Source organism: Gemmatimonadales bacterium, from assembly GCA_019637315.1.
GTDB lineage: Bacteria > Gemmatimonadota > Gemmatimonadetes > Gemmatimonadales > GWC2-71-9 > SHZU01.
The window spans coordinates 287,955-345,015 of record JAHBVU010000001.1; the positions used below are offsets into that span (position 1 = coordinate 287,955).

Annotated in this window: 53 protein-coding genes (1 of these 53 running past the window's edge); 32 read left to right on the plus strand and 21 right to left on the minus strand. The window is 66.0% G+C overall.

Going from position 1 to position 57,061, the window contains the following annotated elements; all coding sequences use genetic code 11:
* A protein-coding gene (locus KF785_01230) for a hypothetical protein (protein ID MBX3145364.1) crosses the window boundary here: on the plus strand, positions 1–2,136 show its 3' portion. 1,257 nt of this gene lie to the left of the window's left edge; only the last 2,136 of its 3,393 coding nucleotides appear in the window; the start codon falls outside the window, past its left edge; it ends in the stop codon at positions 2,134–2,136.
* Between the two features lie 135 nt (positions 2,137–2,271).
* On the opposite strand, the gene KF785_01235 is transcribed toward KF785_01230, so the two are convergent.
* The 5 genes from KF785_01235 to KF785_01255 form a co-directional block, all read right to left on the minus strand.
* A complete protein-coding gene (locus KF785_01235; protein MBX3145365.1) occupies positions 2,272–3,858 on the minus strand; it encodes a S41 family peptidase in 1,587 nt (528 codons plus the stop codon).
* 235 nt (positions 3,859–4,093) lie between these two features.
* Positions 4,094–4,885 (minus strand): HEAT repeat domain-containing protein, encoded by a 792-nt coding sequence (locus KF785_01240; GenBank protein MBX3145366.1) that lies wholly within the window; start codon positions 4,883–4,885, stop codon positions 4,094–4,096.
* Positions 4,886–4,899: 14 nt separating this feature from the next.
* The gene (locus KF785_01245) at positions 4,900–6,312 is read right to left on the minus strand and encodes a HEAT repeat domain-containing protein (protein MBX3145367.1); all 1,413 of its coding nucleotides are present in this window, start codon (positions 6,310–6,312) and stop codon (positions 4,900–4,902) included.
* 16 nt (positions 6,313–6,328) lie between these two features.
* Positions 6,329–6,976: a hypothetical protein gene (locus tag KF785_01250; GenBank protein MBX3145368.1), complete on the minus strand. Its 648-nt coding sequence runs from the start codon at positions 6,974–6,976 to the stop codon at positions 6,329–6,331.
* The gene (locus KF785_01255; protein MBX3145369.1) at positions 6,973–7,518 is read right to left on the minus strand and encodes an RNA polymerase sigma factor; all 546 of its coding nucleotides are present in this window, start codon (positions 7,516–7,518) and stop codon (positions 6,973–6,975) included. Before KF785_01255 ends, KF785_01250 begins: the two co-directional genes overlap by 4 nt.
* 149 nt (positions 7,519–7,667) lie before the next feature.
* Here KF785_01255 and KF785_01260 point away from each other — a divergent pair, with 149 nt between their 5' ends.
* On the plus strand, positions 7,668–8,411 hold the full coding sequence (locus tag KF785_01260) for a TetR/AcrR family transcriptional regulator (GenBank protein MBX3145370.1): 744 nt from the start codon (positions 7,668–7,670) through the stop codon (positions 8,409–8,411).
* A 57-nt stretch (positions 8,412–8,468) separates the two neighbouring features.
* Here KF785_01260 and KF785_01265 read toward each other — a convergent pair whose 3' ends face one another.
* The gene (locus tag KF785_01265) at positions 8,469–10,121 is read right to left on the minus strand and encodes a M20/M25/M40 family metallo-hydrolase (GenBank protein ID MBX3145371.1); all 1,653 of its coding nucleotides are present in this window, start codon (positions 10,119–10,121) and stop codon (positions 8,469–8,471) included.
* Here KF785_01265 and KF785_01270 point away from each other — a divergent pair.
* A complete protein-coding gene (locus tag KF785_01270) occupies positions 10,120–10,491 on the plus strand; it encodes an NINE protein (GenBank protein MBX3145372.1) in 372 nt (123 codons plus the stop codon). The genes KF785_01265 and KF785_01270 overlap by 2 nt on opposite strands.
* Here KF785_01270 and KF785_01275 read toward each other — a convergent pair.
* Positions 10,439–11,296 (minus strand): MOSC domain-containing protein, encoded by an 858-nt coding sequence (locus KF785_01275; GenBank protein MBX3145373.1) that lies wholly within the window; start codon positions 11,294–11,296, stop codon positions 10,439–10,441. The two genes, KF785_01270 and KF785_01275, sit on opposite strands and share 53 nt — an antisense overlap.
* A 143-nt stretch (positions 11,297–11,439) precedes the next feature.
* Between KF785_01275 and KF785_01280 the strand changes: the two genes are divergently transcribed.
* Genes KF785_01280 through KF785_01290 form a run of 3 tightly spaced genes read left to right on the plus strand, consistent with a single transcriptional unit; the run spans position 11,440 to position 14,248 of the window.
* Entirely contained in the window at positions 11,440–12,507 is a 1,068-nt protein-coding gene (locus KF785_01280) for a M42 family metallopeptidase (protein MBX3145374.1), read from the plus strand.
* A 14-nt stretch (positions 12,508–12,521) separates the two neighbouring features.
* The gene (locus KF785_01285; protein ID MBX3145375.1) at positions 12,522–13,790 is read left to right on the plus strand and encodes a M28 family peptidase; all 1,269 of its coding nucleotides are present in this window, start codon (positions 12,522–12,524) and stop codon (positions 13,788–13,790) included.
* Between the two features lie 2 nt (positions 13,791–13,792).
* Positions 13,793–14,248, plus strand: coding sequence for a GAF domain-containing protein (locus KF785_01290; protein MBX3145376.1), 456 nt, complete (start codon positions 13,793–13,795; stop codon positions 14,246–14,248).
* 55 nt (positions 14,249–14,303) lie between these two features.
* Here KF785_01290 and KF785_01295 read toward each other — a convergent pair whose 3' ends face one another.
* A complete protein-coding gene (locus tag KF785_01295; protein MBX3145377.1) occupies positions 14,304–15,986 on the minus strand; it encodes an AMP-binding protein in 1,683 nt (560 codons plus the stop codon).
* Between the two features lie 131 nt (positions 15,987–16,117).
* Between KF785_01295 and dinB the strand changes: the two genes are divergently transcribed.
* Entirely contained in the window at positions 16,118–17,365 is a 1,248-nt protein-coding gene (dinB, locus tag KF785_01300; GenBank protein ID MBX3145378.1) for a DNA polymerase IV, read from the plus strand.
* A 13-nt stretch (positions 17,366–17,378) separates the two neighbouring features.
* Here the strand turns inward: dinB and KF785_01305 are convergent, their stop codons facing one another.
* The gene (locus KF785_01305; GenBank protein ID MBX3145379.1) at positions 17,379–18,671 is read right to left on the minus strand and encodes a citrate:proton symporter; all 1,293 of its coding nucleotides are present in this window, start codon (positions 18,669–18,671) and stop codon (positions 17,379–17,381) included.
* A 246-nt stretch (positions 18,672–18,917) separates the two neighbouring features.
* On the opposite strand from KF785_01305, the gene KF785_01310 reads away from it, so the two are divergent.
* On the plus strand, positions 18,918–19,523 hold the full coding sequence (locus tag KF785_01310) for a helix-turn-helix transcriptional regulator (protein MBX3145380.1): 606 nt from the start codon (positions 18,918–18,920) through the stop codon (positions 19,521–19,523).
* A complete protein-coding gene (locus tag KF785_01315) occupies positions 19,514–20,311 on the plus strand; it encodes an SRPBCC domain-containing protein (GenBank protein ID MBX3145381.1) in 798 nt (265 codons plus the stop codon). Before KF785_01310 ends, KF785_01315 begins: the two co-directional genes overlap by 10 nt.
* A gap of 33 nt (positions 20,312–20,344) precedes the next feature.
* On the opposite strand, the gene KF785_01320 is transcribed toward KF785_01315, so the two are convergent.
* The 3 genes from KF785_01320 to KF785_01330 all read right to left on the minus strand — a co-directional run bounded on the left by KF785_01320 (position 20,345) and on the right by KF785_01330 (position 24,534).
* A complete protein-coding gene (locus KF785_01320; protein MBX3145382.1) occupies positions 20,345–21,496 on the minus strand; it encodes an AI-2E family transporter in 1,152 nt (383 codons plus the stop codon).
* Positions 21,497–21,568: 72 nt separating this feature from the next.
* Entirely contained in the window at positions 21,569–24,193 is a 2,625-nt protein-coding gene (locus KF785_01325; protein MBX3145383.1) for an ABC transporter permease, read from the minus strand.
* The gene (locus KF785_01330) at positions 24,190–24,534 is read right to left on the minus strand and encodes a PadR family transcriptional regulator (GenBank protein ID MBX3145384.1); all 345 of its coding nucleotides are present in this window, start codon (positions 24,532–24,534) and stop codon (positions 24,190–24,192) included. Before KF785_01330 ends, KF785_01325 begins: the two co-directional genes overlap by 4 nt.
* Before the next feature lie 165 nt (positions 24,535–24,699).
* Between KF785_01330 and KF785_01335 the strand changes: the two genes are divergently transcribed.
* The 4 genes from KF785_01335 to nth are packed head-to-tail and all read left to right on the plus strand — an operon-like array spanning position 24,700 to position 28,674.
* Positions 24,700–25,545: an alpha/beta fold hydrolase gene (locus KF785_01335; GenBank protein MBX3145385.1), complete on the plus strand. Its 846-nt coding sequence runs from the start codon at positions 24,700–24,702 to the stop codon at positions 25,543–25,545.
* Entirely contained in the window at positions 25,542–26,231 is a 690-nt protein-coding gene (locus KF785_01340) for a hypothetical protein (protein ID MBX3145386.1), read from the plus strand. The genes KF785_01335 and KF785_01340 overlap by 4 nt, the downstream gene beginning before the upstream one ends.
* Positions 26,228–27,955 (plus strand): hypothetical protein, encoded by a 1,728-nt coding sequence (locus KF785_01345; protein MBX3145387.1) that lies wholly within the window; start codon positions 26,228–26,230, stop codon positions 27,953–27,955. The genes KF785_01340 and KF785_01345 overlap by 4 nt, the downstream gene beginning before the upstream one ends.
* Entirely contained in the window at positions 27,952–28,674 is a 723-nt protein-coding gene (gene nth / locus KF785_01350; protein MBX3145388.1) for an endonuclease III, read from the plus strand. Before KF785_01345 ends, nth begins: the two co-directional genes overlap by 4 nt.
* A 9-nt stretch (positions 28,675–28,683) precedes the next feature.
* Here nth and KF785_01355 read toward each other — a convergent pair whose 3' ends face one another.
* Positions 28,684–29,343: a hypothetical protein gene (locus tag KF785_01355; GenBank protein ID MBX3145389.1), complete on the minus strand. Its 660-nt coding sequence runs from the start codon at positions 29,341–29,343 to the stop codon at positions 28,684–28,686.
* A gap of 131 nt (positions 29,344–29,474) precedes the next feature.
* Between KF785_01355 and KF785_01360 the strand changes: the two genes are divergently transcribed.
* The 12 genes from KF785_01360 (at position 29,475) to KF785_01415 (ending at position 39,514) form a co-directional block, all read left to right on the plus strand.
* Positions 29,475–29,921: a peptidylprolyl isomerase gene (locus tag KF785_01360; protein ID MBX3145390.1), complete on the plus strand. Its 447-nt coding sequence runs from the start codon at positions 29,475–29,477 to the stop codon at positions 29,919–29,921.
* On the plus strand, positions 29,918–30,340 hold the full coding sequence (locus KF785_01365; GenBank protein MBX3145391.1) for a hypothetical protein: 423 nt from the start codon (positions 29,918–29,920) through the stop codon (positions 30,338–30,340). Before KF785_01360 ends, KF785_01365 begins: the two co-directional genes overlap by 4 nt.
* Positions 30,341–30,346: 6 nt before the next feature.
* Positions 30,347–30,934: an HDIG domain-containing protein gene (locus KF785_01370; protein ID MBX3145392.1), complete on the plus strand. Its 588-nt coding sequence runs from the start codon at positions 30,347–30,349 to the stop codon at positions 30,932–30,934.
* A 5-nt stretch (positions 30,935–30,939) separates the two neighbouring features.
* The gene (locus tag KF785_01375) at positions 30,940–32,346 is read left to right on the plus strand and encodes a hypothetical protein (protein MBX3145393.1); all 1,407 of its coding nucleotides are present in this window, start codon (positions 30,940–30,942) and stop codon (positions 32,344–32,346) included.
* A 36-nt stretch (positions 32,347–32,382) separates the two neighbouring features.
* On the plus strand, positions 32,383–32,943 hold the full coding sequence (locus tag KF785_01380; GenBank protein MBX3145394.1) for a sigma-70 family RNA polymerase sigma factor: 561 nt from the start codon (positions 32,383–32,385) through the stop codon (positions 32,941–32,943).
* A complete protein-coding gene (locus tag KF785_01385) occupies positions 32,940–33,278 on the plus strand; it encodes a hypothetical protein (protein ID MBX3145395.1) in 339 nt (112 codons plus the stop codon). Before KF785_01380 ends, KF785_01385 begins: the two co-directional genes overlap by 4 nt.
* A complete protein-coding gene (locus KF785_01390; protein ID MBX3145396.1) occupies positions 33,278–33,667 on the plus strand; it encodes a hypothetical protein in 390 nt (129 codons plus the stop codon). The genes KF785_01385 and KF785_01390 overlap by 1 nt, the downstream gene beginning before the upstream one ends.
* Positions 33,654–34,955 (plus strand): TolC family protein, encoded by a 1,302-nt coding sequence (locus tag KF785_01395; GenBank protein ID MBX3145397.1) that lies wholly within the window; start codon positions 33,654–33,656, stop codon positions 34,953–34,955. The genes KF785_01390 and KF785_01395 overlap by 14 nt, the downstream gene beginning before the upstream one ends.
* Before the next feature lie 104 nt (positions 34,956–35,059).
* Positions 35,060–35,704: an ABC transporter ATP-binding protein gene (locus tag KF785_01400; GenBank protein ID MBX3145398.1), complete on the plus strand. Its 645-nt coding sequence runs from the start codon at positions 35,060–35,062 to the stop codon at positions 35,702–35,704.
* A complete protein-coding gene (locus KF785_01405) occupies positions 35,704–37,236 on the plus strand; it encodes an efflux RND transporter periplasmic adaptor subunit (GenBank protein ID MBX3145399.1) in 1,533 nt (510 codons plus the stop codon). The genes KF785_01400 and KF785_01405 overlap by 1 nt, the downstream gene beginning before the upstream one ends.
* Before the next feature lies 1 nt (position 37,237).
* A complete protein-coding gene (locus tag KF785_01410) occupies positions 37,238–38,452 on the plus strand; it encodes an ABC transporter permease (protein ID MBX3145400.1) in 1,215 nt (404 codons plus the stop codon).
* 66 nt (positions 38,453–38,518) lie between these two features.
* On the plus strand, positions 38,519–39,514 hold the full coding sequence (locus KF785_01415; GenBank protein MBX3145401.1) for a ketoacyl-ACP synthase III: 996 nt from the start codon (positions 38,519–38,521) through the stop codon (positions 39,512–39,514).
* 3 nt (positions 39,515–39,517) lie between these two features.
* Here the strand turns inward: KF785_01415 and KF785_01420 are convergent, their stop codons facing one another.
* Positions 39,518–39,949 (minus strand): hypothetical protein, encoded by a 432-nt coding sequence (locus KF785_01420; protein ID MBX3145402.1) that lies wholly within the window; start codon positions 39,947–39,949, stop codon positions 39,518–39,520.
* Positions 39,950–40,157: 208 nt separating this feature from the next.
* On the opposite strand from KF785_01420, the gene KF785_01425 reads away from it, so the two are divergent.
* Entirely contained in the window at positions 40,158–40,424 is a 267-nt protein-coding gene (locus KF785_01425; GenBank protein ID MBX3145403.1) for a hypothetical protein, read from the plus strand.
* Positions 40,425–40,453: 29 nt separating this feature from the next.
* The gene (locus tag KF785_01430) at positions 40,454–40,696 is read left to right on the plus strand and encodes an oxidative damage protection protein (protein MBX3145404.1); all 243 of its coding nucleotides are present in this window, start codon (positions 40,454–40,456) and stop codon (positions 40,694–40,696) included.
* Here KF785_01430 and KF785_01435 read toward each other — a convergent pair.
* Positions 40,674–41,618, minus strand: a complete 945-nt coding sequence (locus KF785_01435; protein ID MBX3145405.1) for a DUF3187 family protein — start codon at positions 41,616–41,618, stop codon at positions 40,674–40,676. The two genes, KF785_01430 and KF785_01435, sit on opposite strands and share 23 nt — an antisense overlap.
* 85 nt (positions 41,619–41,703) lie before the next feature.
* Here KF785_01435 and KF785_01440 point away from each other — a divergent pair, with 85 nt between their 5' ends.
* Positions 41,704–43,059, plus strand: a complete 1,356-nt coding sequence (locus KF785_01440; protein ID MBX3145406.1) for a sulfatase-like hydrolase/transferase — start codon at positions 41,704–41,706, stop codon at positions 43,057–43,059.
* A gap of 91 nt (positions 43,060–43,150) precedes the next feature.
* On the opposite strand, the gene KF785_01445 is transcribed toward KF785_01440, so the two are convergent.
* Genes KF785_01445 through KF785_01455 form a run of 3 tightly spaced genes read right to left on the minus strand, consistent with a single transcriptional unit; the run spans position 43,151 to position 45,212 of the window.
* Complete coding sequence (locus KF785_01445; GenBank protein MBX3145407.1) at positions 43,151–44,044, minus strand: PDZ domain-containing protein; 894 nt, start codon at positions 44,042–44,044, stop codon at positions 43,151–43,153.
* A gap of 23 nt (positions 44,045–44,067) precedes the next feature.
* Positions 44,068–44,676, minus strand: coding sequence for a hypothetical protein (locus KF785_01450; GenBank protein MBX3145408.1), 609 nt, complete (start codon positions 44,674–44,676; stop codon positions 44,068–44,070).
* Positions 44,673–45,212: a sigma-70 family RNA polymerase sigma factor gene (locus KF785_01455; protein MBX3145409.1), complete on the minus strand. Its 540-nt coding sequence runs from the start codon at positions 45,210–45,212 to the stop codon at positions 44,673–44,675. The genes KF785_01450 and KF785_01455 overlap by 4 nt, the downstream gene beginning before the upstream one ends.
* A gap of 263 nt (positions 45,213–45,475) precedes the next feature.
* On the opposite strand from KF785_01455, the gene KF785_01460 reads away from it, so the two are divergent.
* Entirely contained in the window at positions 45,476–46,264 is a 789-nt protein-coding gene (locus KF785_01460; GenBank protein ID MBX3145410.1) for a rhomboid family intramembrane serine protease, read from the plus strand.
* Positions 46,265–46,338: 74 nt separating this feature from the next.
* On the opposite strand, the gene KF785_01465 is transcribed toward KF785_01460, so the two are convergent.
* A complete protein-coding gene (locus tag KF785_01465; GenBank protein MBX3145411.1) occupies positions 46,339–47,340 on the minus strand; it encodes a pyridoxal-phosphate dependent enzyme in 1,002 nt (333 codons plus the stop codon).
* 224 nt (positions 47,341–47,564) lie between these two features.
* Between KF785_01465 and KF785_01470 the strand changes: the two genes are divergently transcribed.
* Genes KF785_01470 through KF785_01480 form a run of 3 tightly spaced genes read left to right on the plus strand, consistent with a single transcriptional unit; the run spans position 47,565 to position 53,344 of the window.
* The gene (locus KF785_01470) at positions 47,565–49,724 is read left to right on the plus strand and encodes a PQQ-dependent dehydrogenase, methanol/ethanol family (GenBank protein MBX3145412.1); all 2,160 of its coding nucleotides are present in this window, start codon (positions 47,565–47,567) and stop codon (positions 49,722–49,724) included.
* Positions 49,721–52,051, plus strand: coding sequence for a penicillin acylase family protein (locus KF785_01475; protein ID MBX3145413.1), 2,331 nt, complete (start codon positions 49,721–49,723; stop codon positions 52,049–52,051). Before KF785_01470 ends, KF785_01475 begins: the two co-directional genes overlap by 4 nt.
* Before the next feature lie 15 nt (positions 52,052–52,066).
* Positions 52,067–53,344 (plus strand): MgtC/SapB family protein, encoded by a 1,278-nt coding sequence (locus KF785_01480; protein MBX3145414.1) that lies wholly within the window; start codon positions 52,067–52,069, stop codon positions 53,342–53,344.
* Here KF785_01480 and KF785_01485 read toward each other — a convergent pair.
* Together KF785_01485 and KF785_01490 are read right to left on the minus strand one after the other, a co-directional pair.
* Entirely contained in the window at positions 53,334–55,445 is a 2,112-nt protein-coding gene (locus KF785_01485; protein ID MBX3145415.1) for a S9 family peptidase, read from the minus strand. The two genes, KF785_01480 and KF785_01485, sit on opposite strands and share 11 nt — an antisense overlap.
* A 19-nt stretch (positions 55,446–55,464) precedes the next feature.
* Positions 55,465–56,922, minus strand: coding sequence for an SLC13/DASS family transporter (locus KF785_01490; GenBank protein MBX3145416.1), 1,458 nt, complete (start codon positions 56,920–56,922; stop codon positions 55,465–55,467).
* Between the last annotated feature and the right edge of the window lie 139 nt (positions 56,923–57,061).

The window sequence follows — 57,061 nt, forward strand, 5'->3', positions numbered from 1 at the left end:
CGCCTGCTGCTGCACGTCAGCGTCAACGGCGCCGAGCCGACGACACATGTCCTGTCCGACACTACCGTACGCGCGCTGCGCGACCTCGCGGCTGCGCACACCTTCTTTCTCGAGGAATGGTCGCTCCAGCCGGGTGATCTCGTGTCCTACCATGCGGAGGCGATTGACGGCGCGGGACAGTCCGGTGTGAGTGACATGTACTTCCTGGAAATCCGTCCCTTCGACCGAAGCTACCGTGAAGCGGAGCAGAGCGGCATGCCTGGCGGTGGCGGCGGTGGCGAGGAGCCGGATGGATTGGCTGAGCGTCAGCGCCTCATCGTGGTGGGAACCTTCAATGTCACCCGCGACAGTGCGGCTGATGCACGAAGCTATCGCGAGAATCTCACGACCCTGGCTATCGGCGAGGGGCGGATCCGTCAGGATGTTGCGGAGCTGCGTCGCCGCATGGCGCAGCGTGGTATGGCGCGGGTGGATTCGACGTTCGTCCTGATCGGTGAGGCGCTCGACTCCGCAGCGGTTCACCTTCAAGAGGCCGAGGAACGTTTGGGGCGCCATCGCCCTCGGGCGGCGCTGCCCCCGGCGCAGCAGGCGCTGACCCACCTTCAGCGGGCCGAGGCTGCCTATCGGGAGGTGCAGGTTTCCCGGGGTAATCAGCAGGGCGGCGGCGGAGGCGGCGGGCAGCAGCGGAACGCCGAGGAACTGGCAGACCTCTTCGAGCTGGAAACGGATCGATTGCAGAACCAGTACGAGGCCATGCCGCAGGATCAGGGCGCCGAGGCTGAGCGGACCCTCGACGAAACGGCAGAGCGACTTCGACGACTGGCAGCTCGGCAGCAGCAGGAGAACGAGCGGATGGCGCGGATGGCAGACGCGTTGCGCAATCGCTCGGCGCAGGGTGGTGGGCGCAGCAATGCGCAGCGCCAGCTGGCGGACGAAACGCAGGAAGCGGCCCGGCAGCTCGAACGCCTGGCGAGAGAGCGGCAGGACCAGGGCATGGCAGACGCGGCCCGTCGGCTGCGCGAGGCGGCAGACCAGATGAGGCGCGCTGCCGGGACCGATCCGCAGTCGGCGCCCGGCCAGGGCAACGAGGCGCTGGAGCAGCTGCGCGACGCGGCTCGGCAGCTCGAACGCTCACGGTCGGAGAGCCGGCAGGACGAAATTCGTCGGCTCGAAGCGCGTGCCGAGGCCTTGCGGCAGCGACAGCGCGAAACAGCCGAGCAGGCCACCTCGCTCCCGGCAGATCCGACCGAACGCCGCCGCCGCGCCGCCGCGCTGAGCGAGCGGAAAGAAGAGATGGCCCGTGACGCAGAGCAGCTTGCTGCGGATGCCGATCGTCTGTCGAAGGACGCGGCCAGGGAGCAGCCGGCCGCCGCCCGCAAGCTGGCCGAAGCCGCTGAGGGTATGCGCACCGATCGGGTCGGTGACAAGTTGCGATTCTCTCAGAGCTTGCTGCAGCGCGGGTCGCAGGAGTATGTCCGGCAGTTCGAAGAACAGATTGCCGAGAACCTGGCGGATGCGGCGGGGCGGCTCAGGGAGGCCTCACGAAGCCTCGGTCAGGCCGAGGGCAGCCGGGAGAACCGCGCCATGGAGCGGGCGCGGGATCTGGTGCGCGGGCTCGAGTCGCTCAACGAACGGGCCCGGGCCGAGCAGCGCCGCGGTCAGGGCAGTCAGGCGTCGGGGGCGCCAGCGCCGGGTGAAGCGCGGGACCCCAGCTCGGCCGAGGCCGCTCCGTCCCAAGGAGGGGCTCGGAACGGCACTCCCGATGGAGCCGATGGCAGACCGGGCCGGCAGTTTGCGCGTGAGCTGCGCGCCAGGCGCCAGGCTGCCGATTCGCTGCGGGCGGATCTTCGCGCGCTCGGTGAGGAGACGGCGCCGCTGGATCGGGTGCTGCAGGGGTTCCGCCAATTCGAAGATCAGCAGAGCTTCGACGACCCGGCGGCGCTGGATCGACTGGAACGAGACCTGATTGCAGGCCTCAAGGAGATCGAGTTTGCGCTCTGGCGCCGGTTCGGCAGCGATGGAGGCCAGCGTCCGGCGGCGGGCGCCACCGCTCGAGTCCCGCCCCAGTATCGAGAACTGGTCGAGGAGTACTACCGGGCGCTTGCCAGACAGCGTCCCAGCCCGGCTCAACCCTAGCGCCGCCGGATGCCGCTCGACAGCGCATCGAGCGTTCGATCATCGGTCTGCCAGGTTCGCACCGCTGGCGGGCGGGGAAAAACAGAAGGGCCGGCGTTTGCCGGCCCTTCGTCATTTGCCTGATCAAGCTGTGGATCAGGGCTTGGTTGCTTCCATTGGCGGCACCTGCGCCAGCAACTGGCGCTGTGTCGGGCTTCGCTGCAGGTACTCCATGGCCGTCTGCAGCTGGCGGTCGTACTTGATCGACCGGCGGAACCAGGCCGAATCGCCGAAGGCCAGGCGCGAGGTCCACCGTTCGAGTTCCCGATCGACCAGGGCCGACCCGGCCTCGAACTGATCGCGAGTCACCGTCACCTTGGAAGCCTGCAGCTTCTTCCAGACCGTTTCCCGCCAGGCGGGCTGCACAGCAAAGTCCGGCTTGACCGAGCCCTTGAGGTCGAGGCTGGTCGAGTAGACCGCGATGTACCACTGTGACTGGTGCGCACCGAACGCACGGGCCAGATTCCGCTCCGGGTCGGTCAGGGTGTCGGACTGGACGATGATATCGGGGGTGATGCCGCCGCCACCGAGGATTGGCCGACCGCCGTCGGACTTGAAGACCGGGCGCTGGCGGGTCGAATCGGTCTGACCCGGCTCCGCAGCGTACTCGACGAAGCGCTCATCGCCCAGGCGATCATGGTCCGCCTGGATCGACCGTCCGCTTGGGGTGTACCACTTCCCGGTCGTGATCTTCATCGCCCAGCCGCCGTCGAGCGGGTAGAGCGTCTGCACCAGGCCCTTGCCGAACGATGTCGTACCGACGACCAGCGCCCGGTCATGGTCCTGCAGGCTGCCGGCTACGATTTCCGAAGCCGAGGCGCTGTAACCGTCGACCAGCACCGCGACAGGCATGGAGTCGACGACCGAGGTCCGGGTTGCGCGATAGACCTCAGGCGTGCGGCCGCGATGCCGCACACTCGCCAGCTCCTGGCCGGGCCGGAAAAACAGGTTGCCGATTTCGAGCGCCTGCTCGAGGCTGCCACCGCCGTTGCCGCGCACGTCGATGATGAAGGACCGAGCGCCTTGCTGTTTGAGCGCTTGCAGCGATCGTTCGACGTCCTGGGCCGCCGACTCGTTGAAGCTCTGCAGCGGGATGTAGCCAACCCCGCCGTCGAGGACCAGTGTATACGGTACGGCCGGTACCCGAACCACGGCGCGCTTGAACGTGGTACGGATTGGCTCCGGCAGACCGGGGCGCTGGAACACCACTTTGACTTCGGTGCCCGGGGTGCCGAGCAGTCGCTGCGAGACCTGATCGAGGCGGAGCCCCGTGACCGGGACGGAGTCGACCGCGACAATCCGGTCGCCGGCGAGCACGCCGCCCTTTTCGCTCGGTGCGTTAGGGAAGACCCGCGCCACGATGATGGCGCCGTCCTGGCTCTCGATCTGCATTCCGACGCCCGCATAGTTGTTGCGGAGCGTCTGGCGCTGGAAGGAGGCCAGTTCTTCGGGCGAGTACAGATCGGCGTACGGATCGTTCAGCTGCTTGACGAGGCCGCGCGCGGCCCGTTCGAAGATCGCGGCGCGGGCCAGCGAATCGACGGCACTTTCCTCGATCCGCTGGATTACCTGCGAAAAGAGCCGAGCGCCGTCGCCGGCCGACTGACTCTGCTGAACGAATGCGCCGATCCCCAAGGGAAGGCCCAGAATGACCGTTGCTGCCAACCAATGGCGACGTCGCATGTTTCGAATCGCTCCCATCAGAACTTGTAACGCCGGAATGGCGCCCATCTCACCATTAACCGTGCATCCTTCGGGCCACCCTGACACGGTTGCCACACCTAACTAACCAGAAAATCTGGCGTTCGACAACCCGGGTCGGGTCTGCCGGGCGCAACGTGCCGGAGGGGGACCAACAGTAGCTGGATCCCCCTCCATAGACTCTACGGATTGTGGCAGGAAAATGTTCGGAAGCGCCCTAGGGCTTGGTCAGGATGTCCTCGAACAGGGACAGTGCCCGAGGATCGTCCGACTGACCGAGCCAGAACATGGCCTTCCGCCGGACCCCCGGGTTCGGATTGGTTCGGGCAACCCGGAGCAGAATCGGAACCCCTTGATCCTGCGGCAGTTGCGAGATGGCAAAGACCGCGTGCTCCCGGACGTCGCGATCATCGCCCTCGTCGGTGACGATCCGCTCTAGGCCATCGGCCGCTTTGTCGCCCGCTGCCTGACTGAGCCAGAACACGGCATTCTTTCGACTCGATGAGGCCACCTGCCGGTCCCGGGCCAACTCGAGCAGGTCCGGCCACAAGGTGACGCTGTCGGCCAGGGTGGCAGGGAAGATCAGATCGTTGCCCTTGCCATAGCTGTTCCGGGCCATGCTCAGGAGGCCCCGAGCCGCCTCGGCGGCGCCGATCCGGCCCAGGTCGGTGACCCGTTCCTCGCTGGGTCGCCAAATGCCGCCCACGGCGGTGCGAACCGACCGGACCTCGCCGCCCTGGACCCGGAGTCGGATCCGAACCGGACCCTCCTCACAGGGGCGGGACCGCCAGTCGCGCCAGTCGCCGGACATGGTGACATGGTTGTCGCGGTTCAGGTCGCGGATGAACGTGGCGCCGTCGCCGCAGATCCCTTCCCGCGAGGCAAAGGTGAGCCGAACCTCGCCGTCCGGTGCCGCCGCAATCCGGGCCGGCAGGTTCTGCGCAACGAGCGGTCCGACGGCGAGCGCGGCAAGAAGGAGTCCGGCGGCCGTTCCGGTCAGCGTGGTCATGGTGATCGTCTCCGTCACGGCTTCGTCAGCATCTCTTCCAGGAACACGGCCACCCGAGGATCGCGCGACTGGGAGAGCCAGAAGATGGCCTTCTTCCGCAGCTCGGGATCCTTGTCGCTGCGGGCGATTTCGATCAGCTTGTCGACGGCGCCGCGTTCCTGGCGCTGCGAGTAGGCAAAGATTAGCTGCTCCCGAATGGCCCGTTCCTCGATCCGGTCGTAGAGGCTGAAGAGCTCGGGCAGGCCGGTGCCGCCGGACTGGGCGATCCAGAAGATGGCGCGCTTCCGGATCTCGAGGTCCTCGCGGGTGTCGCGGGCAATGCTCAGCAACCAGGCTCGGGCGTCGCTGCCGCTCTGCTGCGACACCGCAAAGACGATCTTGTCTTTGATGGCCCGCTCGGTCGACGACCGGTAGATGCCCTGCAGGAACTCGATATTGTTGCCGCCGCCAGTCTGCCCCAGCCAGAAGATGGCATTCTCTCGCAGCTTGAGCGGCGCTCCGGGACGCACGGCATAGTCGCGGAGGGCGCGGTTGGCGCCGGCCGAGCCGATCTGCGACAGCGCGAAGATGGCCTTATCCTGGACTGCGGCGTCCGCCGACGTCTTGAGGAGCGAGTCGAGCGCAATGACCGCACGGTCGCCCCCGGCCTGGCCCAGCCAGAAGACGGCCTGCTCGCGCACTTCGGCGTCCGGATCGGCGCGGACCGCATCGAGCAGCATCCGTTCCGAGCCGCGCTGCTGCGAGATCAGGAAGACCGCCCGCCGGCGGAGGCAGGTCGAGGCCTCGTCGCGCCGGGCCATGATCTTCTCCAGGATCGGCATGGCGCGATCGGAGTCCATCTGGAGCAGCGCATCGAGTGCCGCGACCCGTTCGTCGTTGCGCTGTTCCCGGCAGGCGGTTCTGCTCACCAGGCTCGACCGAGCCGACTCCGTCCGGGCCCGGGCCTTTTCCAGGTCGGCAACCGCATCCGCGCGCCTGGTCGTTGCTTCGGCCATGGCCTGGACCTCGGCTGCCGCACGGGCGTCTCCTCGCTGTGCCAGCTGGGCATTGACGCGAGCCAGCAGGGAAACGGCGTCGTCCCGGGTCCGGGCATTCGGGTGGGCCGCCTGCTGCGCCAGCAGCGCCGAGCGGGCCGCTTCCAGGCTCGCGTTGGTGCCGCTCCGATACTGCGCCCAGGCCTCCCAGTAGTAGGAGTCGGCCGCGTAGCTCGAACGCGGATGCCGCCCGTAGACTTCGGCAAAGAGGTACGCTGCCCGGGTGTAGCTGCCGCGATTGAGCGCCGAGCGGGCCTCCCGGTAGAGGGAGTCGGCCGGATCCTGCGCAGCCCAGGCAAGCGGAGGTGTCAGCTCTTGCCAGGCCCCGCCGTCCGGGGATTGGGCCAGCCCTGGCAGGACCGCCGCGATCGCAAGGATCGAAATGAAGCGCATGGTTCGTGTCTCCGATCTATAGTGTCAGGCCGCCCGGCCCGGCTGGCACCGCATGGCGGAGCCGGGGACGGATGGCACGGTTGGACAGGTTCTCGTCGATCAGTTCGCGGTCGATCCTCGAGCCGCTGCCGTCGAGCTGGGCTACCTGGACCAGCAGCATCTCGAGGTCGGTCAGCAGGGCGCGGATGGCTGGATCGGTCAGTGCCTTCGAGTCGAGCAGCAACTGGGTTTTGGTCAACAGGTTGCGCGCAGTCAGCCCAACGTCGCTCTCGTTGCCGGAGTCGAGGTCTGTCAGCAAGGTCTCGATCTGCCCGAGGTGCTCGACCGCGGCGTAGTGCATCACCCTCTCGCCCCGGCGGGTCAGGTCGGCGGCGGCCTGCTCGGTCGTGATCGGACTCGTCAGGTCGACTGAGACCCAGCGTCCGATGCCGATGCCCAGGACGAGGACTGCTGCGAGCGCTATCGCAAGCCCGACCCAGCGACCTCGGCGGCGCCTGGCCGCGTCGAGGTCGATGACCCTGCCTGCCGCCCCTCCGGTCTCCCGCGACCGACGCTGGGCCTGGATTCGGTTCCAGATCTCTTCCCGGGGTGTGCCCGGTGGTTCTCGGAACCCGCGAGCCAGTTCCGCCAGTTTCGGGTCGAGCTCGTCGCGCTCTTCGGTCATTGTGTTACCCATCCTCCCGCAAATGCCGCCAATGCCTGACGCAGCTTCGATCGGGCCCGGCTCAGCTGGGCCTTGGACGTGCCTTCCTGGATCCCGAGCGAGCTGGCAATCTCGCCGTGGGTGTAGCCCTCGACGTCGTGCATCACGAACACGGTCCGGTATCCTTCTGGCAGGCTCGCCACGGCCCGGTCGAGACTCGTCTTGAGGTCCGGCTCGCCGTTTGGCAGAGCCGGGACTGCCAGGTCAACCACCTCGAGGTCGACGCTGCTTTCCCGAAGCCGTTTGGTCTTCCGGAGCGCGTTGTAGATCACTGAGTACGCCACGCTCGTGATCCAGGTCGAGAGGGCGGCCTCACCTCGGAACGTGGCCAGGCGCTCGAAGATCCGGATGAACGCCTCCTGGGTGCAGTCGGCCGCCAGCTCGGAGTCTCCCGTGAGCCGGAAAGCGAGTCGGTAGACTCGGTCCACGTGCAGGTCATACAACTCCCTCTCAGCGAGGGGGTCACCGCCCAGGACTCGACCGACCAAGTCGGTAGCGCTCACGAGACTCCGAAGTTGAGGTGGCGACCCGCCATCACGACTCTCTGACAGGAGTCCGGCTGGAAAGGTTGCATGGCTACAGGACGTGGCCGGATTGGTTGTTCATCACGTATGGCATTGATAACTGAATGAATGAACCATTTATTATTAGCATGGCAAGATCCAAAGCCCCAGGTCGACTCGAAGACATTATTGCTGCCGCCCTCTGGGCTTTTGCGGATGCCGGATACGATCGCACCAAGATCGCCCATGTCGCCGCACGGGCTGGAGTTGGCCCGGGGACGGTCTATCTCTATGCCGAAGACAAAGAAGCCCTGTTCGAGCTCGTCCTGCTCAGGTCGCTCGAAAGCCCGGTCGTTTCCCACCCCAGCCTGCCCTATCGGAAGACCGACCGGGCCGCCCGGACTCGTCTGATCGACGAATGTCTTCACGAGGTGGCGCATTTTCCCCAGCTGTGGATCGGGACTCAGCGCCGTACCTACGACGGGGCAATAGAGGAGTATGTAGGCATACTACTAGAAATGGCGAGGTGGTTCCGTCGCTATCGGGCGGCGATCCTTCTGGCGCAGCGGAATCGGTACGACTGGCCCGAACTGTCCGAAGCCTTCGATCGCGTCGTGTGGAGCGACGTCCAGCGCAGGCTGGCCAGCTTCCTCACCTCGCGCATGCGGGCCGGAGCACTCGCGGTCGTCGGCGACCCCGGTCTGGTGGCCAGGTTTGCGGTCGACGCTCTCGTCTCGGGACTGGTCGCGGGGCCCGTCTCCGGATCAACCCCGGAACGCCCCGGGGACGAGGGTGTGCTGGTGACGCTGATCGCCGCGTCGGTCCGGCTGCCCGCCGAAGTAGATCCAGAGCCCGATCCCGCCGCCCGGGCTGAAAGCCCGGGGGATCTGTAGCGTCGGCCTCGCGGGCTTGGATCGACCGCGCAAGGCGACCGTCGGGATCGAAAGCCGTCAGGGAACCTGTTGCCAGACCTTGCCCATCCGGGCCAGGACCCCAGCGTAGAGTTCGATGCCGTCCCAGAGGTTCTGCAATCGCAGGTTCTCGTTCTCGCCGTGCTGGTTGTTGTCGTGGTTGACGATCGGCAGGACGGCAAACTGGGCCCCCAGCACTTCGACGAACACCGAGAGCGGCAGGCTACCGCCCAGCGTGGGTACCCGCATTATGGGCGCGCCGAGAAACTCGTCGACGGCAGTCAGCAGTGCCCGGGAACCGGGGCCGTCGACCGCAGTACGGGCTGACGCGTAGCCGCTTAGCCAGTTGAGCCGGACTATCCGCGGATGGGCCCGCCGGGTGGCCGAATCGGGTGTCTCGGACACGATATGATATCCCTGGGCCCGAATATGGCGTTCGACCAGAGCCCGGATCCGTTCGGGGGTCTGATTCGGCACGAGACGGAAGTCGAGGTAGGCCGCAGCCTCCGGTACAATCACGTTCGCCCCGCCCCCGGCTGCGCGCCCACCGCTCAAACCGCTCATGTTGAGAGCCGGCAGGGCAATCGCCTCGGCCAGTGAGGCAGGCGATCCCTCGGTCCGCCCGATCCGGAACTCCCCGATCAGCTGCGACTCGACGGCCGGAATCGAACGGAGGGCGTCGCGCTCGGCCGCCGACAGCGGCACCACGTCGTCCATGAACCCGGCGATGGTGATTCGTCCTTCGGTGTCGCGCATCGAGGCCAACAGGTGCACCAGCATGGCGTTGGCGTTGGGCGCCCAGTTGCCGTAGTGGCCGCTGTGCAGCGGACGAATCGGCCCATAGACCGTCAGGTCGAGCCCGGTCACCCCTCGGACCCCGAAGACGGCTTGCGGCGCCCGGGTCTGGTGGACCGGGCCGTCGCCGAAGATCCAGTAGTCGGCTGCGAGGAGCGACCGATACTTGGTGAGCATGGGGCGGAGGTTGGCAGAGCCGGCCTCCTCCTCGCCCTCGAAGAAGAACTTCAGGTTGACGGACAGCGGCGTGCCTGAGGCCTTGAGCGCGTCGATGGCGTGCAGCACCGCGACGATGGGTCCTTTGTCGTCGCTGACACCCCGTGCATAGAGGCGTGCCTCCGGGTCGAACCGGCCGTTGACTCCGGCCAGATCCAGCTCCTTGGCCGCCGGACCAGGAAACCCGGTGCGCAGCACCGGTCGCCAGGGAGAACTGGCCCAGCGGGTGGAGTCGACCGGCTGACCGTCATAGTGCGCGTAGAACACGACCGTTCGCGTGGCGCCAGGTGTCAGCAATTCGCCATAAACTGCCGGCGGCGTACCGTCGAGCTCGAGCATCCGGGCCGAGATACCGCGGCGCTCCATCATTCCGACGAGGTGGCGGGCGTTGGTCCGGATGTCGTCCAGGTTGGAGGCGACATTGGGAAGGGCCACGAAGTCGGCAAGCTCGCGTACGATGGCCGCCTCGTGCCTGACCCGGTACTGGCGGATTTCGCTGCGAAGATCAGATTGTGCCGGGAGCGACGCGCCAGGGACGGCGACCAGGAGCAGTGTCGCCAGGAGCCACCGCCGACCGATTCGAAACCGCTCCGTTGGAGGTAACGTACGCTGCGAGTGGCGCGGATACCTGGCGCTGGTGGTGCTATCCCCGGCAGTTACCGTCATCGAGAAAGCGGACATGGCCAATTCTTCCGATAAGAGTCGTGCGGTTACCCTGATTCTCGGCCTGACGCTCGGCGTGTTCGGTGCGCATCGTTTCTATGCCGGCAAGATCGGCACGGGATTGCTGATGCTGGTAACCGTCGGCGGCTGTGGCATCTGGTATCTGGTCGACAACATCATGATCGCGACAGGCGGCTTCCGCGACGCCGAAGGGAAGCTGATTTCCCGCTGGGAGCCCGAGGGCGACGGCCAGGGAACCGGGGTGCCGCAGGAACTGCTCGACGAGATCTACGCGCTGCGCACCGAAGTCAACGAACTGCACGAGCGGGTCGAGTTCAACGAACGCCTTCTGGCGGAACGGACCGGGGCGCGACCGGACGATCGTTAGGCACCGTGCCCGTCTCTTCGACGGCAATCGGATCGCCGACCCGCAGGGTGCCGCTGCCGCGGTGCGCCACATTCATGCCGAACATCACGCCATCGGCGTGTTTGCGGAAGCTGGCCAGGGTCCGAAGCGGTTCCTTGCCCCGCGCCCCGGTAGCCTGATCGGTGGTGGTGACCGGACAGCGGGCGCAGAGCTTGAGGCCCTCGAATCGGATCCCGCCGGCGGAAAAGACCCGCCAGCGATCTTCCGCAAACGGCGTGCTGCCGCGGACGACGAGGTTGGGCCGGAATCGGTTCATCGGCAGCGGCACCTCGAGGCGGCGGTTCAAATCTTCGAGCGAGGCCTCGCTAATCACCAGGATCGGATAGCCATCGGCAAAACTCACCCGGGCGCCGATCGGGTCGTACTCAGGATTGGTCCGGCGGAGCGCGTGGTCCGGGAGGTAGATCAGGCGGAGTGAGGCGCCGAGGGCCTGGCTGATCCAGTCGGCAGCGACTGGACCGAGCTCGACCCCATCCGTCTCGTCGTCCCAGATCGCGACCCGCCGGGTTGGACTGTCGGGAGCTGGTCGGGCCAGAACCAGCGGTTCGAGGTTCGGAGCGGAGAGGGTAACCCCGCTGTTCGACGGGACTGCGCCGATCTGGCAGAGCGCCGGAATTTCCCGCTGGGTCACAAAGCTCCCGTCCGCCTCGATGACCATCCAGCGCCGGTCGTTCTTGGGCCCGAAACGGTCGAGCTCGACTTGGTCGAGGGAAAGACCGCGCCCGCCCTTGAGCGGATAGATGTGAAGCGAAGCGATCGAGGTCATCCAGATGCGCGGTTGCTGGAGCGTCGCAATGTAACCTCGATGCCGAGAACGAGCCGGGCACCTGGGCCTGGTTTGATGATCGGTTGATCCGCAAACCTGGCGGGTGTTGCAAAACTGGCCCTGGGTAGGTAGCTCCATAGGCTATGAAAACACCCTCACATGACTTCCTCCGGGCCCTGCTCAGCGCGCCCGGCCCCTCCGGCTTCGAGGCCGGGCCGGCTCGTCTCTGGCGCGACGAGGCAGCGACCTTTGCCGACAGTGTCTCGGCCGACGTCAGCGGCAATTCCTACGCGACCGTCAAAGGGCAGTCGGCAGGGCCCGGGGTGATGTTTGCCGGGCACATCGACGAGATCGGCCTGATGGTCCTCTACATCGACGAGCACGGCTTCCTGAGCTTTGATACGATCGGGGGATGGGACGAGCAAGTACTTGTGGGACAAAGAGTTACGTTAATCGGACGTGATGGACCGGTGGCTGGGGTCATCGGCAAGAAGGCCATCCACCTGATGGAGAAAGAGGACCGCGAGAAGCCGAGCAAGGTGAAGGATCTGTGGATCGACATTGGTGCCACCTCTCGGGCCGAGGCGGCTCTGCGGATTCGAATTGGCGATGCGGGGGTCATCGATGCGGGAGTGCTGGAGTTACCGAATGGTCGGATCGTCAGCCGCAGCATCGACAACCGGATGGGGGCGTATGTGGTGCTGGAAGCGCTTCGGCTGCTGGCCAAGGATCGTCCTCAGGTGGGGGTGACCGCCGTCGCCACGGCTCAAGAGGAGATTGCCTACACCGGAGGCGGTGCACGCACCTCCGCGTCGGGACTGCTTCCCGCGGCGGCGATTGTTGTGGACGTAACCCATGCTACCGATACCCCAGGGTCGGATCACAAGCGCCACGGGGAGGTCAAGTTGGGGGGCGGGCCGGTTCTTTCCCGCGGCTCGTCGGTCAATCCGCGGGTGGCCGATTTGCTCGCCGAAACGGCGGAGTCGATGGCAATACCGTATGTCTGGCATGCGTCGCCCAAGTACACCTCCACTGACGCGGACGCCATTGCGACGTCGATGCGGGGCGTGGCGACCGGGCTCGTCTCGGTCCCGAATCGCTACATGCACAGCCCCAACGAAATGGTGGTGCTTGAGGACATCGATCGGGCAGCGGCGCTGCTGGCGGGATTCGCGCGGCGGATTACGGCTGATACCAACTTCATTCCATGAGGAAGCGGGGCAGGATGCGGGTTGCCGGGTGGATAGCGGCATGGGTTCTTGCGGTGCCGGTCAGCGACGCTGCCGGGCAGGCGACGGTCGAGTCGGCGTTGCGGCGTGATGTTCAGGTCTTGAGCGCCGACAGTCTCGGCGGTCGGTTTACGGGCAGCCCGGGCGGCGATGCAGCGGCGCGGTACCTGGCGTGGCGCTTCGAAGAGGCGGGTGCCAAGCCGGCGCCGGGCGGATGGCTGCATGAGTTCACCATGCCTGCCGACCTGGCCGGGTTCAGGTCCCTGCCCCCCGACCGCCGTCCGACTCGGGCGGCCAATGTCGTCGCGCTGGTGCCAGGGACCGATCCGGAGTTGCAGAACGAGTATGTCGTGGTTGGTGCGCATTACGATCACCTGGGCGATGGGCACGCCAACTCGCTCGGTACGCCCGGGGAGATTCACAACGGCGCTGACGACAATGCGTCCGGAACGGCTGCGTTGCTCGACATTGCCCGGCGTTTCGCGGCTGCTCCCGCCAAGCGGACCGTGGTGCTGGTCGCATTCTCCGGCGAAGAGTTCGGTTTGCTCGGCTCGGCGGCCTACGTGCGTTCGGCGCCGGTCTCGATGGAGCGCACGGTTGCGATGGTCAATCTCGACATGGTGGGTCGGCTGCGGAACGACCGCTTGCTGGTGTTCGGGTCGGAAACGGCAACGGAGTTTCCCGCGATGCTCGATTCGCTCAACGGGACTCACCGGTTCGACCTTCACTACTCCGGCGACGGCTTTGGTCGCAGCGATCAGCAGTCGTTCTACCTGGCGCGGAAGCCGGTGCTCCACATGTTCACCGACTTGCACGAGGATTATCACCGGCCGAGCGATGACTGGGACAAGATCAATCTGCCGGGGCTGGTCAGGGTCGCCGCGTATACGACTGATGTGGTGCGCGCCATTGCCGACCGTCGGACGCCGCTGACGTTCGTGATGGGGGCGCCACCTGCGCACAGCGGCGCGGCTGCGGCGCCGGTGTCGGCCGGGTATGGCGCCTATCTGGGGTCGATTCCGGATATGGGGTCGGGTGGTCCTGGTGTCCGCTTGTCGGGAGTGCGTCCTGGCAGCCCTGCGGATCAGGCCGGACTCGCCGAGGGAGACGTGCTGCTGCGGATCGGCGACTTCGAGATTGCCGATCTCCAAGCCATGACCGACGCTTTACGCAGCTACAAGCCAGGGGAATCCGCAGTGGTCCGTTACCGGCGTGGAGCTGATGAACGTTCGACCACCGTCGTGTTCGGCCGGCGGGGAGGCTGAGGATGGCGGTCTTGGATGGAGCGGCCATCGCTGCTCAGCTGCAGCAGGCGGCGCGGGATGGAGCCGGGCGGCAGGCGCTGCTGCAGCTTGCCGCCGACCGGATCAGGGCGGCGGGATCGCCCTATACGTCGGCCTATCTCTACATGCTGCACGGGCAGGAGCTGGTGCTCGAGGCGTTCAGCGGTCGGGAAACTGATCACACCCGCATCCCGGTCGGCAAAGGGGTCTGCGGCACCGCGGTCGCGACCGGGCTCGATCAGAACGTGCCCGACGTCCAAGCCATCGGGAACTACCTTGCCTGTAATCTCGAAACGCGCTCAGAACTCGTGGTGCTGATCCGGCGCGGCGAGGAGATTCTGGGACAGATCGATATCGACAGCGACGTCATCGACCCGTTCACCGCCGCCGAGGAAGCTGAGAACCGGCGCGTTGCTGAGGCGCTGGCCGAGTTGCTGTAGGCCTCAACTGCCCGGGATGGCCGAGGCTGTCCCGGGCGGCCGCTCGACTTCCGAATCAGACCGTATCGTCCAGCCAGAACTCCTCAGGGGCGCGCTCACCGCTGGCACGCAGGTCGCGTTCGCGAGTGCGCAACTCGACCCGCCGGATCTTCCCGCTGATCGTTTTCGGAAGCGCGGCAAACTCGAGCCGGCGAATCCGCTTGTAGGGTGCCAGCTTCGCAGAGCAGAAGCTCAGGATGGCGCGGGCGCTTGCGGCGTCAGGCGGGGCGCCCGGGACGAGCACCACGAAGGCTTTGGGTACCGCCAGTCGCAATGGGTCCGGGCTTGGTACCACGGCGGCCTCCGCCACCAGCTCGTGCTCGATCAGGACACTCTCGAGTTCGAACGGGCTGATCCGGTAGTCGCTGCTCTTGAAGACGTCGTCGCCCCGCCCGACAAAGTGGATGTAGCCTGCCTCATCCCGAACGGCTTCGTCCCCGGTACGGTAGAGACCGCTCGCCATGGCCGCGTCGGTCCGTTCGGGGTCGTCCTCGTAGCCTGTCATCAGCCCGACCGGTCGGTCGGCCAATCGGATGGCAACCTCGCCCTCGGTGGCGTCCCGTCCGTCACGGTCCACGATGGCGATGCTATACCCGGGAAGCGGCTTGCCCATCGAGCCAGGGACGATCGGAAAGCCCGGCGGATTGCCCACCAACGCCGTCGTCTCCGTCTGACCGTAGCCGTCGCGGATGGTGAGCCCCCAGGCCGACTCGACCTGGGCAATGATCTCGGGGTTAAGCGGCTCGCCGGCGCTGGCCAGTTCGCGGAGGGCGGCTGGGCGCTCACCCATGGCCTCGAGCACGAGCATGCGCCAGACCGTCGGCGGGGCACAAAGCGAGGTGACTGCGTGCTGATGCAGGATCTCGAGTGCTCGCTGCGCACTGAACCGCGCCGCATCGTGCACCAGCACCGTCGCGCCCGCGTTCCAGGGGGCAAAAAAACTCGACCAGGCGTGCTTGGCCCACCCGGGTGAACTGATGTTCTGGTGGACGCCACCTGGTTCGAGGCCCAGCCAGAACATGGTGGACAGGTGGCCGACCGGATAGCTCTGGTGCGTATGCAGCACCAGCTTGGCCTTGGCGGTTGTGCCCGAGGTGAAGTAGAGGAGGAGCGGGTCGTTCGCACGAGTCGCCACCCGCGGCAGGCTGGCGGGTGCCGAAAGGGCTTCATCGAACGGTGTGAACCCCTCGGCCGCTCCAGTGCAGAGCCGCACGCCGAGCCGTTCCCGATTGCGCACCTTGCTGGCGCCGGGCTCGTCGGTCACGATGTGACGGACCTGGCCCCGAACCAATCGGTCTTCGACGTCCTCGACGGTGAGCTGAGTCGTTGCGGGAATCACGACCGCGCCGATCTTGATCGCGGCGAGCATCGTCTCCCAGAGCGGCAGCGTGTTGGACAGCATCAGCAGCATCCGGTCGCCGCGAGCGACGCCCTGATCGGTCAGGTAACGGGCCAGTCGAGTCGATCGCTCGTCGAGTTCCCGGAAACCGATCCGGGTCAGCTCGGGCCCGGCGGTGGTGTCACGGATCAGGATGAGCGCCGTCTGGTCAGTTTGGGCCGCGTAAACAGAGAACCAGTCCCTGGCCCAATTGAACTCGTCGAGCACCGGCCAGCGAAACTCCGCGCGGGCGCGTTCGAGGTCATTGCGATGGCGGAGCAGTGTCGCGCGGGCGCGCTCGAAGGTTTCGGTCGGCGTCATGACGCGAAGCTAGGCCGCGTTTGCGGCTTGCGCAATCGAGCGTACCGAGGCAGCAGTTGGCGTCCCCATTCGGGGGCCACTTATCATTGCCAGCCCGGGGTGTTGTGGATCATGGGTGTCAGGGCACCGTTATGGCAGTAGCAGCGACCATTCTCCATGCCGACCTCGACGCGTTCTACGCGTCGGTCGAGCAACTGCTCGACCCGTCGCTCCGGGGCAAGCCAATCGCGGTCGGTGGGGGTGTTGTCCTTGCTGCATCGTACGAGGCCAAGGCATTCGGTGTCCGTGGAGGCATGCCGGGTCGCCGGGCGCGGGAACTCTGTCCCGGGTTGATCTTCGTACCCGGCCATTTTCGCGAGTATCAGCGTCTCGGCGATGCGGCCATCGCCGTGCTGGGTGACTATACGCCACAGGTCGAGCGAATCTCGATCGACGAGGCCTTTGCGGACGTGGCCGGCTGTACCCACCTGTTCGGCCCGCCGCCGGCCATTGCTGCCGCGATCCGTCAGCGGGTCCGCGACGATCTGGGCTTGCCGATCTCGATCGGTGTCGCGCGTACCAAGCATCTCGCGAAGATTGCTTCGCAGGTGGCAAAGCCCGATGGCCTGGTCGTCGTCGAGCCGGGCGGGGAGCGGGAGTTTCTCCACGACCTCCCGGTCGAGCTCATGTGGGGTGTCGGTCCAGCGGTCAGGGCCCGGCTCGCCGCCATCGGCGTCCGTACCATCGGCCAGCTGGCCGCCGTACCCGGCGGGTCACTCGAGCACTTGCTCGGGCGCGCGATTGGCGAGAAGCTGGTCGCGCTCGCGCTGAACCGGGATCCTCGCGGGGTCGAGCAGCACCGTCGCGCGCAGTCGGTCGGGGCGCAGTCGGCGTTGGGTCGGGTTGCTCCGGACCTGCGACGTCTGCGCCCGGTGCTGGTGCATCTGGCCGATCGGATCTGCAGCCGGCTCCGGACCAAGGGCCGGGCCGGTCGCACCGTCACCGTTCGGGTCCGGTTCGCGGATCTGCGCGCGGTGACGCGGGCCATCACGCTCGACGCTGCGATCTCGGCCACCCCAGTCCTGGCTGACGTGGCGCTCGGCCTGGTGCGCACGGTGCTGCGAGAGCACCCGAAGGAGCGGGTGGTCACCCTGGTGGCGATTGCCGTATCCCACTTGGATCAGAATGCGCACCTGCAGCTGGAGCTGTCGCTCGACCTCCCGGACGAGGCTCGCCGGCCCGGAACGCCAGCTGGCTTGGCCCGCCGCGCCGCGGATGGAGCGGTCGACGCCATCCGCACCCGGTTCGGCTGGAATGCCGTCGGTTATGCCTCCGTAGCGCTGGGCAAAACTCGGACGGTTCCGGACGGATTTCGGGAACTCGCCGAAAAGGACCGCTAGCTGCGGTCGTGGATCAGAGCGGAAAGACGCCGATCAGCACCGCGACGACCGTCATCACGATGGTGGTGGCAAAGAGGTACCCGATCGAGTAGCGCTGGTGAGTACCGAGATCCAGGCGAAGCAGCCCGACCAGCAGAAACGGTGACGGCGTGAGCGGCGTGACCGGAAAGCCCGTCGTCATCTGACCGAGCAGGGCTGCCTGGGCAATCTGCGCCTTTTCCAAGCCGAAGTTCTGACCGATCTCCGCCACCACCGGCAGCACCCCGAAATAGAACGAACTGGCGTCGAAGAGCAGGCTGAGCGGCATCGACAACACCGCAACGATCACCGCCAGGTGCGGGCCGAGTTGCGGCGGCAGCAGTCCGGTGCCCGCCTGTGCCAACGCCGTCAGCATGCCTGTTCCGGTCAGGATGCCGCTGAAGACGCCGGCCGCAAACAGCAGGCAGGCCATCATCAGGGCTTCCTTCGCATGCGCCTCGAGGCGGCGCCGCTGCTCGCCGATGTCGGGATAGTTGAGCAGCAGTGCCAGCACCGTCCCGACCATGAACGCGATCATCGGCTCGGTCAGTCCGAGTACCAGAATGGCAATGATGGTGATCGTCAGCACCAGGTTGACCCAGAAGCGATCCGGCCTCCGCAGCGGATCCGCAGCGGTTTCGGCGGGGTTCGCAGATGTGGTGTCCAACTCGGCTGCGCCAACCAGGCGGGCCCGCTCACGCGTGCCAAGCCACCACGATACCGCCAGCACGAAGACCGTTCCCGCCGCTTCGGGGATGATCAGCGGGCGGAACAGGTCGGCGGGCGAGATCTCCAGGACGGCGGCGGCCCGCAGCGTGACCGCGGACCAGGGCAGGATGTTGACGCCCGCTCCCATCGCGGCGGCGCATGCCAGGACGCGGCGGTCCAGACCAAGCCGGTTGTACAGCGGCAGCATGGCGGTGACCGTGATCAGAAAGCTCACGGCGCCGGACCCGCTCAGGTGGCTCACCAGCGCAATCAGCGTGGTCCCAACCACGATGCGTCGCGGGTCGCTGCCGACGACGCGGACGATGGCGCTAACGATCGAATCGAGCAGACCTGCATCCGTCATCACGCCGAAGTACAGGATCGCGAAGACGAACATGCCCATGACTGGTGTGACGCTGCGGACCCCGTCGGTAATCATGGCGGTGGTCGCACCACCGGTCCCGATTGCGAGCGCGGCCAGGATCGGGAGCGTGATCAGCGCCACCAGCGCCGAGATTCGCCCTGACATGATTGCGATCAGCGTGAGCATGATCGTGATGAGACCTGCCCAGGCCAGCATGGCTCAGGCGCTCCGCTCGACGCGGTTCTGATCGGTCATCCGACCTCCCCGGGGAAACTCTCGATTCTTCGGCAGGATTCCTCAACATAACGCGCGGCAACTCCCCCGCACCACCGCCTTTCGCGTCCTGTGCTACCTCAAGCCCTTCCAGAATTGCCGGCCTGAATCGGGGCGAGATTGCCGATGACATCCTGTGGGATTGCCGGGCCTTGACAAATTATCTTGTCAATATGATCATCGATCCCCATGGAGGATCTCGAAGTCGTCACCGATGCGGTCGCCGCGGCTGCGGTGCTCGATCCGGTGCGGAACCGCTTGCTGGCCGAGCTCTCCAGTCCGATCTCGGCGGCGGCGGTTGCGGATCGGGTCGGGCTGACTCGGCAGAAAGCGAACTACTACTTGAGGTCGCTGGAACGACTGGGCCTGGTGTCGGTGGTCGGTCAGCGCCAATGGGGCGGGCTGACCGAACGGCTCTTCCTGGCTAGCGCCGCCGGGTACGTCATCTCGCCTGCGGCGCTCGGACCGATGGCGGTCGATCCGGATCGCGCCGCCGACCGATGGTCTGCGAGTTACCTGGTCGCCCTGGGAGCTCGGATGGTTCGTGAGGTCGGGGAGTTGTGGCGCGCCGCCCGGCAGGCAGGCAAGCGTCTCGCCACCCTGTCGATCGATACCGAGATCCGGTTCCGAAGCCCGGCCGAGCGGGCTGCATTCACGCAAGAGCTGACCGACACCATGGCTCGCCTGGCTGCGCGGTACCACGACGACAACGCGCCTGGCGGCCGCCGCCATCGCCTCGTCGTGGTTGCGCATCCGATCATGGCCGAGCCGGAAAGGAGCGCAGCATGCCACTGAAGCACGAGGGCGATCGTCGTTGGGTCGAGATGGAGTTCCTGGTTCCGGGCACCCCGGAGCAGATCTGGGCCGCCGTCGCGACGGGGGCTGGTATGACGGCATGGTTTACTCCGACCAAGGTCGACGAACGCGTTGGCGGCGCCATTGAGTTCGACTTTGGCGGTGGCGCGTCATCGTCCGGCAAGGTCATTGTCTGGGATCCGCCGGTGCGCCTGGTCTACGAGGAGTACGGCTGGAGCGGCGACGCGCCCCCGGTCGCGACCGAGGTGACGGTGGAAACTCGGTCACGCGGCCGCTGCGTCCTCCGCATCGTGCACAGCATGTTCACGACCGACGACCAGTGGGACGATCAGTTTGACGGATTCGAGTCGGGCTGGCCGGGGTTTATCGAGGTGTTGCGCATCTATCTCGCGCACCATCCCGGCGCCAAGGCTGCGGTGGTCCGCGCTCCGGTCATTCACTCCGGCGATACGGCCGCGGCCTGGTCGACACTTGCAGGAGAACTCGGCCTGGCCGGATTGGACCGGGAGGCACGGTGGACCGCTCCCGCGAACCTGCCGGCTGCAACCGGTGTGCTTGAGCGGATCCAGCAGGATGCCGGCTCGCATGAAGCAATGCTTCGGCTGGACCAGCCGCTTCCGGGCGTGATGTATATCGGCGCGTACCGGTGGGAAGCGCAGGCCAGGGCTGTCGTCATCCTCTACCTGTACGGCGATCGGGCTGCTGAGCTGGCCGCCCAGCTCGAACCCGCCTGGGTGGCGTGGATGGCGAAACGATTCCCGGCCTGAGACAGGTCCGCCCGGTTTCCCTGACCGCCGGCCTCATGACGGGGTCGGCGGGGGTTCCGGGGGCGCTTCGACATTCAAAACGGTCACGGCAACCTCAACCGGCGGAGTCGCCCCGCTCGCGGGAATGTTGTCGACCGGGCCGTACTCCTCGGTGAACATTTCCCAGACGGTAAGAAACAGGCCCGCCACGACCGGGCCGATCACGAATCCCGACAGTCCCACCGAAGCCAGACCGCCAAGGATCGAGATGAACACGATCCAGTCAGGAATTCGGGTCTCGCGTCCGACCAGGATAGGGCGGAGTACGTTGTCCACCATGCCGATGACGAGCGCACCGACCAGGACGAGGATGACGCCCTTCGCGACCTGACCGGTCAGCGCCAGGATGATGGCTGCGGGTACCCAGACGATGCCCGACCCCACCGCAGGCAGCAGCGAGATTACCGTCATCACCACCCCCCAGAAGACTGCTGCGGGGATGCCCAACAGGGCAAAGGTGACCCCTCCCAGCGCACCTTGCGCCATGGCAACGATGATGGTGCCCTTCATGGTCGCCCGGGTGATGCGAGCAAACCGTTCCATCAGCTGCCGTTCGCGCACGTCGCCCAAGGGCAGGGCCCGAACGATCGCGGCCGTTAGGCGATCGCCGTCTCGGAGGAAGAAGAACAGCAGGTAGAGGGTCACCACGATCATCAGCAGCATGCGCAGCGCATTCTGCCCGATGGCCAGCGCCTGCGACGCCAGAAAGCGACTGACCGTAACGGCCACCCCGGACAGACTCTGTCGCAAGCGGTCGACGTCCAGACCGAACCGTTCCATCACGCGAGCCACCTGCGGCATGGCCCGCTCGGCGGCGTCGATCGGCGCCTGTACGTTGATGGCGCCACTCTCGATCCGCTGGTAAAGGGCGGCGGCCTCGCTGGTTACCGCCGCGCCAATCGCCGACAGCGGCAGGACCACGACGACCAGGATCAGCAGGATGGTTGCCCCCGCGGCCAGGGCCTCGCGTCCGCCCAACCGCCGATGCAGCCAGCGGTAGGCCGATTCGAACAGCACGGCCAGCACCACGGCCCAAAAGATCGGTGTCGCAAGGCTGCCGACCATCCAGAGAAAGGCGATGGTGACGCCGGCAACCAGCCCGATCAGGAAGGTCTTTTCCATCGAGGTACGCAGTGTGGTGGCCATGGGGTGGGGCTCCGCAAGAGGCCACCGATGTACGCAGCGCCAGCGTTGCGAGTCAAGCCCGACCCGGGCGCGTCAGTCGGTCAGCGCCTCCCGGGCATCGACGCGCGCGGCCTGGCGTCCCGGCAGCCAGCACGCCAGGGCCGCAACCGCGAAGAGACCGATTGCCACGGCAACCATTGTCACGGGATCCGCCACCCGGACGCCATACAGCAACGAACCGAGCCACCGCCCTTCCAGCAACGTCAGACCCAAGCCGACCGTGATCCCGATCCCGGCGTGCCGGAGGCCGCGTCGCACGATCAGCGAGGTCATGTCGTCCGGTGCGGCGCCGAGCGCGAGACGGATCCCGATGGTGCGGCGCTCCTGCCTGACGGTATAGGACATCAGCCCGAATATTCCCAGCGCAGCAAGCATTGCGGCGGTGACGGCAAAGCCGACCAGCACGGCCGTCCAGCGACGCGGCGCGGCCAGCGAGTGGCCCAGGCGGGCCGTCAGGGTCGAGGTGGCGACAGGTAGCTCGGCATCCAGCGTCCGAACCATCTCCTGGATCGAGCGAATCGCATCCGCTGGGCTCCCGGGAGTCCGTGCAATCATGTGCATCCGGCGCGGTGTAGCTTGGACGAGCGGTTGATACACAGCGTCGGCGTTGGCGGTAAGACCCTGGTACTTCACATCCCCCACGACACCGACCACTGTGGTAAGTGGGCAACTGGTGCATCCCCCGCTGACCATCTGCTTGCCGACCGCGCTGCCTTCGGGATAGTACCGTTTGGCCCACGCAGCACTTACCAGCACGACAGGCGGGCCGAGACCGGAATCTGCCGGGGTGAACATGCGGCCTTCGAGGAGGGGGATGTTCAGGGTGGCAAAGTAGCCCGGGGTGACCCAGACCCACGGCGCGGTCGGTTCGCTGCCGCCTGACGGGACGGGTTTGTCGAGCAGGTCGAAGTTGTTCATCGCATCCGACTCGTCGGGTGGCAGGCTCAACGTCATGCCAACCGCAGTGAATTCCGTCATGTCGTGAACTCTCTGCTCGAGCTGGCGCCAGAAGGTCTGGATGGCAGGGTAGCCCCCGTAGCGAGAGTTCGGGAGCGCGAGCGTGGCGGTGACGACGCCTTCCGGATCAAACCCAGGATCGACCCGGCGGAGTTCGATCAAGCTCTGCACCAGCAGGCTCGCACCCACCAGGAGCGGTAGCGCCAAGGCAAACTCGGCAACCACGAGGGCGGAGCGGATCGTGCCCGTGCGCCGGTCGGTTCCGGCGCGACGGGTATCGATGCGCAGCGATGTGCTGGCCCGACTGGCGAGCGAGGCGATCATCGCAGGCGCGCTGATTGCCAGGCCGCTTGCCAGCGCGGCGAGCAACAGGAAGCCGAGGGCCCGCGCATCGAGCGCGACGTGATGGACGCGGGGCAGGTCGGTAACATGCTCAGTCACCAGACGAACGCCTGCGGAAGCCACCATCAATCCGAACACGCCAGCGGCGAGCGTGAGGATCACGCCGTCGGTCACCAGCAATCGGGCCAAGCGGCCCTTGCCGGCGCCGAGCGCGAGGCGAACCCCAAACTCCTGGGCTCGGCCCGAGGCGCGGACCAACATCAGCGTGGCCACGTTGGCAATCGCCACGAGCAGCACCAGGCCGACGGCCGCCGCAAAGAGGTTGACCTGCTGCCCGGCGTCGCCGACGATCGTCGTCACCAGCGGCACCGGCGTGAGCTTGGCGGTCTGATCGCGGAACCCGGTGGCCCAGAGAGGGAAGATCCGCTCGCTGATACCGGCCAGGTCGCGGGTGGCCGATTCGAGGGTCGCTCCCGGTTTGAGGCGGCCAACGACTCGGAGCCAGAACGGACCTCGCCTCGACGGCGTATCGAGCTGAAGGGCAGTCCAGAGTTCGGCCCGGATTCCGGCCAGCTCTCGGACCGAGGGCGGGAAGACTCCGACGATCTCATGACCGGTGCCGTCGATGGTGATGGGCTGGCCGACGGCACCGGCTGGGTCGCCCCAGCGTTGGCGGGCCATCGCGTCGGATACCAGAGCCACCGCCGGGGCGCCTGGTGTTTCGTCGTCGGGTCGGAGCGGGCGGCCTATGGCGACCGGCGTGCGGAGCGCGTCGAAGAATCCTGCTGTTGCCCAGCCGACGAGAAGCTGGTCCGGGCCGCTTGGACCAGGCACCTCAACCGGAAGAACCCGCAGCGCCCCAACGGATTCGAAGCTCTGCTGCTGCGCGATGATGGCTTGGGCATCGACCGTCGAGATGGCCCAGCGGTTGGAGGGATTCTGCTGATAGACCCGCAGCAGGCGGTCCGCATCGGGGTGCGGCAGCCGGGCAAGAAGGACGGCGTCGACCACGGCAAAGACCGTGGTGCTGGCACCCAGGCCGAGTCCTAGGACAACGACGGCAGCGGCAGTGAAGATCGGGTGCTTGCCGAGGTTGCGAACGGCGTAGCGGACGTCAGCCAGCAGCTCTTCGAAACCACGGGTGCCACGGGCGTCGCGCACCTCCTCCTTGAACTGCTCGATTCCGCCGAAAGCCAGCAGTGCCGCACGCCGGGCCTCGACCGGGTCAGCTCCTTCCCGAATCCGATGCGCCACTTCCTGCTCCACATGGAAGCGCAGCTCAGCGTCGAGTTCCCGTTCGGAGCGTCGCTTGAGGGCCAATCCCCTGAGGCGTTCGCGCCAATCGCTCAGCAGGCTCATCCTTCCGCCGCCAGGCGGAATGCCAGCACCCCTTCGATCGCTCCCGAGGCCCGGCGCCACGCCGTGATCTCCTGGTCGAGTTGAGCTTCGCCTGCTGGCGTGAGCAGGTAGTACCTCGCCTGACGGTTGTTTTCCGTGGTGCGCCACTCGGACCGAATCAGGCCCTTGCGGAGCATCCGCTGCAGGGCGGGGTAGAGGGACCCCTGTGGAACCAGAAATACCTCGCGGGACATCTGACCGATTCGGTGGCCGATGCCCCAGCCATGCATCGGTTCCAGGGAGAGCGCCTTCAGTACCAGGAGCTCGAGGGTGCCCTGCAGCAGCTCCGATGGCTGGCTCATATCTTCTCCAGATAATCTGGAGAAATACTACAGCTTTTCCTCCAGACCGTCAACAGAAGTGTCGGTCGGGTCACGCTCACGGGGTCCGGCCCCTGCTTCGCCTGTCGTGTACATTGAGGGCCCGCAGCCGCGGTGCTGCCGACGAATCACCAGGAGTGTTGATCAGTGTACGAGCAAACCCTGACCCGATCCGTGCGAGGCATTCAGATCTTCGAACGGCGGGTGGGCTCAGGGCCACCGACGGTTGTATTGCACGGCGGTCCGGGCGCGCATCACGACTACTTGCGACCCGGGTTCGACGCGCTGGCAACCGGTCGGACCCTGATTTACTACGATCAACGGGGTGGGGGGCAGTCGTCCGTCGAGCGGGACGTTCCGGTTGGCTGGCAGGAGCAAGTGGCGGATCTGGAGGAGCTGCGCACTATCTGGGGCCTCGACCGGCTGGTGCTGGCGGGCTACTCCTGGGGCGGCCTGCTCGCGACCCTGTACGCCGTGACCCATCCAAACCGCGTCGAACGCCTGGCGCTGGTGTCTCCAGCCCCCTTGTGGCAGGGCGCCCGGAGCGAGTTCGAACAACGGCTGGCCGAGCGCAACGCCGCCCCGCCGGTCCTGGAGGAGCGTCGCCGCGCCCAGGATGGAGGCCTGCGTGAACGTGACGCCGAGGGGTATCGGAAGCGGATGTTCGAGCTGTCGGTGGCGGGATACTTTCATGACTTTGCCCGGGCCCGCGACCTGACGCCCTTTCGGATCACGGGCAGGACGCAGCAGGCGGTCTGGGACAGCCTGGGGGCCTTCGACTTTCGTCCCCAGGTCGCAGGGCTGTCGATCCCGGCGCTGGTGGTCCACGGAGAGGACGATCCGATTCCGATCGAAGCCGCGGAGGTGCTCGCCGATCTGCTGCACGCGCCGCTGGTGCGGATTCCCGACTGCGGTCACGTGCCCTATGTCGAAGCGCCCGACCGGTTCGTGGCGGCGCTCGACCCGTTCCTCCCGTCAGAAGGTCGGGCATGACCGACCGTCTGTCGCCGTTCGACCTGGTGTTCGGGTCGATCGCTGCGGAGAGATTCCCCGCTCTGAGGGATGAAATGGCGGCTGCTGGGCACGCCCCGCGCGATCGGGATGCCTTCGTCCTTGGCCGCGCCGCTGTTGCCCTGCTGCGCGAGCTCGGTCCCGACGATACGCTCGGTGAGGGTGTCAACGAGCTGGTAGCGCTGACGCACGCTGCCTATCAACACTGGCTCGATGATCAGGCGGTGGTGGCCCTCGACCGCGCAACACTCGACCAGCTGCTCCGTGACGAGGCCCGTCGAGCCACTCCCGTTCCTGACGGCCGCTCGTATTATCTGCAGTTGCCGGAGCGCCGGATCTGGGGTGAGGTCGAGACCGAGGTGCCGCGCGAGCCCCTCGACGGTTGCTTCGTGATCCCGATGGAAAACCGGATCGAACTAGTCGCCATTTTCGGTTTGCAACCAGGCCGCGACGGGTTCACTGTTGTAGCGGCGTCTGGAGTGCCGGGCCAGCCATTGGCCCGACCGGACGGGACGCCGTTGTTTGCCCCACGCATGGCCGGGGGTGCGGCGGCGGGGTTGTGGGAAATCACCGGTGGCGAGGAACTCGTCGAACTGGTACATCGATGCCATGCGCTGCTGCCGGCAACGGGGGCAGCGCCTGGTATGCAGCGAGTGAGTCGGTTATGACGTTGGATCGGATGGCGGTCGGCCGGGTGCTGGACCAGATCGCCGCACATCTCGAACTCAAGGGCGAAAGCCCCTTCAAGGTGCGCGCCTTTCGGACCGGGGCGCGCACAGTGAGCGGGCTGGCGGGTTCTCCGGCGCAATGGCTGGAGGACGGCACCTTGGAGCAGGTCCACGGCATCGGGCCGTCGATCGTCAGCGTGGTACGTGACCTGGTGCAGGCCGGGCGTTCGACCACGCTCGACGAGTTGCGCGAGGATGTTCCGCCGGGTCTGGTGGAAATGCTGCAGATCTCAGGGCTCGGCGTCACCAAGGTGCGCACCATTCACGAGAAGCTGCATCTCGAGTCGATCCCGGAGCTCGAGGCAGCGGCGCGTGACGGTCGCCTTGCTGCGCTGCCGGGGTTCGGCGCCAAGACCGCGGAGAGTGTCCTCAAGGGTGTCTCGCGTCTTCGACAGTCGCGGAGCGTCCGGCTGATTCATCATGCGGCAACCGAAGCGGAGCTGCTGCGGACCACGCTCGAGCGGGTCCCGGGCGTTACATCAGCGATCGTCGCGGGCGAGGTCCGACGGGGGCTCGAGCTGGTCGGAGAGATCGTGATCGTGCTGGTCGCTGAAACCGCGCCGGAGGAGGTGCTTCGCGCGATTGCCAAGTTGCCTGGCGTCGACGAATTCGGCGGTCAGGACGAGCGACGGGCCACGATCCGCTTCTCGGGTGGCGAGCGTTGCCAGGTCGTCGTGACGCCGAGTGCCAACCTCGGGCCGGTGCTGATCCAGGCGACCGGAGGTGCGCCGCATCTCGAACAACTGGTGGAGCGCGCCACCCGGACCGGCCACAGCTTTCGGGGTGCCGCGCTCTGGCGAGGCAGCGAGTTCGTCCCGACGGCCGACGAATCGGCCGTGTACCAGGCGCTGGGCCTGCAGTGGATTCCTCCCGAACTCCGGGAGGGCCTAGGCGAGGTTGCGCTCGCCGAAACGGTGCTGCCACCGCTGGTGACGCGCGCCGATCTTCGCGGTCTGATTCACTGTCATACCAGCTACTCGGACGGCAGTTTTTCAGTGCGAGGCCTGTCCAGTACCTGCGCAGAGGCCGGCTACCAGTACGTCGGCGTCACGGATCACAGTGGCACCGCCGCCTATGTCGGCGGCATGAACGAGGCCGAGATCCGGGCGCAGTGGGCCGAGATCGATACAACCAACGCCGAGGGAGCGGGGGCGCGGGTTCTCAAAGGGATCGAAGCGGACATCCTGGCGGACGGCCGGATCGGCTATTCCGACGAGCTGCTGCAGGGATTCGACTTCGTGATTGCCTCGGTGCACAACCGGTTCGAGATGAATCGGGAGGAGATGACGACTCGGATTCTGGCCGGGATGGACAACCCCTACGTCACCATCATCGGGCATCTGACTGGCCGCCTGCTGCTTTCGCGCGAGCCGTATCAGCTCGATTTCGAGCGGGTCTTTGCGCGGGCCGCGGAGCGGGGTGTGGCCATCGAGATCAACGCCGATCCGCAGCGGCTCGATCTCGACTGGCGACTGGTGCGTCAGGCGCGTGCGGCTGGCGTCGTGATCTCGATTGGCGCAGATGCCCATTCGCCGGCCGGGCTCGACAATGTCGACTTGGGTGTGCTGATGGCGCGCAAGGCCTGGCTCGGTCCGGCCGACGTGCTCAATACCCGATCGGCGGAGGAGTTCCTGGCTTTTGCGCGGCGTCGGCGCTCCGTATGAGCCCGGCAAGTCCGGCGCTCAGGAAGCGAACTCTCGAGATTCTCGCGCGGCTGGCCAAGGCGTATCCTGACGCCCACTGCGCCCTGGATCATCGCACCCCGTTCGAACTGCTGGTGGCGACCATCCTGTCGGCGCAGTGCACCGACGTACGGGTCAATCTGGTGACGCCAGCGCTGTTTGCCCGCTATCCCACGGCGCGAGACCTCGCAGTCGCCGACCCGACGGAACTCGAAGAGCTGATTCGCTCGACCGGCTTCTTCCGGAGCAAAGCCAGGAATCTGCTCGGTATGGCGGCGGCATTGGTTGCTGAGCATCGTGGCGAGGTGCCGCCGGACATGGAGGCCCTCCGGCAACTTCCCGGTGTGGGCCGTAAGACCGCCAACGTCGTGCTCGGCAACGCCTTCGGGATCGACGAGGGTGTGGTGGTCGACACGCACGTGACCCGCTTGTCCCGCTTGCTTGGTCTGACGAAGGAGCAGAATGCGGAAAAGATCGAACGTGATCTGATGGCGCTGGTGCCGCGCAATCGGTGGACCCTGGTGTCGCACTGGCTGATCTTCCACGGCCGCCAGGTATGCATTGCGCGGCGCCCGCGCTGCGGTGATTGCGTGCTGTCGTCCCTTTGTCCGTCTGCGAGCGTGCCGGGCGACGTGTCGGCGCGGGCCCGACCCGGATCCAGGGCTGGGTCTGCGGGGCGGACGCGGCGACGTCGGGCTTGAGGTTGGGGGTCAGTCGTCTTCCTGTTTGAGCAGGCGTCCCAGTAAACCAGGTTTTCGATTCCGGGCCCCGCTCGGGAGCTTCTCCTTGATCTCCACCGATGCCAGGGTTGCCTGACCCGCCAGGCGAACCAGCAGTCCGTTGGGCCGCACCCCGCCGACACTGCGAGTCGAATGACTCGAGCTGCTCAGGGTCTCCCGCACTTCGTTCTCAACCTGCGTACCTGCCGGAACGATCAGGGTAAACGAGCCCAGGTCGACGTCGATCGCGATGTCAACCACATCGGCGCCAAAGACCGCGTCGCGAAGATCGAGCGTCATCTCACCCAGCAGCACCCGGGCTTCGATCAGCAGGGGCACCGTCCAGGACCCGCCGCGCTTGGTCGAGCCGAAGACGCTCGAAATCCGGCTGAATTCGGCCGGAGCGACGGGACGTACAGCGGTGTGATCCGCCACAGTCGGGAGCCCGTACGCCCGTGTCGCTGGCGCGAGTGTACCTGTCGGCGAATCGTCGGTCAGATCGGCGATGATGGCCGCAATGGAGGCCTGGTTGGGTGCCCGTTTGATACCGTCCAGCCGGGTTTCAAACCCCTCGACGGAGAGTCGGTCGTCGGCCTGGGCTCGGCAGAGGAGGCGGATGGCTTCGCGTCGCGCCTGATCGAGGTCGTTCATAGGATCAAGATATCGCGGACTCGGGCAAGGCGCTGCAGTTCCGGTGGTCATTCGGGCCAAGATCGCCGCGATCAGGCTCCCCGGGGCACTGCTCTCGTGATACCTTTCGGCACCATTCCTGAGGATGTTCTGTGAAGACTGCTATCATCGAGACCGAGCGCGGCACCATCACTGCCGAGCTGTTCGATACCGAGACGCCGAACACCGTGGCCAACTTCGAGAAGCTCGCCAATGAGGGCTACTACGACGGCACCCGCTTTCATCGGGTCATTCCCGATTTCGTGATCCAGGGTGGGGATCCCTACTCGAAGAACCCCAACGACCCCAAGGTCGGCACCGGTGGGCCCGGCTACACCATCAAGTGTGAAACCCATCTCAATACCCACCGCCACGAGGCGGGGTCGCTGTCGATGGCCCATGCGGGCAAGGACACCGGCGGAAGTCAATTTTTCGTCTGCCATTCCCCGCAGCCTCACCTCGACCGGAAGCACACGGTGTTCGGTAAGGTGACTGCCGGCATGGACGTGGTGAATGCCATCCGGAAGAACGATCTGATTCAGTCGATTCGTGTGGCGTGAGCGTGCACGTCGACTTCGCCGTATTGGCCGACTACGCCCTGATCGATCAGCAGGGCAAGCTGTCTGTGCTGGGCATCTTCCAGCACGTCTGGGTCGCCAGTTTTCCGGCGGTGCACCCCAGGACCCATCTGGTCCTGCGGGTGCGTGGCCGGCGAACTGAAATCGGCGAGCATCGGATCCGGATCCGATTCGTCGACGATCAGGGTCAGGAGCTGATGGGGGGCGACGGCACGGTCCAGTTTGGCGAGCCGCCAGCTGGCGTAACGGAGGTCGAGGCTGGCGCGGTGCTGGTCTTCGACGTGCCGCTGCCGCGTCCCGGTGTGTACGGCTTCGAGATCATTCTGTCTGACAACGTTGTCCGGGTGCCGCTCTCGGTCGCGCTGATTCCGCCGCCTGCCCCCGAAGGCGGCGTACACTAACCTGAGTTGAATGCCATGCTGACCCGAGCCGAAGCGCTGGATCTGATGCACGAGTACACGGCATCCGACGCGCTTCGAAAACACATGTATGCGGTCGAGATCGCCATGCGCGCCATGGCGGGGCAGTTTGATGCGGATCCCGAGTACTGGGGTATCGTCGGATTGCTGCATGATTTCGACTATGAACGGTTTCCCAATCACGCCCGCTCGGCGACCGAGGAGCATCCGGCCGAAGGGGTGCGGATCCTCGCGGCGCGGGGCCTCCCGCTCGATGCGCAGGAGGCCATCCTCGGTCACGCGGCCTACACCGGTATAGCGCGAACCACACCGCTGGCGCGCTCGCTCTTTGCGGTCGATGAGCTGTCCGGCTTCCTGGTGGCGTGCGCCCTGGTGCGTCCGTCGCGCTCGCTGGCCGACCTCGAGGTGTCGAGTGTCAGGAAGAAGCTGAAGGACAAGGCGTTTGCCCGCGGGGTCAGCCGCGAGGACGTGGCGACCGGCATCGCGGAGCTCGAGGTGTCACCCGAGGCGCACATCGAGTTCGTGCTGACGGCGCTCCGGCCGCACGAGCGCATTCTCGGGCTTGGCGGGGCGTGACCTCGATGGCCCGGTCGCAGCAGCAGGCGGCCGACGCTGTCGACCGGGCCATCGATCGCGCTGCCGGCTCGCGCCCGATTCCCGGCAATCAGGTTCGGTTGTTGTTTGACGGACCAGCCACGTTTGCCGGGATGCTCGACCTGATCGAGACCGCCGAGCGTTGGGTTCATCTCGAGTCGTACATCTTTCGCAGCGACGATATCGGCCACCGGTTCGCGGACGCACTCGCCCGGCGAGCGCGCGAAGGTCTCCCGGTCCGTGTCATGGTCGACTGGTTCGGGTCCTGGGAAACCCGGCGTCGGTTCTGGCGCCGGATGACGGATGCGGGTGTGGAGGTGCGCCAGTTCCATCGGCCCCGGCCGGGCGAGCTTCAGTCGCTGCTCAGTCGCAATCATCGCAAGCTCGTCGTGGCCGACGGCAACCGTGCCATATTGGGCGGGCTCTGTATTGGCGATGAGTGGGCCGGCGACCCTGGTCGCGGGCGGTTGCCCTGGCGGGATTCGTCGATTCTGGTCGAGGGTCCTGCGGCAGCGGGGATCGACCAGACCTTTGCGCGCACCTGGCAGGTGGCCGGGCCTCCGGTGCCAGCGGCGCACATCGCCGCGGATGTTCGAGAGCGGGGCAACACGGCGGTTCGCGTCCTGGCCGGTGAGCCGGCCCGCGAGCGCGCCTACCGCGTGTCCGAACTGCTGCTGGCAGGTGCCAGCGAGCGGGTCTGGGTCACGGATGCGTACCTGGTTGCGCCGCGCCGGCTGTTCCGGTACCTCATCGATGCCGCGCGCGAGGGCGTCGATGTTCGGCTGCTGGTGCCGGGGTCGAGCGACGTGCCCTGGGTGCGCAATGTGACGCGGATCGGATATCGGGATCTGCTTCGGGCGGGGGTTCGCATCTTCGAGTGGGGCGGGTCGATGCTGCACGCCAAGACGGTCGTCGCGGACGGGCGGTGGGTGCGGATCGGCTCCAGTAACCTCAATCACTCGAGTCTGAGCGCGAACTACGAGCTCGACGTGCTGCTGGATGACCCCCGGGTCGGCCAGGAAATGGAGGCGCAGTTCCGCCGCGATCTCGAGTCGGCCGCTGAAGTCGTGACTCGCCCTGTCCGGGTGCCCCGGATCGGTGCTGCATTTCCCGCGGCCCTGGCCATTTCGAATGGGCCGGGGGCTCACCACCGCCCCGGGTTTCGCGAGCGTCGGGAACGGTCGTTGCTCGCCGTGCGGACGCTAGCGGCCGGCGCCAGGCTGGCGCTGTTTGGGCCTCTGGCCCTGCTGCTGACGGGTCTTGGTGTGCTCTTCTTCTTTTTTCCCCGAGCGATGGCTGTGGCGTTTGGGGTCCTGTTTTCCCTGCTGGCAGTGGTGGTTGGCGGGGAGGCCCTGCGCCGGACCCAGGACCGGGTGTCGGGATCCGGTCCCTGACCGTCGCTCTTGCGCCCTCAACAAATATCTTTCGGCATGCGTAATACCGATGTGCCCGAGTCGCGGTTGGCTGCGGCAGCCCGGATGGGCGATGCCGAGGCCTACGGCCGGCTGGTGCTGGCACAAGGGCCGGTGGCGCGACGGGTGGCATACGGGATCCTGGGTAACTGGGACGAGGCGGACGACGTGGTCCAGGACGCCGCGCTGGCAGGCTGGCTCGCCATCGAGCGATTCGATCCGGATCGCGCGTTTCGCCCCTGGTTCCTTCGGATCGTGTCGAACGCCGCGCTCGACGGGCTGCGGCGCCGGCGGGTTCGGGAGAGTGATGTGCTCGACGAGTCAATGCCGAGTCGTGGGGCGGGGCCGGATCGCGAAGCCGATCGGTCGCTGCTGCGAGATCGGATCAAGGCGGCAATGGCTGAGCTGTCGGAACGGCAGCGGGTGGCGGTGATGTTGTTTGACGGTGAAGGATACAGTCATGCGGAAATTGCGGCCGTGCTGGAGGTGCCGGAAGGCACGGTTCGCTCTTACGTATTTCACGCGCGGCGGGCGCTCCGGAAGTCGCTCGCGGCCCTGGTAGAGGCACCGTCCAAATGAATCGTTCTCCCTTTGACGCCGAGCGCGACGAAGAGCTGGGTGGATGGTTGCGTGAGGCGCTGACCGGTCCGGATCAGGATCGATTCCTCCGTCGGCTCGGAGTTGCGCTCAACGGGTTGCCGATGCGTCGGTCGGCCTGGGATGAACTGGCCGGGTGGGGCCGCCCACGGGTCCTGGCAGCAGCGGTGGCCGCAGGTTTTGTTCTCGGCGTCGCGCTCTTTCAGGGATGGCGCGATCGTGGCCGGGTCGAACCGGCACCCTCGGTGGCCGCGGCGCTGTTCGAGCAGCCGGTTGACGCTCCGGTTCTCTATGCCGTGCTCGGGGGCGAACCGTGATGGCGCCTCGATCGGCGGCCGCGCGATTGCTCGTACTGGCGTTTGCGCTCGGTTCGCTGGTCGGCGGAGGGATCATGCTCGTGGTCGACCGGGTCGTGGCCAAGGATGATCGCCCGCCGACACAGGAGGGCGGCTATCTGGGCCGTTTGACTCGGGAATTGAGTCTGACCGAGCCGCAGCAGGCCTCGGTCAAAGAGGTGTTGCGTCGGCACGAGCCGGCGATGGATTCGGTGTGGGCGGAAGTGCGTTGGCGCTTCGATGCTCCGCGTCAGGCGGTCGCGCGCGACATCCGTACGGTGCTCACGGCCGAGCAAGTCACGAAATACGAGGCCTATCTGGCGCGGCGGGACAGTGCGCAGAAGGCGAAAGGGAAGCATGCTCCGAAGTAGTGTGGCGGCCGTGGTGGTTCTCGGAATGGCAGCGACCGGGGTCGCAGGGCAGGACAAGCCGGCGCTGACGCTGACCGAAGCGGTCGAGCGGGCGCAGCGAGCGCAGCCGCAGGTGGTGCAGGCCGAGAACGCGGTGCGGTCCGCGGACGCGCGTTTGCGTGCGGCGCGAGGTGCCTATCTGCCCAATCTGACGTTGACAAGCTCAGCAGGGCAGTTCTACACCGAAGGGCAGCGGATCGATCCGAGTACCGGGCAGCTGACGCCGAGCAACTCGACCAACATCAGCTTGAACGGCAACGTGCAGTCGAACATCGAACTGTTCGACGGCTTTCGTCGCGGCGCGGAATCGCGCTCGGCGCGGGCCAGTCGGGAGGCGGCCTCGGAAAACCTCGAGAACGCCCGGTTTTCGCAGGAACTGATTACCACGAACCAGTTCTTCGATGTGCTGGCGGCGTTGCAGCTGGTGCGGGTCCGCGAAGCGAGCGTCCGGCGTGCCGACGAGCAACTCAAGGTCTCGATCGCGCGGCTGCGAGCCGGTGCCGCCATCCGGTCCGATTCTCTGCGGTCGCTCGTCAACCTGGGTACCGCGCAGATTCAGTTGCTGACGGCGCAGTCTCAGCTGGCGTCGGGCGAGGCCAACCTGGGGCGTTTGGTGGGCAACGAGGGGCCGGTCTCGGCCGTCGACGATTCCGCCTTCTACGTCACGCATGAGGCGCTCGACACCGTGGCGCTGCGAACCGAGGCGCTCAATCGCTCGCCGCAGGTCACCGCGGCCGAGGCGTCCTATCGCGCGGCACTGGCGACGGTCGACGTCGCTCGGGCGGGGTACTGGCCGACCGTCAACCTCGGCGGCTCGGCCTCGCTCAATGGCAGTCAGCAGAACGACTATCGCTTCAACCAGCAGCGGCAGGCGACCCTGTCGCTCAACTGGCAGGTGTTCAACCGGTTTACCCGGGAGCAGAACATTGCCAACCAGCGTGCGGCCGCCGACAACGCCGAGGCGACCGCAGCGGAAGCGCGTCGCCTGGTGCTGGCGAATTTGACGGCGCGCCTGGCCGAACTCGAGGCAGCCCGGACGCGGACCACGATCACCGGGACCAGCCTTGCAGCGGCAACGGAAGATCTGCGGGTCCAGCAGGAACGCTACCGATTGGGCGTTGCAACGATTGTCGACGTGTTGACGTCTCAGGAGGCGTTGACGCAGGCAGAGGTCGATGTGGTCAATGCGCGGTTCGACTACCTGCGCGCGCGGGCTCAGATTCAGGCGCTGATCGGACGGAAGCTATGAGTGCAGCCTCGATCGAAACGACGGCCGAGCGGATGGCGATGCTGCCGCCCGACGTGCCGAGAGATGCGGTCATCGTCGTGCGGGATCTCCACCGTGAATACGTGATGGGCAGCGAGGTGGTTCGTGCCCTGCGTGGCATCGACCTCACCATCCGCAGGAACGAGTTTGTCGCCATCATGGGGCCGTCCGGGTCGGGTAAGTCGACCCTGATGAACATGATCGGCTGCCTCGATACGCCCACGTCAGGCGAGTACTGGCTCAATGGCTATCGAGTCTCGGAGTTGAGCGACGACCAGTTGGCTCGGATTCGCAACAAGGAAATCGGGTTCGTCTTTCAGACCTTCAATCTGCTGCCGCGTGCGTCGGCGTTGCAGAACGTCGAACTCCCGATGGTTTACGCGGGAACGAGTTCCAAAGATCGCCGGGCAGCGGCCGAAGGCGCGTTATCGCGGGTTGGCCTGCAGGACCGGATGCACCATCGGCCGAACGAACTGTCCGGTGGTCAGCGGCAGCGGGTGGCCATTGCCCGGGCGCTGGTCAACAACCCCAGCATCATCCTGGCCGACGAGCCGACCGGCAACCTCGACTCCAAGACCAGCGAGGAGATCCTGGCGCTGTTCGAGCAGTTGCACGACGAAGGCCAGACGATCGTGCTGGTAACACACGAGCCGGATATCGCGGCACACGCCCGCCGCCAGATCCATGTACGTGACGGGCGAGTCGAGCGCGATTTCGCAACGGAGAAGTGATGATGGGACGTTTCAGTCGAGCCGCGGTAGTGGCAGTGACCGCGCTCGTGGTTGGCACGGGCTGCAATCGGCAGCAGGCGCCTGCGGTACTGTTTCAGTCGGTTCCGGTCGAGCGACGCGATGTCGTCGTTTCGGCGCGGGCGACCGGTACGATTCAGCCGGATACGGTCGTCGAGGTCAAGTCGAAGGCTTCGGGCGAGATTCTGGAAATGCGTGCCGAGACGGGTGCGACGGTACAGCGCGGCACGCTGCTGGTCCGGGTCGATCAGCGCTCGCCGCGCAACACGCTGAACCAGGCCGAGGCGGATTTGGACGTGGTGCGGGCGCGGCTGCAGAATGCTGAGGCGCAGAAGCGCAGGTCGGACGAACTCTTCAAGTCGCAGTCCATCACGGAGCAGGAGCATGAAACGGCAGTGCTCTCCGTGGCCAACGCGCGCGCGGAGGTGATTCGGGCCCAGGTGGCCGTCGAAGAGGCCCGAATCTCGATGGAAGATACTGACGTGCTGGCGCCGATTACCGGTACCATCATCGCGAAGAATGTGGAACGCGGGCAGGTCATTTCTTCGCCGACGCGCGATGTGGGCGGTGGCACGGTCCTGCTGACCATGGCCGATCTGGGCCTCGTGCAGGTCCGTACGCTGGTCGATGAGACCGACATCGGAAAGATCCGAGCCGGACTACGGGCCACGGTTACGGTCGATGCATATCCGAATCAGCCGTTTCAGGGTGAGATTCTCAAGGTCGAGCCAAAGGCAGAAACGCTCCAGAACGTGACCATGTTTCCGGTGCTGGTCCGGATCGACAATCGGAACGGGCTGCTCAAGCCGGGCATGAACGCGGATGTTGAACTGCACATTGGCCGGCGTGACAGCGTGCTTGCGATTCCGAATGCCGCGCTCCGTACTCAGCGAGACGTAGGGTCGGCTGCCTCGGTGCTCGGCATCTCGGATCAGGATCTCCAGACGATGCTGGCCGAGGCGCGTCGGACGGCTGAAGCAGCTGCCCAGCCGGCTGCAGCCGGTCGGGATTCCGCCGCGGCTCCGGCTCCGGCGCCTGCCCAGGCGGCGGCCAACACGATGACGACACCGGACGGTCGCACCATCACCCTGCCCGAGGGCGTCACGGCTACGCAGGCGCAGGCCATCATGCGGAAGCGGTTCTCCGGCGAAACCCTGACGGCCCAGGAGCAGCAGGTCATGCAGCAGCTGCAGCGCAGCTTCCGTGGCGGTGCGGGTGGAGGGGGCAGCCCCGGCGGCGGCCGGGGGCGTCAGGCCGCCAGCGGTAACGACTTCCAGTTCGGCGGCGACTACATCGTCTTCGTGATGAAGAACGGGCGGCCAACCCCCGTCATGGTGCGCACCGGCCTGACCGACCTGGACTACAGCGAAGTCGTGCGCGGCTTGAGCGCAGATGATTCGGTGCTGGTCTTGCCGAGTGCCAGCCTGGTGCAGCAGCAGCAGGAGCAGCGGACCCGGATCAATCAGATGACCGGGGGCGGTGGACTCCCCGGAGTGCGAACAGGAGGTCGCTAACGTGATCGTCGGCGAAACGTTCAAAGTTGCGCTTTCGAGCATCCGGGCCAACAAGCTCCGGGCGGCGCTCACCATGCTCGGCATCATCATCGGCGTCGGTGCGGTGATTGCCGTCGTGGCGCTGGGGACGGGTGCACAGCGGGCGGTCGAGGAACGAATCAAGGCGCTCGGTACCAACGTGTTGACCGTGTTCCCCGGCCAGTCGTTCTTCGGAGGACGTGCGTCGGATGTCCGGGTCAACCTGACCGTCGACGATGCCAACGCGCTCCGGTCCGATGCCAAGCTGATTGCCGAGGTCGTGCCGGAGATCTCCCGGAACATGACCGTCGTGTACGGCAATCAGAACCTCAACTCGAGCATCGTCGGGACCACTCCGAACTTCTTGCCGGTCAAGAACTTTCAGATCGAGTACGGCGAGATGTTCACCACCGGCGATGACGCCGCCCGGCAGCGGTACGCCGTGGTCGGCAATGCCATCCCGAATATGCTGAATGCCAACCCCGCGGCGCTGATCAGGCAGACCATCTCTATCGGCGGGCAGAACTTCGAGGTCATCGGCGTGCTCGCGGCCAAGGGAGCCGCCATGTCGTTTCAGAACCCGGACGAGCAGATCCTGATTCCGCTCAGCACCGCCCGCTATCGATTGATGGGTACCGACAGGCTGCGGCAGATCAGTCTTCAGGTGCGCGACGGCGTTCCGCTCGATCAGGGTATGGTCGACATCGAGCGCATCATGCGGCGGGAGCACAAGATTCGGCCGGGTGCGGCGAACGACTTCCAGATTCGCAACCAGCAGGAGTTCCTCGCGACGCAGCAGCAGACTACCCAGGTCTTCGGCGTGCTGCTGGCCAGCATTGCGGCTGTGTCGCTCGTGGTGGGCGGTATCGGGATCATGAACATCATGCTCGTGTCGGTGACCGAGCGGACCCGTGAAATCGGCGTGCGCCGGGCACTCGGCGCCACCAAGCTCAATATCATGGGTCAGTTCCTGGTCGAGGCGGTCGTGCTCTGCCTGATGGGAGGGTTGTTCGGTGTCCTGGCAGGGGCCGGCGGTGCGATGGCGATGTCGAAGTTTCTGGGCTGGTCGACCATCGTTTCGCCCACCGCGGTGATGGTGGCATTCCTGTTCAGCGCCTTCGTCGGGCTCTTCTTCGGGCTCTGGCCCGCGCGCCGGGCTGCCAACCTGAATACCATCGACGCCCTGCGATACGAGTAGCTGCTGTTCTGGCCGGCCGCGGTGGGCTCCCCGCCGCGCGCCGGTCTTCCTATCTTGCTGCACGCCATGCCTACCAGCGCCATACTCGGCACCGGCCGAGCCGTTCCCGAGCGGGTCGTCACCAACCACGAACTCGCGACCCTGATGGACACGTCCGACGAGTGGATCCGAACCCGGACCGGGATCGAGCGCCGGCATTGGATCACGCCGGGCGAAACCGGGGTTGCCCTGGCCGTCACGGCATCGCGGCAAGCGCTCGAGATGGCGGGCATCGAACCGTCCGAGCTCGATGCCATCGTCTATTCCTCGTCGACTCCGGACCAGTTTCTTCCCGGCAACGGGGTGTTGCTGCAGGATCGACTCGGTGCGGGGACGATTCCGGCCATCGACCTCCGGATGCAGTGTGCCGGGTTCATCTACGGCCTGTCCGTGGCCGACAACTTCATCCGGCTGGGCACCTACCGGAGGATCCTGGTGGTGGGTCAGGAGATTCAGTCGACCCGGATGGATGTCAGCGATCGGGGTCGCAATACCGCGGTGATCTTTGCGGACGGAGCGGGGGCCGCCGTGCTTTCGGCCACCGACGACCCGGGGCGCGGCATTCTGGCCGTCGACCTCGGCTCGGATGGTGCGCATGCCGAGTCGCTCTGGGTCCCTGAGCCCGGGGCGATCCATTCTCCGATGATCGACGCCGGGCGCTACGCGCAGGGCCGCTACTTCCTGCACATGGATGGGAAAGAGGTCTTTCGTCACGCGGTGGAGCGAATGCCGGCCTCGGTGCGCAGCTGCCTCGATCGAGTCAGCCTCACTCCGGCCAGCATCGATCTTCTGATACCGCACCAGGCCAATGCTCGCATCACTGATGCGGTCCAGCGTTCACTTGGCCTTCGCGACGACCAGGTCTACGGCAACATTGCCCGGTACGGCAACACCACCTCGGCCAGCATTCCGATTGCGCTGGACGAGTGCGTCCGCGCCGAGCGCGTGAAGCCGGGCGCGCTGGTGGCGTTCACGGCGTTCGGGTCGGGCTTTGTCTGGGGCAGCGTCCTGCTGCGCTGGTAGCGGCTAGCGCGCCACCAGCGGATACTTGCGGGAGTAGTAGTCGCCCGTGCGGTAGCCCACGGCGCGGTAGAGCTGCTGATTCGGATCGTCGACGTCCTGGACGAACAGGTGCAGCGAGCCGGGCCACATGGTGGCCTGCATGGTCCACCGGTCCTCCTCGGACACATAGACCCATTGGAGGGCGCCGCCGCCCGCGTCCGTCAGATGAACGCGGCTGGCCCGTTCCAGCGATACCTTCTCGGGCAGGCCGGCAACCGCAGCGCCCCAGGGCTCGAGTTCGATGGTGGCCTGCATCCAGGTGTCGACAACCAGCGTGCCGGCAATCGGGTTGGCCATCGAGGGGATTTCGAAATCGACATTCCATTCGCCCAGCACGTCCCAGGCGTGGTCCATAGGACCGATGTTGGGAATCTCGATGGTGGGATGTTTCGCCATGGTTTCTCCGGCTGGCTCCGGGGGTTGTCCCGGGGCGGTCGGTTCCTGGAAGTGGTGGCGCAAACGCCGCCATCCTTCCGCCCGCGGCTTTCCTGCGGGTAGCGGTAGTATCGGCAGGGGTGCCCGAGTATGAAGGGCTGAAACAGGCCGCCGTTCCGTCGCGTACTGGAACGCCGGGGCAGACACTCAGGTGAACGGAGGTGGGAGCGTGTTCGAGATCATTTCACTGGCCCTGGCGGCGGCTGTCGGGGTCCTTTCGTTCGGGTTTGCCCGTGGCTTCGTCCGGCGCCGGCTTCGGTTTGTGGACGGGGTCTATTCCCCTGTCGTTCCAGTACTTGCGGCTGTCGGGGCTGCTCTGGTCGCCCTCCCGTTGACGCTGTTGCCGCTGATCACGGGCTTTACGGCGGCCGTCTTTGGGCTCGGGGCCGGGTTGGGAACCGCCAGCGGGGTCAAGGCCCTGAAACGGGGCGAGTAAGGGCTGCGGGGATCGCTTATCTTAGGGTCATGGCAACCGTGACCTGTGTGCGCTGCAGTGAGACTCGAGACGGGGTTCCCTTTCGCCCGTTCCCGAACGAGCTGGGTCAGCGCATCGTCGACCAGATCTGCAATGTCTGTTGGGCCGAGTGGCTCAAGCTGCAGCAGCAGCTGATCAACCACTACGGCCTCAATCTGCGGGACCAGCGCGCCAAGGAGTTTCTCTACACCGAGCTGGAAAAGCTCCTTTTTACCAGCGCATCCCAATCCTGAACGACAGGTCGACGGCGGGGCCTGAGGGCAGCAGGTCCTCGGTCATGCCGAAGAACCACTCCGGGCCTTTCTTCGCCTTCAGCAGGAAGCCGTAGTCGAGGGTCAGCTCGGGGTTGTCCAGGGGTTTGACCGTGGTGCCCCGGTAGGTCGGGGTATGGTAGAACAGGTTGATGAACGCGGCCTGTTGTCCCCAAAAACGAAAACGCACCCCACCGTTGGCCGAAGCGAAGACCGTACGCTGGTACTCGCTCAGGTCGCCGTGTTTCGGGGTGGTGCCGAGGCCGATTCCTCCCTCCGCAGTCCACCGCTCGTTGAGCTCGGCGCGGGCGGTGGTCAGCAGGCTGGCTGAAGCGACCCTGCGGCCGTAGCCCTCTGGCGCGCCGACGGGCAGGGTGACGGACAGGGCGGTCTGCCAGTGACGGGTGTGCCGATGGCCGGCCATCAGGCGGAGGTCACCGAGGAATCCGCGGTGTTTTGGGTAGGCAATGCTGTCGCCGGCGGGTGTCTGGATGAGATACTCGAACCGGTTTCGGGGTCGGACCTCGCGGGCGGCTACCTGGAGGCCGGTCAGGTTGTGGTACCAGTCGAGGAAGCCGTCGAGGAAACCATCGTTCGAGGCGTTGAAGCCGATCGAAGCGCCGATGAACCCCGGGCCCAGGTTCCTGGTCGCTGTCAGATCGACCCGGAGCACCTCGGCGTCGAGGACGATGCGGCTGCCTGGGCGTCCCTGGTACTCGATCATGTTGGCCAGGTCCATCAGTGCCCGAAACTCCCAGGCCTTGCCCGAGTCGATGTAGGGCTGGGTGTAAAGGCCTGATCGGGCGGTTTGGACCGGGTTGACGGGGATGTATGGCGGCAGTCCCTGCGCAAACATCGGCGCACCAAGGGTCAGGACAAAGAGCGACAGAAGGAAGCAACGCATGGGCATCCTGCAAACATAGCTAGGCGTGACGGCACCGACGTGACGGTCGCTTAGATTGTCAGCACCTCTCCTTCGCGAGTCCAAGATGCTTGCACTGGTTGGGCTGCTCCTGGGGGCTGCCGTGATGTCGTCTTTCGCAGAGCCGCAACCGGGACGGCCGCCGAACGTCGTTCTGGTTATCACCGACGATGCAGGCTACGGCGATCTCGGCAGCTACGGTGCCACCGACCTTCGTACCCCGCACCTCGATGCCTTGGCACGCGCCGGGGTTCGTTTCACCGATTTCTACGCCAATGCGCCACTCTGCACGCCGACGCGCGCTGCGCTGATTTCCGGTCGGTATCAGCAGCGCTCGAATCTCGAACAGGCGTTGAGCCACGCGGCATCGTCGCATGCCGAGTCGGGGCTGATTCCGACCGGGACATCACTGCCCCAGCTGCTCAAGAATCGCGGCTATGCAACGGCGCTGGTCGGCAAATGGCACCTGGGATACAAAGCCGAGTACAGTCCGGCGGCCCACGGGTTCGACTACTTCTTCGGGTTCAAGAGCGGCTACGTCGATTACTACCGCCACACCGACGGGAACGGCCGACCTGACTTCTTCGAGAACGAAACGCCGATTACCCGCAACGGCTACATGACCGATCTGATCACGGAGCGGTCGGTCGACTTCATACGCCAGCATGCGACGAAGCCGTTCTTCCTCGAGGTCGCGTATAGCGCGCCGCACTGGCCCTATCAGCCGCCGGGGCAGCCTTCGACTGCGCGAGGTAATGCTCGCCACCTGATGCCCTCCGACGACTCTACGGGTACACGAGCCGATTACGTCGCGATGGTGGAGCGAGCCGACTGGGGTGTCGGTCGGATTCTTCGGGTTCTCGATAGCCTGGGGCTCGAGCGGAACACCCTGGTCATCTTCACGAACGACAACGGCGGCGAGTGGCTTTCGCGTAACGAACCGTTCTTTCATCGCAAGTGGACGCTCTGGGAGGGTGGCATTCGGGTCCCGACGATCATGCGCTGGCCCGGCCGGATTCCGGCCGGCACCGTGACCGGTCAAGTCGGCATCACGATGGATCTCTCGGCCACCATCCTGTCCGCAGCTGGGGCCTTGGTCCCTCCCGAGGCTCGGCTCGAAGGAATCGATCTGCTTCCGATTGTGAGTGGCGGCGCCCCGATCGCCGAGCGCACCCTGTTCTGGCGTACCGCAGCTGGGGGTTGGAATCAGCGGGCGGTGCGCTCGGGAGACTGGAAACTTCTGGTCGATGGTCTCTCGACTTTTGTCTTCAACCTTCGGGACGATCCGAGTGAGCGGCACGATCTGGCTGCGCAGCGGTCGGACATTGCTCAGCGGCTCCGCCCGCTTCTCAACGCCTGGGAGGCTGACGTGTCGGCCGAGGCGAAGGCTCGAGCGGCGACACCAGCACCTGGCGGGCACTGACGGAACAAGTTGAACCAGGATGGCAACGCAACGGGGCCGCGCTGATCGAAGCGCGGCCCCGTTGTCCTTTCCCAATCAGCGTCCTGAGCGATCAGTCTCGCTGCCAATCCACCTTGGAGGTGACGGTCTGCTTTGACTTGTTGCGCAGGATCTCCAGCTTCATCACGTCGCCGGGCTCGTACGAGTGGAGGATGCGGAGCAAGCTCGACGGTCCGCGAGCCGGACGACCATCCACGCTCAGCACTACGTCCCCCCCCTTGAGGCCCATCGGGTTGTTGCGCGGCGTGTCGATGACGAGCACTCCTTCCGAGGTCCCGAAGTAGGCGCCGAGATCCGGATTGATCGGAGCCAGCTCGAGTTCGGCAAAGGGCCCGCCGATCCGGCGAAACATCACATCGGGCGATCCGAGCGACATCACGCGACGCTGACTCGGATCCCCTGGTGGCTGCGGGATCCGGAAGCGCACTTCGCCGTCGTCGATGCCACGGAAGGTGAACATTCGGTCGTCCGACGCGATGACGTTGACCGTCTTGGTGTCCCCACCACGCCGGTACTCGATCGCTGCCGTATCACCCGGCTCGAGCTTGGCGGCCAACTCGACCATTCGAAGGCCGGGATACGATTCGTTGCCGGCGGCGCTCCGGTCGCGCTCGGTGCCGATCAGGCGCTGGCCGTTGAATCGGGTCACGATGTCACCGGAACGCAGTCCGGCCTTGGCGGCGGGGCTGGCCGGCGTCACCGAAAGAATCGTGGCTCCGATCGAGTCCGCGGGCGTAGCCTCGACTTGGATGATGATGCCGAGGCGCGCACGCCGGTTAGAAAAAAAGTCGAGCGGGTCGACCTCGGTATCGTTGACCCAGACGCGCGAGCGAGGCTCACCCGCGCCTCGCCGCACTTCGATCCGCTCGACCGGCGGCTGTGCCCAAAGCGGAGTTGTGATGGTGCCGACAGCCAGAGTGGTCAGCAGTAACTGCTTAGTACGCATGTGATCTATCACTCCTGTGGGCGCTAAAAGCCCACGTAACGGGCGCCGGACAGGTGAACATCGACCAGCGCATCGAGCAGTCCGACACGCTCACGCCACAGCCTGAGCATCTGCTCGCGCCGGGTTTGCTGGTCCATCAGATTGACCGCTTGGATCTGGCGGTCGAGGCGCGCGACCCGGTCTTCGAGCAGCGACGTCACCGCCACGGTGTGGCCATTGACGACCTGCCGGTCCTGATCGAAGCCCGACAGCGCCTGCTCGAGCTGCGAGGCGCGGCTCATCACCTCAGCCAGCTCCGGATCGGCGGCCACCAGGGTGCGCTCCTCTTTACGGAGCGAGAATCCCGTGATTGCAAGAACGACGGTTGCCGCGAGGGCCACACCACCCAGCGCAACCTGCCTGAGCCGAAGCCGCCGGCGTTCGCGGGCGGCTTCGAGTCGGACGGCGCCGAACAGGTCGCGGGAAGGACGCAGGGTCGGGAGCGCGCGGAGCCGAGCGCTCCGCTGATCCAGCCGAGCCAATTCGTCTCGGCAGGCGTCACAGTGATCGAGATGCTCGCGCCACGACATGACCTGAGGCTCGAGGCCGGGCTCACGAGTCGCCAACAGCTGTTCAACGTTCAAATGTGTCATACGGGTACCGCTTCCTCGCCCAGCCATCGCCGAAGCCGGGCGTGGGCACGGGCCAGCTGTGATTTCGAAAAGCTGACCGTGCGGTCCATCATTTTGGCGATTTCTTCGTGGGTGTAGCCCTCGACGTCGTGGAGCCAGACCACGGCACGTGAGGTTTCGGGCAGGCGCTCCAGCGCAGCTTCCAGGTCCATCCGGAGCGCCGTGTCTTCTCGGCGCATCGGGGCGATCTCGTCGTTGAGCTCGTCGGTGTCGCGGTACTTGTTGCGACGGAGGCGCATCAGTGCTTTGCTGGACGCAATCGTCCGGATCCAGCCCCAGAGGCTTCCGTCGCCCCGATACTGCCGGATGCTGCGGAAGACCTCGAGGAAGGTTTCCTGGACCACGTCTTCGGCATCTTCGGTGGTGCGGCAGATTCGCCGGGCCAGGTTGTACACCGGAGACTCGAAGGCGCGGAACAGAGCTTCCTGCGCTTCCGGATCGCCGGCCCTGAGCCGGGGCAGTACCGCATCGGCATTGGCCAGCCGGAATGCGTCCATTCGAAGGGTTCCTGTCAGCACACCATGGGTCCTGTGGGTCCGCCCTCCAAGATGCGTAATATGGACCTTTGGTTGCACCACCGCCTGTTCGGGGCTCGGTCAGACCCGATTCCTGCCCTGACCGCGACCGGTCTCGTTCAGTTTAAGTAACCACGCTGTAAGGGTTTACGACCATCGGCCGTGTTTGAGATTAGATTGTCGTGGTTGTGGACCGGCGCACGCGCTGGTCGGGCCGCCAGTTTCCCCGGATCAGGGTCGGTTTCGTGACTCCTTGGGTTCTTCGCATTGTGATCGCGTGTGTGGGCGTCTTCTTCCTGCAGACGACCATGCCAGCCGTTACCGGGCTGCTCGGCCTCCAGATGCATGGCTTGCTGTTCCGTCCCTGGACGCTGGTGACGTACATGTTCGTCCACGGCGGGTTGAGCCACATCTTCTGGAACCTGCTGATTCTCTATTTCTTCGGCCCGGCCCTCGAGTCGCGACTTGGCGGCACCCGTTTCCTGCGGCTCTTCCTGATCAGCGGCATCGTGGGCGGCCTGGGCTGGCTGATCTTCAGCGCCGTTCCCGGCGGAGGGTTTGGCCTCCTGATCGGCGCCTCAGGCGGCGTGTATGGCGTCCAGCTGGCCTTTGCGTACTATTGGCCGAGACAGCGGATCTACATCTGGGGCATCCTGCCAATCGAGGCCCGCTGGCTCGTCATCATCATGACGGCGATGTCGCTCTACGCAGGGCTGGGCGGTGGCGGCGGCAACGTGGCCCATTTTGCCCATCTCGGCGGATTCCTGGGCGGCTACCTCTATCTCAAGTTCATGGAACGACGCCAGCAGGCACCGCTACGGGAGTGGCGTGAGGCCGCCCGGCCTGCGGTGCCGAAACTCGAATCGACTTCAGGCGCGATGGAGCGCTGGTCGCGGATTCGCCGCGAGGATCTGCACGAGGTCAATCGGAGCGAGCTCGACCGCATTCTCGACAAGATCAGCGCATCAGGGATCAGCAGTCTGTCGCCGGCCGAGCGGGAGTTCTTGGATCGGTTCAGCGCCAGGTTGCACTAGCCGCTGTCTCTCCGAGCAAGCGAAAGGCCGGTCCCTTACGTGAGGGGCCGGCCTTTTCATTCAGATCTCCCGGCCTAGGCGAACAGCGCCACCTGGCCGCCGGTGTGCCAGAACAGGACGGTCGCATCCTTCGGGATCCGGCCGTCGCGGCAGTAGGCTACGAGGCCGGCCAGTCCTTTCGCGCTGTAGGTATGATCGACGAAGACCGCCTGGGTGCGTGCCGCCGTGCTCTGAGCCTCTCGGGAGGCCGCCGTCGGCAGGCCGTAGCCCTCACCGACGAAGCCGTCGTCGACTTCGACCGTGATGGCCGCATCGAGACTGCCACCATCGAGCCCGAGCAAGGGACCCAGTCCGCGGACGATCGATCGCACCTCAGCCTCGACGGCGGCAGGCGGGTCGTCGGCACTGATGCCGATCACGCGGGTCGACAGACCGTGCAGCGCGACCCCGGCCAGGATCCCTGCGGAGGTACCCCCCGAGGAACAGGCGTGGACGATCACGTCCGGAACCAGGCCCTGGGCCTTCATCTCGCCGATGCCGTCGACGAATCCCAGCGCACCTTGCGGCGTCGACGCGCCCAGCGGAATGATCGCGGGGCGGCGGCCCTCGGCGCGATACCGCTCGGCGGCGCGTTCCATGGCTGGCTTCCGCTCCTCTCGGCCCGCGACGTACTCGACCGTGGCACCGAGCAGCCCGTTGAGCAGGGCGTTGCCGGTCAGGCGCTCGGGGGCCACACCGTTGGCCACCAGGTGGCAGACGAGGCCCGAGGCGGCGGCCACCGCAGCGGTGGCCCGGGCGTGGTTGGACTGGACTCCGCCACAGGAAATCAGCGTGTCGACACCTTCGGCCAGCAGCGGGGGCAGGACGTAGCGTAGCTTGCGGACCTTGTTGCCTCCGAAGCCGAACGAGACGGCATCGTCGCGTTTGCAGAGGATCTGCTGTCTAAGGCCCAGCGTCTGACGGAACCGGTCGAGCTCATCGATCGGGGTCGGATAGTGGCCGAAGGAGGCAATGGGCAGCCGGGCAAGGGCTTCCAGTGCCGAACTGGCTTGGGATGACGGAATCGGAATAGGCATGCGACCAGTCTAGGTGGCGGAGCCGGACCATGCAATGAGTCCCCGGGGGGTGCTTGCCGGTTTCCTGTCCGGGCTTAGGTTCCCATTCATCATCGACAATACAACTGTCGGATGTCCCGCGGATCCGGCGGCCGATTGGCGGCACGCCGGTTTTCTGTCGGTTCCGCCCCACCGTTCATTCGTCCATCGCAGTGTGGACGGCAACCCTGTGCTGCGGGTGACATATGCCACGGTTCTTCGCGGTATCGCTGGTGCTGGCGTTGGTCGGCTGCGGGAGTCCCTCTGCCGGCAACATCGATCTGGCCCGTCTCAAGGGCGCGGATCGCGAACCCGGGCAGTGGCTCGGCCTGGGCGGCACCTACCGCAGTGATCGCTTCAGCCCACTGACCGGGATCGATGAATCGAACGCGGCGTCCCTGGGCTTTGCCTGGGAGTACGACGCCAGCTCGCGTCGCGGTCGAGTCGAGCGGGGCCAGGAAGCCACCCCGATTATGGTCGATGGGGTGCTTTATCTTGCAGGCCCCTGGGGGTCCGTGGCTGCAGTCGATGCCCGGACCGGTCAGGAACGGTGGCGTTATGACCCGGATGTCGATGGCAGCTACGCGCGGCGAGCGTGCTGTGATGCGGTCAATCGCGGGCTGCAGGTCTGGCGAGGCAAGGTCTACGTCGGTACGCTCGACGGCTTCCTGGTGGCGCTCGACGCCGAGACCGGTCGTGAGATCTGGAAGCGCGACACCTTCGTCGATCGCGAGACTCGTTCCTACACCATCACCGGCCCGCCGCAGGTCGCCAGGGGCGTGGTGGTGATCGGTAACAGCGGTGGCGAGTTCGGGGTGCGCGGCTACATCACGGCATACGACGTCGAGACCGGTGAACAGCGCTGGCGTTTCTTCGTCGTACCCGGCGATCCGGCCAAGGGACCGCCGGAGCACCCCGAAGTGGCTCGGGCGCTCGAGACCTGGGGCCCCGACACCGACTGGCAGTCGGGTCTCGGCGGCACGGTGTGGGGTGAGATGACCTACGACCCCGAGCTCGACCTGCTGTACGTGGGGACTGGCAACAGCACACCATACTCCGGCTGGAATCGGGACCCCTCGGGTGGCGACAATCTCTATCTCGTATCGATCCTGGCAATCAAGCCGACCGATGGTCGACTGGTCTGGCATTATCAGCAGGTGCCCTGGGAACTCTGGGACTACACCGCGACCCAGAACATGATCCTGGCTGATCTGACCATCGATGGGGCGCCCCGCAAGGTGATCATGCAGGCGCCGAAGAACGGAATCTTCTACGTCCTCGATCGCCAGACGGGTGAGTTCATTTCCGGCACGCCGTTTGTTCGGGTCAACTGGCTCACCGGTTTCGATTCGACCGGGCGGCCGCAGATCAATCCTGCGGCCATCTATCGCGACCAGCCTGCCATCGTGTTTCCGTCTCAAGTTGGTGCGCACAACTGGCAACCGATGGCCTTCAGTCGCCAGACCGGGCTGGTCTACATTCCGGCGCGTGAATCCGGCATGATCATGCTCGACGAGCCGGGCTATACCTGGAAGCCGGGCACCGGGAACGTTGGAGCGGGCGGGCTGTTCGACTTGGTGCTGGGGTTGATGCCAAGCGTGCGGCCCGCCTACGAGGCCATCCTCAAAGGGTCACCCGACTCGACGTCGCTGGGCGTGTCCGAGTTCCTCCTGGCCTGGGATCCGGTAGCCCGGCAGGAGCGCTGGCGGGTGCCGCTGGCCAACACGACCTATGCTGGCGGTGGTGTCCTTACCACGGCTGGCAACCTCGTCTTTCAGGGAACCTCCGACGGACGGTTGGTGGTGTACTCCGCGTCGAGCGGCGAAAAGCGGACCGAGATCAACGTCGGGACTGCGATCATGGCGGCCCCGATGACGTATCAGCTCGACGGGGAACAATATGTGGTCGTCGCGGCAGGTTTCGGCGGCGCGGTTGGTCGGCAGTATCCGTACGGGACGGCGGGGTACACCTACCAGAACGCAGGGCGTCTGCTCGCGTTCAAGCTCGGGGGCGGTGCCACGCCGCTGCCTCCTCCGTACCTGCCTCTCGCGACGCCTGAACCGCCGGCGCGGCCGCCGGCGTCGCCGGCGGTGCTCGCCAAGGGCGAGGAGCTCTTCGGTGCCAATTGTGTCACTTGTCACGGCGCACGCGAGGATCGAATCTCGGCCTTTCCCGACCTTCGGCGCATGTCGGCGGCGACGCATAGCGTGTTCGACGCCATCGTACGGCAGGGCAGTCTCAGCGCAGGGGGGATGGCCGGTTTTGCCGACCTCCTGAGCGCCAAAGATGCCCAGGCCATTCATGAGTATCTGATTCAGGAGCAACGGCTCCTGTGGCAACGTGAGGGACGAGGAAGAACGCGATGATGAAGCAACGGATATCACTGCTGACGCTCGTACTTGCCATATTGGGTACCGCGCCTGCGCTGGGCCAGGCCACCTTGGCAGAAGCCAAGCGCCGTCTGTCCCAGATCGAGGGGCGGATCCCGATTGCCGGGCTCGACTCCGCAGTTGAGGTTCGCCGCGATCAGTGGGGTGTTCCGCACATCTATGCGAGGACGGTGTCGGACCTCTTCTTTGCGCAGGGGTTCGTTGCTGCGCAGGATCGGCTTTGGCAGATGGAAATCTGGCGGCGCCAGGGCGATGGATTGCTGGCCGAGGTGCTGGGGCCGGAGCTGGTGGAGCGAGATCGGTTTGCCCGGCTGCTCAAGTACCGGGGTGACATGGAAGCAGAGTGGACCAGCTATGCGCCGGACACGAAGGAGATTGTCCGCGCGTTCGTGGCTGGCGTCAACGCGCAGATCAGGCTGGTTCGGGACAACCCTCCGATCGAGTTTGCCCTGCAGGGGTTCCGGCCGGAGCCGTGGGGTGAGCACGTGCCGCTGCAGCGGATGGCGGCACTGGCCATGACGGGCAATGCGCTGGTGGAGGTCGATCGGGCACGCCTGCTCAATGAGATCGAGCAGGCCACCCTCGAAGCGCTGTTCCCTCTGGATCCGTCCCGCAAGCTCGATCCCGTCCCGGACTTCGATCTGACCGGGATCTCGGTGCGCTCCCTCGGCGCGGCGGCAGCTGCGTACACCGGTGTGCCGTTTCAGCGCTTCGACGGCTCCAACAACTGGGTTGTCAGCGGCGCCCGGACCAGGACCGGCAAGCCCCTGCTGGCCAACGATCCGCACCGAGCCGTCACGCTGCCTGCCTTGCGGTACCTGACCCACCTCGTCGGTCCCGGATGGAACGTCATCGGCGCGGGGGAGCCCGGCGTTCCGGGCGTGGCAGGCGGGCACAACGGCGCCATGGCGTTCGGGTTCACCATCGTCGGCATGGATCAGCAGGACGTCTACGTCGAGAGGCTTGGTCCCTGCCCGCTGGCGTCGACCAGGCGGTGCTATTGGAATCGAGGCGAGTGGAAGCCGGTCCACGTCATCGTCGATACCATCCCGGTGCGCGGCGAGCGGGCGCGGGTCGTCAACTTGGAGTTCACCGAGCACGGTCCCATCGTCTCGGAGGATCGCAACGGAACGCGCGGCTTCGTGATTCGGTTCGTGGGCAGTGAACCTGGTACCGCCGGCTACCTGGCGCAGATCTCGATCAACCGTGCCAAGGACTGGAAGAGCTTCCGAGAGGCCGCCCATCGGTGGCGGTTGCCGACGGAAAACCTCGTCTACGCCGATACCAGTGGTACGATCGGCTGGATTGCCGCCGGGCTCAACCCGATTCGATCCTGGAGTGGCCTCCTCCCGGTTCCGGGCGACGGCCGTTTCGAGTGGGAAGGGTTCCTGCCGTTTGCCGAGCTACCGGAAAGCGTCAACCCGGCCAGCGGTATCATCGTCACCGCCAACCACAATATCCTGCCGGCCGGGTACCCGCATCAGCTCAACTATGACTGGGCCACACCGTACCGGGCGGATCGGATCACCCAGGAACTGGCCAGGCGCCGCAACTGGACCCGTCAGGCGTTCGAGACGCTGCAGCACGATGAGTATTCGCTGCCGGCGTCTGAACTGGTACCGGTACTCTTGCGAGCGGCAGAGCGGCGGCGCGCTCGAGGGCCCGAGCTCGATCTGATGAAGCGCTGGGACTTCGTGATGCGTCGCGATGACGCGGCGCCGCTCATCTACACCGCCTGGCTGCGCGATCTTGCCGCCGCGGTGTACCGCCCTCGCTTCGGCGATCGAACCCGGGAACGCGGCAGGGCGTACGACTTGCCCACGGTCATTCGTCTGGTGCGCTCTCCCGACCGTGTCTTCGGGGCCAACCCGGAAGCGGCTCGTGATTCGATGGTGCTTGCCGCCTTTGATCAGGCAGTTGCCAAAGTCCGGGCCGAAGTCGGAGGGGCCGCCTCGAGCTGGAGGTGGGGCGACCTGCATCAGGCCCATTTCCGTCATCCGCTGGCCAGCGCCTTCGACCTGCCATCGATCCGTCGTGGCGGCGACGACAACACCGTCAACATGACGGCGGGAAGCGGATGGACCCAATCGGCGGGCGCGTCCTACCGGGGCATCTTCGACCTTGCCGATCTCGACAACTCGGTTGCCACATCGGTACCCGGGCAGTCGGGGCAGCCGGGAAGTCCCTTCTACGGCAACCTGCTCGACCTCTGGGGTGAGGGGCGGTACTTCCCCTTGCTCTTCAGTCGCGCGGCGGTCGAGCAGGGAACCCGCTACCAGCTCTGGCTCGATCCGGCGCGTTAGGCGGAGCCTGCTACCGTGATAACGTCCGACGCTGTTTTCGGCCTGGTTGCCGCCGCCCTGGGCGGAACAGCCGTTGGATTCGAGCGGCAGTGGTCCGGGCACGCGGATGGTCCGGATGCCCATTTCGCCGGGATTCGCACCTTTACCATGCTGGGCTTCCTGGGCGGGCTTTCGGGCTGGCTCTGGCTGGAGGGGGCGGCCGTCCTGGCTGGGATTCTGCTTGCCGGTGTCGTGGCCTTTACGGTTGGTGCCTACATCGCGGCCAGCCGGCGCGACATCGATGGGACCACTGAAGCAGCTGCACTGATCGTGATCGCCGCCGGGATTCTCGCGGGGATGGGCAATGCCAAGGTGGCTGCCGGGATCATCGCGGTTCTGAGCGTCGTCCTGCTCGAGAAGTCACGGGTCCACACCTTCGTGTCGCGGATCGAGGGCGCCGAGCTCAAGGCCGGAGCGCGTTTTGCGGTCATGGCGCTCGTCATCCTGCCCCTGTTGCCGCAAGGTCCGTTCGGGCCATGGGGCGGGATTCGGCCGCGCGAACTCTGGCTGCTCGTCCTCTTCTTTACCGGCCTGAGCTTCTTCGGTCACCTGATGCGCCGCGCGGTTGGGGCCCATCGCGGCTATCTCATCAGCGGCCTCGCGGGTGGACTGGTGTCGTCCACCAACGTGACGTGGACCTTTGCGCGCCTCAGTCGGACCGAGCCGGCGTTCGGCCGTGCGCTGGCACTCGGTATCATCGGCGCCAACGCCATGCTGTACCCCCGAGTGCTGGCAGCGACGACCGTACTCAATCCCTCGCTGGTGCCGGCGTTGTTGCCGCTGCTGGCGGCGCCGGCCTTGCTTGCAGCCGGTGTGGTTGCGGTGGCCGCCTGGCGATCGCGGCCAGAGGAATCCGGCGCGTCGGACACGCAGCAAGCCCAAGCGGTTTCACGAGCCGATCGGAACCCGCTCCAACTCGCCAACGCGCTGCAGATGGCACTGTTGTTTCAGGCCGTTCTGCTGATCGTGCATGTGGCCGGCAATCGGTTCGGTCAGGCGGGACTGCTCGCCACTGCAGCGGTGCTTGGTCTCACCGATGTCGATGCGCTGACGATCTCGATGGCCCGCCAGGCGGCGCCGACCGTCTCGATCGAGATGGCGGCGCTCGCGCTGGCGGTCGGTGTTCTCTCCAACACGGCCCTCAAGACCGGACTGGTGATCCTCTTCGGTACGACGACCGTGCGCCTGATTGCCGGCGGAACCCTGCTTGCCATGATCGTTGCCGGCGCGGTCGCAATCTGGCTCAGGGCTTGAGGTAGCGTTCGAAAAACTCCGCGGTCGCTCGCCCGACGGTCAGCCAGTTCGCGTGTCGCATGAAATGGTGGGTGTCGTCGACGATGACGAGCGACTCGACGGTGACGCCCTGCCGATCGAGCCGCTGCACCAGGTCGGTGCTCTGGCTGAACAGCACGTTGCGGTCGTCGTCGGCATGGATCATCAGGACCGGTGAGGTCCAGGTCGAAACGCTCGACACCGGTGATGATTCCCAGGCAATCTTGGCCGCCAGGTCGGCATCGGGTGCGCGCTCGTAGCGGTCGGGACTGACCAGGTTCCGGGTTCGGTTGATGGTCCGATCGTGGACTCCGTGAATATCGACACCAGCCGCGAAGAGCTTCGAGTCGCGACCGAGTGCCATGGCAACCAGATAGCCGCCGTAGGATCCGCCATACACGCCGATTCGCTTCGGATCGACATTGGGTTGCGCGGCAAGCCACTCGCCTGCGGCCTTGATGTCGAGATACTCGGACGCGCCGTTGACCCCGGCACGCTCCGGCTGGTGGAACTCGTAGCCGTAGCCGATGCCGAGCCGGTAGTTGACCGAGAGTACCACGAATCCGCGGCTCGCCAGGTACTGGTTGGTCGCGTACGCGTTGGTGTAGTAATCGGAGTAGTGCCAGCCGAGCAGCATCTGACGCGGCGGGCCGCCGTGGATGTAAATCACGGCCGGCCGCCGGCCGGCGCCGGTCGTGGGCTCGAACAGCTGCGCATGCACTGCCACCCCGTCCGACGCTCGGTAGACCACCTGCTTGGGCGTCACCAGCCGTCCGGCCGGAAACGCGGCAGGGATTCGATCCGCACCGAGCAGACGCACCGCACCTCCGCTCAGGGGCATGACCGCCGGAAGCGGGGGGCGATCCGTTGTGGCACTGATGAAGGCGAGCGTGCCGTCGCCGGTCACGACGGGGCTCCACTCCAGGCCGGCGCCTGGCGTCACGACTTCCATCGCGGCCCGATCGACCGGCACCTTGACCACGTGCCGGCGATCGATGTCGAGTTTGTCCGGCCCGGTATTGCCCGCAAACACCATCCACTTCCGGTCCGGCGACATCTGGATGTGCTCGGCCATGAAGTTCCCAGGCGTGAGCAGGAGTGGTTCACCGCCGCCTTCCGGAAGGGAATAAAGGTGAGGCCAGCCGTCCTGGTACGACAGGAAGACGATGCGCCCCGCTGCCCAGTGAAGGTTGGTGCCGCCGTGAGTCGTCGGGACCGAGCCGCGCAGCGTTCGAGGGGCGGTCCAGAGCCGCGTCGCGACCTCCGGCTTGGCGAGGTCGACCGAGTAGAGTGACCAGGGCGAATGCCGCCGGACCAGGGCCGAATCGGGCGCGCCGCCCGCCCCGGGAACCCGAACGAAGGCCAGCTTGCGCCCATCTGGCGACCAGCGCGGCGATCGATCGCGCGCGTAGCCCGGCGCCACCCAGATGAGTGGGGTCCTTTCGTCTGTGTACACCCCGATGAACGCATGGCCGCCACGATTCGACACGAACGCCAGCCGGCTCCCGTCCGGCGACCAGACCGGCGAACCGTTCGAACCGCGCGCGGTGAAGAGCGCCTTGCCAGGTGCGGATCCATCGATCGGGGCGGCGTGGATCTGGTTGCCACGCAGATAGGCAACTCGGTCGCCGCGGGGTGAGATGACCGGACTCTCACCCTCACCAATTGCTTTGGGCTCTCCGCCGGCAAACGGTACCGCCCAGATCTGAACCCGAGTCGGCGTCGGGCTGAAGCTGGGGTTGACGGGGAGCGCGTCGTCCCAGTTCGAGCTGAAGTCGCCACCGCGGACGTAGACGACCCAGCGGCCATCCGGCGAGAGGCTCACGCTGGTGAGTTCCTGGCCGTCGTCCTGGTCGTAGCTCGTCAGCTTGCGCGGCGTGAAGGCCGGCCCCTCGGCCACGTAGATGTTGCGGAGTCCCTGTTCGTTGAGCGCCCAGGCAATCCGCGCCCCCGAGCTGGCGGCGGTCAGCTCGTTCGGAAACGGGTAGGAGCGGATCTGCTCCAGCGTGTACCGTTGCTGCGCAGCAGACGGCACGGCGCCGAGGAGCGTCATCAGGCATACGGCGCGGATGACAGGATGCATAGCGTACCTCCGGTAAAGATCAGCCCAGGACAACCGGCACCAGTAGACCGAGAACGAGAACGAGCACGATGATCGCAGCAATGTCGAGCAGGAACCCAGCCTTGGCCATGTTCCGCACGCTGACCTGCCCCGAACCGAATACGATGGTGTTCGGCGGCGTGGCCATCGGCAGCATGAAGCCGACGGATGCCGCGAAGGCCGCCACCATCATGAGGACGAGTGGCGGCTGGTCGAGGCTGCGCGCCAGGGCGACCGCAATCGGCATCATCATTGCCGCAACCGCCATGTTGGACGCAAGCTCACTCAGGATCACGACGATCACCGCCAAACCGAGATAGATCACGATCGGCGGCATCCCGGCAAGACCCGACAGCTGGCCGGTCAGCCAGTCGGTGACGCCATGTTTCTCGATGGCTGACGCGATGGAGAGACCGCCGCCAAAAAAGAGGAGGATGTCCCAGGGAATCCGTCGTGCCTCCTGCCAGGTCATCAGCGGGCGCACCTCGCCCTCCCGGGTCCGACCGGTCACAATGAACAGTGTCAGCGCCGCGCCGAGTGCGATCCCGGTGTCGGAGAGCATGGGGACCCACGCCACCAGTCCGGGAATCGTGACGCCGCCAATCACCTTGGTGTCCCTGAGGAACCAGGCCAGCGCCGTGATCACGAAGATGATCAGCACACGGGCCTCGCCGCCCCGAATCGGTCCGAGTGCGGCCAACCGCTGAGCCAGCATCTCGCGTGCGCCGCTTCCCAGGTCTGCCGTGCTGCGGAAGCAGACAAATGAAAGCAGAAACCAGCAGACCGGCGTCAACAGGATGACAATCGGCCCGCCCAGCATCATGAACTCGGCAAACGTGACGCTTTCGCCGACGAGCTCTCGCATCGCTCCGACGGCAACCAGGTTGGGAGGCGTGCTGATCATTGTACCCATGCCGCCGATCGACGCGGCGTACGCCACGCCGAGCATCAGAGCGGTTCGGGTCTTGTCTCCCTCGGTGCCACTCGGATAGAGGGCGCCGACGGCCAGGGCAATCGGGTACATCATTGCCGCCGTGGCGGTGTTGGAAATCCAGACCGAGATGAACGTGGTGGCCAGCATGATGCCGAGCACGGCGCGACGGCTGGTCAGCCCGACGGTCAGCACCAGCTGGTAGGCGAGCCGAACATGGCTCTGCCAGTACTCGAGCGCGGCGGCCAGGAAGAAACCGCCCATGAAGAGGAACACGAGTTCGTTGGCGTAGGGTGCGGCTGCCTCACGAGTTCCCGCAATGCCGAGCAGCGGAAACAGCAGGATCGGCAGCAGCGACGTGGCCACGATCGGCATCGTCTCGGTGATGAGCCAGGTCATGACCCACGCGGTAATGCCCAGCGTCTTGCGACCCTCGGGGGTCAGCTCAGACGGTCCGAGCCAGAGAATCAGTACGAACAGCAACGGCCCGGCAACCTGGGCGACCAGCTTGGGGTTGAGTCGTTTCATGGGCCTCGGGAATCCGTACTGAGAGCGACGGGACGGGGCCGCAAATATGGCCCGGGGATCGCGGTTTCGTCCATTGCCGACTTGTGCATCCGCCCACCGGCGGCCAAAATCAAGTCACTCGCGAGGGGTATCGCCTCGG

Coding starts and splice junctions, on each gene's coding strand:
- KF785_01265 (MBX3145371.1), bottom strand. CDS start 10,121: ATGTCCGCTTTCTCGATGACGGTAACTGCCGGGGATAGCACCACCAGC.
- KF785_01315 (MBX3145381.1), top strand. CDS start 19,514: ATGCCACTGAAGCACGAGGGCGATCGTCGTTGGGTCGAGATGGAGTTC.
- KF785_01390 (MBX3145396.1), top strand. CDS start 33,278: ATGGCGCCTCGATCGGCGGCCGCGCGATTGCTCGTACTGGCGTTTGCG.
- KF785_01345 (MBX3145387.1), top strand. CDS start 26,228: ATGACGTTGGATCGGATGGCGGTCGGCCGGGTGCTGGACCAGATCGCC.
- KF785_01295 (MBX3145377.1), bottom strand. CDS start 15,986: ATGACGCCGACCGAAACCTTCGAGCGCGCCCGCGCGACACTGCTCCGC.
- KF785_01435 (MBX3145405.1), bottom strand. CDS start 41,618: ATGCGTTGCTTCCTTCTGTCGCTCTTTGTCCTGACCCTTGGTGCGCCG.
- KF785_01375 (MBX3145393.1), top strand. CDS start 30,940: ATGGCCCGGTCGCAGCAGCAGGCGGCCGACGCTGTCGACCGGGCCATC.
- KF785_01325 (MBX3145383.1), bottom strand. CDS start 24,193: ATGAGCCTGCTGAGCGATTGGCGCGAACGCCTCAGGGGATTGGCCCTC.
- KF785_01340 (MBX3145386.1), top strand. CDS start 25,542: ATGACCGACCGTCTGTCGCCGTTCGACCTGGTGTTCGGGTCGATCGCT.
- KF785_01380 (MBX3145394.1), top strand. CDS start 32,383: ATGCGTAATACCGATGTGCCCGAGTCGCGGTTGGCTGCGGCAGCCCGG.
- KF785_01465 (MBX3145411.1), bottom strand. CDS start 47,340: ATGCCTATTCCGATTCCGTCATCCCAAGCCAGTTCGGCACTGGAAGCC.
- KF785_01455 (MBX3145409.1), bottom strand. CDS start 45,212: ATGGACGCATTCCGGCTGGCCAATGCCGATGCGGTACTGCCCCGGCTC.
- KF785_01285 (MBX3145375.1), top strand. CDS start 12,522: ATGCGGGTTGCCGGGTGGATAGCGGCATGGGTTCTTGCGGTGCCGGTC.
- KF785_01275 (MBX3145373.1), bottom strand. CDS start 11,296: ATGACCTCGATCGCTTCGCTTCACATCTATCCGCTCAAGGGCGGGCGC.
- KF785_01235 (MBX3145365.1), bottom strand. CDS start 3,858: ATGCGACGTCGCCATTGGTTGGCAGCAACGGTCATTCTGGGCCTTCCC.
- KF785_01445 (MBX3145407.1), bottom strand. CDS start 44,044: ATGCGTACTAAGCAGTTACTGCTGACCACTCTGGCTGTCGGCACCATC.
- KF785_01290 (MBX3145376.1), top strand. CDS start 13,793: ATGGCGGTCTTGGATGGAGCGGCCATCGCTGCTCAGCTGCAGCAGGCG.
- KF785_01385 (MBX3145395.1), top strand. CDS start 32,940: ATGAATCGTTCTCCCTTTGACGCCGAGCGCGACGAAGAGCTGGGTGGA.
- KF785_01310 (MBX3145380.1), top strand. CDS start 18,918: ATGGAGGATCTCGAAGTCGTCACCGATGCGGTCGCCGCGGCTGCGGTG.
- KF785_01260 (MBX3145370.1), top strand. CDS start 7,668: ATGGCAAGATCCAAAGCCCCAGGTCGACTCGAAGACATTATTGCTGCC.
- nth (MBX3145388.1), top strand. CDS start 27,952: ATGAGCCCGGCAAGTCCGGCGCTCAGGAAGCGAACTCTCGAGATTCTC.
- KF785_01305 (MBX3145379.1), bottom strand. CDS start 18,671: ATGCTGGCCTGGGCAGGTCTCATCACGATCATGCTCACGCTGATCGCA.
- KF785_01270 (MBX3145372.1), top strand. CDS start 10,120: ATGGCCAATTCTTCCGATAAGAGTCGTGCGGTTACCCTGATTCTCGGC.
- KF785_01250 (MBX3145368.1), bottom strand. CDS start 6,976: ATGACCGAAGAGCGCGACGAGCTCGACCCGAAACTGGCGGAACTGGCT.
- KF785_01240 (MBX3145366.1), bottom strand. CDS start 4,885: ATGACCACGCTGACCGGAACGGCCGCCGGACTCCTTCTTGCCGCGCTC.
- KF785_01430 (MBX3145404.1), top strand. CDS start 40,454: ATGGCAACCGTGACCTGTGTGCGCTGCAGTGAGACTCGAGACGGGGTT.
- KF785_01245 (MBX3145367.1), bottom strand. CDS start 6,312: ATGCGCTTCATTTCGATCCTTGCGATCGCGGCGGTCCTGCCAGGGCTG.
- KF785_01475 (MBX3145413.1), top strand. CDS start 49,721: ATGATGAAGCAACGGATATCACTGCTGACGCTCGTACTTGCCATATTG.
- KF785_01450 (MBX3145408.1), bottom strand. CDS start 44,676: ATGACACATTTGAACGTTGAACAGCTGTTGGCGACTCGTGAGCCCGGC.
- KF785_01415 (MBX3145401.1), top strand. CDS start 38,519: ATGCCTACCAGCGCCATACTCGGCACCGGCCGAGCCGTTCCCGAGCGG.
- KF785_01395 (MBX3145397.1), top strand. CDS start 33,654: ATGCTCCGAAGTAGTGTGGCGGCCGTGGTGGTTCTCGGAATGGCAGCG.
- KF785_01320 (MBX3145382.1), bottom strand. CDS start 21,496: ATGGCCACCACACTGCGTACCTCGATGGAAAAGACCTTCCTGATCGGG.
- KF785_01470 (MBX3145412.1), top strand. CDS start 47,565: ATGCCACGGTTCTTCGCGGTATCGCTGGTGCTGGCGTTGGTCGGCTGC.
- KF785_01405 (MBX3145399.1), top strand. CDS start 35,704: ATGATGGGACGTTTCAGTCGAGCCGCGGTAGTGGCAGTGACCGCGCTC.
- KF785_01330 (MBX3145384.1), bottom strand. CDS start 24,534: ATGAGCCAGCCATCGGAGCTGCTGCAGGGCACCCTCGAGCTCCTGGTA.
- KF785_01490 (MBX3145416.1), bottom strand. CDS start 56,922: ATGAAACGACTCAACCCCAAGCTGGTCGCCCAGGTTGCCGGGCCGTTG.
- KF785_01485 (MBX3145415.1), bottom strand. CDS start 55,445: ATGCATCCTGTCATCCGCGCCGTATGCCTGATGACGCTCCTCGGCGCC.
- KF785_01355 (MBX3145389.1), bottom strand. CDS start 29,343: ATGAACGACCTCGATCAGGCGCGACGCGAAGCCATCCGCCTCCTCTGC.
- KF785_01420 (MBX3145402.1), bottom strand. CDS start 39,949: ATGGCGAAACATCCCACCATCGAGATTCCCAACATCGGTCCTATGGAC.
- KF785_01400 (MBX3145398.1), top strand. CDS start 35,060: ATGGGCAGCGAGGTGGTTCGTGCCCTGCGTGGCATCGACCTCACCATC.
- KF785_01440 (MBX3145406.1), top strand. CDS start 41,704: ATGCTTGCACTGGTTGGGCTGCTCCTGGGGGCTGCCGTGATGTCGTCT.
- dinB (MBX3145378.1), top strand. CDS start 16,118: ATGGCAGTAGCAGCGACCATTCTCCATGCCGACCTCGACGCGTTCTAC.
- KF785_01280 (MBX3145374.1), top strand. CDS start 11,440: ATGAAAACACCCTCACATGACTTCCTCCGGGCCCTGCTCAGCGCGCCC.